This is a genomic window from Maribacter sp. 2-571 (assembly GCF_050589625.1).
Lineage (GTDB): Bacteria > Bacteroidota > Bacteroidia > Flavobacteriales > Flavobacteriaceae > Pelagihabitans.
On sequence record NZ_JBNGOP010000017.1, the window covers coordinates 57,672 to 112,701 of the forward strand.

Consider the following 55,030-nt stretch of genomic DNA (forward strand, 5'->3'; position numbering starts at 1 on the left):
TTTGGACCAACAACAAAACCTTCTGATCAATAGCCGCGTACAATGTGAAATCGATTTGACCCAACCCACAACAAAATAGCCCCATGTCCGTATTAAAAACAGCATTTCGATTCATACGCTTCGATAAGGCCAAAAGCATCGGGGTCACCGTAGGTATCATTATCAGTACCTTCCTTATCGGGCAACAACTGGGCATCCTAAACTTTCTTACCGGATTAATGGTGACCACGGCCAACAATTCCGATGCGCAGGTATGGGTGGTCGACGATAAGAGCAAGGACCTCAACCAACTCGGCCGATTGGATATTAGAAAAGTAAACGAAGTTTTGAGCATACCCGGGGTTTCCGAAGCGTATCCTCTGGTATTGGCCGGTGGAAGCGCAACCTACCAGAACGGGGCTACCGCCAGTTTACTGCTTATTGGTAGTAAAGGGCCCATTTTTCCCGCCGGACCAAAACCGGCGAACATAAATGACGGAAACGTATTGGCATTACAGAACGATATGGCGATCAGCTCCGATGTTTTCGATTCGGAAACCTTGGGCGGTACCACCGATCCCGGTACCACACTTGAAATTAACGGAAAACGGGCAATGATTACGGTACAGACCAAAGGGGTCCGCGGTTTTGGAGCACCAATAGCCTATACCACCATAGAAAGGGCCCGCTATTATGGAAACATACCATCCACACAGATCAATGCCGTATTGGTCAATTGCGATTCCGGCACATCGGTCGCACAGGTGGTACAAAACATCAACGGTACCCTCTCCGGGGTAAGGGCATGGCCATCCCAAGAATTGAAGGACAGTACCATAAATGCTGTTTTGGCCTCTAGTGGTATCGCCGTCAGTACGGGTTCCCTAATCATATTTGCGCTCATTTCCGGCTTCTTTATCATCGGGCTTACCTTATACTCCAGTGCCTTGGACAGACTAAGGGACTATGGAACCCTAAAAGCGATCGGTGCCAGCAACGGGTACATTCGAAAACTGATTCTCGCACAGGCATTTTTATTCGCCCTGGTCGGTTTTGCTTTGGCCTATATCCTTTTGGAACTTTTTAGGAACGGTGTGGCCAGCACCGGACTGGTATTCGAACTTTCCCCTGCGGTACTTGCCGTAATGTTCGGCGTTATCGTCCTTATTTCGACAGGGAGCTCGGCCTTCGCGCTCAAAAGAATAAAAAATGTGGAACCCGCTTCCGTATTCAGATAAAATAATAATCATGAAGAACATCGCACTCTTAGTATTGTTTTTGGGTTTTGCACAAGCGCAGGCGCAGCAAAAACGGTCCTTAAAAGATTGTATTGCCCTAGCCGTGAACGAGAAACCCAGTTTTTTAGCGGACCAAATCCGCGTCGAAAATAGTGCCTTGGCGGTAAAAGGGGCGCAATCTGCCCTGGGGCCGCAAATTTCACTGTCCTATGCCTATAAATACAACGCCATTATACCGACTTCGCTTGTTCCGAACGCGCTTACCGGTGGAAACGACACGTCCAGTAATTTGGATGGTTTTACCGAGTTACAGTTCGGGACCACCTGGCAACAAGATTTGGGCATTACCCTATTACAACCCCTTTTCGATGCCAAAACCAGAGCGGAAGTAAAAGAGCGAAGGGCGGCCGAGCGATTGGAACTCCTGAAAAGGGACCGGGAAAAGGAACAACTCGTATATGATGTGATGAAGGCCTACATCGGGTTATCCCAAAAACAGGCGAAGGTAAACGCCTCCCTAGTAGACACGGTACGTACCTATGGTACCATGTCGCTAATGAAGGCCAGGTACCAAGAGGGCAAATTGTTGAAAAGTGAATTGAACACGGCCATAATCAACCATAATAACGCCAAGTCTACCTTGGCCATTGCAACCGAGGAAAAGCGATTGGAACAGTTTAACCTGGGTTTTTTGATCGGTAGCGCAATACCAATGGAGGTGTACGAACTGAACGCCGAACCCATAGAAATGATCTACCCCAAAATGCGGGAGGGTTCAGATTTGGTCAAAGAATCGGTCACTGCCCGTATCATTAAAGAAGAAGATGCGTTCTTAGTCCGCCAAATTATAGGTAATCGGGCCAAAAGGCTACCTACCCTAGCGATCGACGGTTTTTATGGCGCCAACCAATTCAATGAAAATTTACGACCTTTCGAAAACGATACCTGGTTCGGAAACAGTTATATCGGGGTGTCGCTAAAGGTTCCGATCATCGGATCTGACGGCACCCGGAGCAAGGTGGCACAACTCAAGGGCGAACGCAAGATCCAGGAACAGGAGCTCCGGGAAGAGACCAACAGAACACAGCTCGAACAAAGGGAATTGGAAACAAAAATTGCTTCTTTGGCAGGCGAAATAGCGCTGTTAAAGGAAAACTTAGAACTTAGAACGGAAACTGTTGCCATATACCAGGCCCGTTTTTCACAAGGTAAGGCGGATGCGTATGAATTGAACGAACAAGAGTTGGTACTTCAAAAAAGTGCCGTAACCCTTCTTGAAAAAGAAGCGCAATTTTGGGCTACCTTGTTGGACAAATACAAAGCGAATGGTACGATCGATACCTTTTTAAATTGAAAAAATGAAAAAAGTAAAGCGTTTTTTAAAGTATGTAGGATGGTTTATGCTCGCGGTTCTAGTCATCGGTTTTATAGCGTTAGGTATCTATTATATCAAATGGAACAATACCTCGAAAGAAAATCTTGCCCTTTTGGGGAGCAAGGCACCGCTCATTAAAAATGATGGCCTTTCCTTTCGAGACCTCAACAAAAACCGACGTTTGGATGTTTATGAGGACCGACGCCGACCCGTTGCACAACGTGTGGAAAATTTGCTGGGACAAATGAACTTGGAGGAAAAGGCCGGACTCTTGTTCATCGACATTATAGCTATGGGACCGGAGGGCGAACTGAATGAAGTACCCAGCTTTAAAGATCCGATCACCTTTGCGTTCGATGCAAATTCCACCTTTGTCGTCCAAAATAAAATGAGCCATTTTAATATTGTTCAAGCACCCGAGGATCCCAAGGTGATGGTGCGTTGGAACAATAATATACAAGAAATGGGCGAGCGTACCCGTTTGGGGATACCCATTACCATTGCCTCCGACCCTCGGCACGGTGTTCGGGACAATCCCGGTGCCGGAATCGAGTCCGGTATATTTTCGGAATGGCCCTCCCCGTTGGGATTGGCCGCCACCCGAGATAGCGTTTTGGTACAAGAATTCGGTAGTATTGCCAATAAGGAGTACCGGGCCGTAGGCATCCGCTTGGCCCTCCACCCTACCGCAGATTTGGCCACGGAACCCCGATGGTCCCGAATCAGTGACACGTTTGGGGAGGGCGCGGAACTGAGCGCACGGTTGACCGCTGCGTATTTAAAAGGATTTCAAGGGGACTCCACAGGAATCAGTACGGAAAGTGTGGCCTGTATGACCAAACACTTCACTGGTGGCGGACCCCAAAAAGACGGTATGGACGCCCATTTCGCCAGCGGAAAAGAACAAGTATACCCCGGGGACAATTTTGCCTACCATTTGATTCCCTTTGAAGCGGCCATTGCCCAAAAAACGGCTTTTATGATGCCCTATTACGGAATTCCGGTTGATCAGACCAAGGAAAAAGTGGCCTTTGGTTTTAACAAGGAAATCATTACCGGACTGCTACGCAACACCTATGCCTATGATGGCATCATCTGCACCGACTGGGCCATTATCAGCGATACGTTTGCCAAACCGGCCTCGGATTGGGGAATGGAAGACAGTACCCCTTTGGAAAAAGTACAGAAAGTGATCGATGCCGGTTGTGATATGTTCGGCGGTGAAGCGTTGCCCGAACTTGTGGTGCAATTGGTACAGGAAAAAAAGATTTCGGAAGAACGACTGAACGCCTCGGTACGTCGTGTATTGAAAAACAAATTCGACCTTGGCCTTTTTGACAATCCCTACGTGAACGAAAAGGATGTGAACAGCTTACGAAGTACAGCATTCATGGCAAAGGGAAAACAGGCGCAGCGCCGTTCGCTCACCTTGCTCAAAAACGAAAAAGAACTGCTTCCCCTATCTAAAAAAAGCAAGGTCTACCTCCAAGGTTTCAACGATGGATTTTCCTATCCCGATCTTTCCCAAACCGATGATCCCGAAGATGCGGATTATATCATTTTAAAATTGAATACTCCGTACGAGCCCGGAAACGGTTCTTTTTTGGAACGTTTTTTCAAACAGGGCCGTTTGGACTTTCCCGAAAAAGAAAGGGATGCCCTCCTTGATTTGATTTCAAAAAAACCCACCATTACGGTACTTTCCATAGACCGACCACCGGTTATACCCGAGATCGACTTTGCCAGTACAGCGGTCATAGCCGATTTTTTTGCCTCGGAAAACATAATTTTAGATCTGATTACGGGAAAATTCGGTCCAACGGGAAAATTGCCCTTGGAAATCCCCTCTTCCATGGAAGCGGTGAAGGCCCAAAAAGAGGACCTACCCTACGATTCGGCTTCCCCGCTCTACACCTTCGGTCATGGGTTGGGTTATCAATAGACCGTTTGTAGCGGCAACGACAAGACAACAACAGGAAGTCGAAGGGTTTTCAAAACTAGTTCGATTCCAATAGATCCCGTACTCTTTTGAAGAAAAGGAGACCGGTTTTGCTGGATTGCCTAAAAAGGTTTGAATTTTCAAAAAACTGGTTGAACTGGTGTTTTCTAAAAAGTTGCCGTTCCTCTTTGGAAATAAACTCGTAGAACCCCATATTCCAATTATCGAAAAGCCGCTGATCGGTATTGTCCTCCATTAGCAAGGACACTTCGGCATGGCGCTGATCATGACGTATTTTTTGGAACAGCCCGTCCACCACTTGGTAATCGCCCTCCAGTATTTGAACGAACTGCCTTTCATGGTACAACAAACATCCGGTAATCCCATGTTCCGCATTGTAACTCCTTGACCCCTCCAACATCTGATACACCTGAATCGAATCGAAAGAATCCAATGCTCGGGACGTATAAATAATAGAATGCATAAAACGCTTTATAATTATCAAAAACTCATACCGGAACTATAGACCGGCCAGGGTCGCCATTTTCGGTCCGGACCATAAACCATATATCCGTTCGATTTTGAAGCTTTGGTATCCCTAGTACGCACAGCTTTCGTTTTTGATAAAAAGCCATACGCCGGAGCGATAAAAAACGATCGCTTGTTAACCTCCTTGAGGTCTTACAAAAAAAGAATAACACGCTTCATAAATAGGCAAAACCCTTATATGTTTCGAAAGATATTAATTTGATATGAAATGAGCAGAAATTTTTAGTTTCTTTATTTTCTGTAGACTACAAAATTTTAAACAGACAAAATTTATGCTTTTACGGAATATCTTTCGTTAAAAACCATGTTCTTGTATGCTTTAGGACTGCAGCGGTACTTCGCTTTAAAAATTTTACAGAAGTAACTCCTGCTGGTAAATCCGATTGCATATACCACTTCGGATACGTTCATGTCCGTGGTACGGATCAAATGCTCTCCCTTGACCAACCTACAGTCGCGAATAAATTCGCCAACGGTCATATGATAGATGTATTTGAACCCCTTTTGCATTTTGGAGGCGGACAGTCCGGACTTTCTGCACAGGCTATCTACCGAATGTTGTATTTCCGGATAGTTCTTTACGAAATCCCCGATTTCCGTTATCATTTTTAAGGAGTTTTTTGATAGACCACTGGTCGGTTCGCTCCCATACAATAAATCGATATTGAACTGTTCGATCTGTTTCGCTAAAATCAAATGGCAAATGCCCTCGAACTGCATCAATGTCGATAGTTCATTGACATATTTTGCATTTTCCAAAAGTTTGATCAGCTCCGCTATTTCTAAATTGATACGCCCTAATTGAAAGAAACCGGGGTTTTCGTCGAAGGTGTCCAACATGGCAATCGTTTTTCCATAGGAACGATCATCCTTGGAATCAAAATTTTGTTGGTACATGTCCTTGTTCAGTTGAATCAAATTCAAAACCAGTCGTTCTCCCTTAACGATCCGCAAGGTACTTGCGGTCTCCTGCATATTGGAGGCCACCGCCGTTTGCAATTCTTCTAACTTGGAAAGCCGTTCGATTCCCTCGAATTTGTGAAAGCAGTTCCCTGTAAAACAATATAAAAAATAAATTAGGCCGCCTACCGATCGATCCATTTTAATGTCGCGGTTCTCATTTAACACGATATCGAATTCCATGGCCATCAAACCCTCATCAAAACAAACACAACGTACTTCTCCTTCACCCAAATTTTCTTTCACCCGTAGTACCTGAATACCGTTTTGATAGGTGATATCACCCGGCAGCCACTGTTGCAACCATTGTAGTTCTTCTAATGTTCTTTGTTTTCTTGTGTTCATGATGGTGACACCTCCGGTCGGTCTAAACTGAATATGGATACTATTACCCTAAACAAAATTACCGCAACCCACCATAGCAAATTACCGATATAGGAGATTTGTTTAACGATATCGAGATTAAGACTCCCAATATAATGTTAAGGTTAAACAATTAATTTTTAAAGAGTTACATTTTATCTCAAACGAAACAATGACCCCTATCGGTTTTTCGTTACTTGCACCGTATATGTACTATAAACTTTCAAATACCGCAAAACGGGAACGGATAGAGAAACAATTTGAGGTATCCTTTAAATATCCTAATCTTTATCGTCCCGAAATTGTTATCAACGGGCTTCACGAAGCAACGCTACCGATACTTACGAACCAGCGTCCCGATATCGTTTCGTTGGCCATTTGGGGCATGCTTCCGGATAATTTTGAAGACGATTGGCTATCCTTTCAAGAGGTAACGAACACTCTGAACATCGATGAAAAATTTTTGGAGGACGAATCGTGGTACAGTACTGCTTTTAAGCAACATAGGTGTCTTATCATTGTTACCGGTTTTTTTACCAATTATCTGCAAAATGGGGTCGTTTTTCCCTATTATGTAGGGTTTGCCGATAACAGACCTTTTCACATCGCAGGAATATACAATACTCTTAACGATGGGTTTCTATCCTGCTCATTACTCACCGGTTCTGTAAATACCTATGTGAAGCAGTTTCAAAACCTCGGAAACACTATGCCCATTGTTATCCCGGACAATTACAAACAATTGTGGCTTGAAAATGATATTGACCTTGAGGGTTTACGAAAAATTAACGGTTCCTCCGAATCCGTTGGGTTAAAGGCCAACCCCGTGGCCCGGGATTTTTTCAAAAACAACATTTCTTATGATAGTATGTTGAACCCCGTTGACTACCCGGATATTCCGAAGGACATTTAAACCTTTCCCCCGGGCAGATGCAACCGTTTTCGATATTCGGTAGGGAGCACTCCGTATTCCTCATAAAATATTTTGGAAAAGTAACTGCGACTGCGGATACCGATATGGTATACAATTTCCGATACCGATTGCTCCGAGTTTTTCAGTAGGTCGCGGGCAATCTCCAATTTGAGCTGTCGTACATATTCATTGACCGACTTGGAATACAACAACCGAAAGCCCAATTGTAGTTTTTTGGCGCTCAGAGTAGATTCCTTGGATAGCAATTTTATGGTCAAAGGTTCCGAAATGTGGTCCAATATATAGGTGATGAGCTTGTGTATCTTTTGAATATCGGATTTGGACAGCGAATCGGGCAGCGCCTCCTTATCTTCATATTCGTGATGCTCCAGTAGTTGTAGCGCCAAAATCAAATAAAGCCGACCTTCCAAACTTAAGGTACGGATCATACCACTATCATAGGCTTTGTCAAGCGATTTCACCTGATCGGCAATCCTTAAACTATAACTTCCGCTATGTGCATAGGGCAAGTCGGAATTCTCATCGTTGAATACGGAGAAAAGCAGATCGTTCAAATACGATACATTGTTATTTTTCTTTTTTAAGAATTCCTTTTTCTTGATCCGGATTACGTTTACCTTAAGACGGGTAGCGGGCGGAAAGACAAAAGTTTGTCTCGCCGCTCGCTTGGGGGAAATAATAATATTCTGAAAACACTCCAAATCCATGGAATCTTTACCGCTTTCCTGATATTTTAAGGAACCTTCCGATATAAAAATAAATTCGACCGGGGATACCTGTGAGGTACGAAAGATGATTTCGGTAGCATGGGTCAGCTCCAGATCACAATCCAACAAGGAAACTCCCCAGTCGAAATCCATACTTCTAATGGTTCCTTGCCCTTTGGTATTATCGAAGGTCAAGGTATGTTCGCCCCACTGCTTTGCGATCGTTCCCTCCAAACAGTCGTTCAACTGTTCTAAAATAACTTCATTCTTTATACTTCTTATAACGATTTGTTGTCGTTCCTCCGTCTTTGATTTCATAGTACAAAGAACTTGGATAAGCCTTTTTCAGATTAACAAAATCGAAACCGTTATTAACACATATGCCCTAATTTGGTAACTAAAAAAAATGTTAATCGATAATAGGTCCCCTATGGAACAAAGGAAAGTTTAGCCCGTTTGGGTACCGGAAGATGTGCCACCGCGAACCTTGGCCATATATTCTCTCGGGCTCATGAAATAGCGTTCCTTAAACAATTTGGAGAAGTAACTTCGGGAATTGATACCGATTTTATAGGTAATCTCGGTAACATTAAGATCGGTAGTTTCGATCAGCTCCCGCGCTTTTTCAATTTTGGCCTGTCGGATGTACTTGTTTACCGACATGCCGTACAAATGCTTGAAACCGCTTTGCAAGGTGTTTTGATTGAGGCCTACCCGATTGGCCAGCGAAATGATATTCTCCAGATTTTCGAGTTCCGACTTTATAATTCCGGCTGCCGACTCGATGAGTTCTACGGTCGACTGGCGTAAAATCTTTCTTTTTTCGGGACCCGAAAGATCATCAAGATACAAACGCAACTGATGTGCCAGTATTTCATAGGCCTTACCCTCCATAAAAACGGAACGGGTGAAACCCAACAGTTCGCACTCCAGGGATTCTTCAATGGCCTTTGCAATATCCAAACTGTAGTGTCCCTTATAAAAAAACGAGTTGATTCCGTTCACATCGCGGAACAATTGCTCCAACTCTACGTTCATTGCCGTTAAAAAATCGTCGATTTTGACCTCGAATAACTTTCTATTGATTTCCAGACTAAAAAAACAGATTGGTAATTCGGCAGGCAACTCCAAAATTACATGTTGCCGCGAGTTTCCCGATACAAAGGCACTTTCCAACCGTCGCACTTCATATGCGTCCTCCTTATCCATGAACCGGATTCCCAAGGTAGCCTCCCTGTTGAAAAGAATACGTAGGGGCTGTATCGTGGACAGACTCATTTTTAACGAAAGAGGTTCCTTTAATTGTAAATCTATATCCAAAGTGCTCATTCCATTCGAAAAACGGACGCCTTTCACATATCCTTTGCCCTTTTCCGGTAATATGTTAAAACAGATCTCATTATTATCCTCATCACAAGAGGATCCCAGCACGTCGGCCAGGCCCCTAACCAAATCGTGAACATCCAAATCCTTAACCGATATCAAATTGGCCATTATCTTTTTTTAAAGAACTATCAAATGTACTCTTTTAAAAAAATCCAAGATACAAGATTGCGGTATTCGGACCGCCATCATACAAATAACGGAAACATAAGGCCCAGGTGGGCACTTTTATGGCAAATGGGTCAACATTAAGCACATACGAACTAAACTAAGCCATTGAAATAGAACATCTTTGTATCAGAAATTAATGTATAACCTAAAAACAAAACATATGTTACGTTGGACAATTACCTTTATAATTTTAGCTATAATCGCCGGAATTTTCGGTTTTGGTGGTATTGCCGCTGGAGCGGCCAGTATTGCAAAAGTGCTCTTCTTTATTTTTATAGTACTTTTTGTGATTTCACTATTCAGGGGAAAACGAGTCGTATAATATAAACGTTATGATAATGAAAAATATGAAACAGTTAGGAACCGCGCTATTGTTGTCTTTCTTTTTACTGGGAACAACAAGTTGCAGAGAAAAAACCACCGCGGAAAAAGTGGAAGACGGAATTGAAGAAGTTGGTGAAGAACTTGAAGATGCCGGTGAGGCAGTAGAGGAAGAAGTAGAAGATGCTACCGACGGAAACTAAATAACCAAAAAGGAAAGAGGGCAAGCCGAAAAGCTTGCCCATTTTTTATGGACAAACTCATTACACTTTTTAAAGTAAAAAAAACCAAGATTGCGAGGGTGCGGGCCGCAACTGCAGTGGGTGGTATTTTTTTTGTAGCCGCACTGCTTTTCTTGATTTTTATCGTTTGTAAATTTCTATGGCTTTAGGGATACCGTAAGTGCCATTCGGAATAACGTTCGCGTATTGTGAAAAATGTTTTTCCACCGATAAAAATAAAACTAGGCTTGTTGGTACCGGAATTGTCTCCTTCAGCCCAAAAGAGTATCTTGACCACCAACGCGTTTACTGTTTTACTTCGGAACCGGGAAAAACCGTTTTAGCGCCGCTATAGTGTCATTTTACACGGCTTATCTCGGCCACGGTCGTTAAAAATCATAGCAAAGGGACCAAGATTTGATCATCACAGTGAAAAGCAAACGGTCGAACGGGTGCCATAAAAAAATTACCGTGCAAAAACTGCTGCTTATCTTTTATAGTGTTGTTACCGTTTGGGCATTGATCAGTGTGCTCTTCCATGGGTCGCGGCCCAGCCGTTCGCTCAGTTGGATCTTAAGTATATTGTTTCTTCCCCTTCTCGGACCGCTTTTGTATTATCTTTTTGGGGTAAACCGGAGAAAATTCAAGTTTTACAAACTAAAAGCCAACCTAAAACGCAGACGTTTTTACGAAACCTATTCCGCTACCCTGCAAGGCAGTTCAAAACGGAAGATTGCCGATGCTATGGGGGAACCGTTGGCAAAAATGCTACGCAACAGTGCCGGAAGCACGCTGTATACGGACAATCAGGTAAACGTAATGCACGGTGGAAAAGAGACGTTTCAAGCGATATTCGATGCTATTGAAAAAGCCGAAAAATTTGTGCATGTTCAATACTATATTTTTGAACAGGGAGACCTACAGGATGAATTTTACCAACTTTTTAAACGGAAGGTAGCGGAAGGTGTGGAAGTTCGTTTGATGTACGATTCCTTGGGAAGTATGTCCTTTAAGGGAAAGCTGAAAGAGCGTTTTCGAAACATCGGCGTGCACACCTACCCTATGATGCCTTTGAGGATCGGTAGTTTTATGTACACCCTAAATTATAGGAACCATCGTAAAATTGTAGTGGTCGACGGTAAGGTCGGTTTTGTGGGGGGAATGAACGTTTCCGATAAATATTTGGAAGCATCCTCGGAACTGGGCATTTGGCAGGACATCCATTTGAGGATAGCCGGACCCGCGGTCGAAAGCCTGCACCATATTTTTATCAAGGACTACCATTTTGCCAGTAGGGAGGCGCCGCTATTGCAAGAAAAATATCTTCCAAAAATCCCAAAAATGGGAACGACCACCATGCAGCTTATCGCCAGCGGTCCCGATTCCGAACAACCGTCGATACTGCACCAATATATCGGCATGATCCAATCGGCCAAATCCTGCATACGTATCGCCAATCCTTATTTTATTCCCGGCCCCACCTTGTTGACCGTTCTTAAAATTGCCGCCATGAGCGGGGTACACGTAAAACTGTTGATCCCCAGAAAATCGGACTCCTTTTTGGCGAAATACAGTATGCAGTCCAATTTTGAGGCATTGCTGGGTGTGAACGTATCGATTTACTTAAGGGACAATTTTTCCCACAGCAAGCTCATTATCCGTGATACTGACTTGGCTTCGGTAGGAACCGGAAATTTTGATTATCGAAGTTTTGAACACAATTTTGAAGTAAATGCCTTGGTATATAACGAACAGATTACCTCACAGATCATCACCGAATTCGATAAGGAGTGTAATGCCGCAACATTATTGGACTACTCCACCTTTAAAAACCGCTCTTGGACGCAACGGCTGAAAGAAGGTTTTGCCAAATTTTTTAGTCCATTATTATGATACCCCTGTGTAAGAACCTACTTTATATAACCTTGACCATGCAACTATTGAACGCCCAACATACGATTCCCAAATCTATCGAAAAAGAGGCGCTTTTGGCCTTGTCCCATTATCCTGAACTAACATCGACAACGATTGCTTTTCAGTTTAAAAAAAAGCTGCGCACTTCCATCATGAAAGCACAACCCGTTTTTAAGGATTTGCTGAGATCCAAAAGGAAGCGAAGGTATCGGATATTGATTTCGGAACGTTTTCAGCTAGGAGATAGCTTGTACGAAACCAAAAACTTAAGTTCTGAAATATTGGTCGGCTGGCTAGGGCATGAACTGGGGCATGTTCTGGATTATAAAAACCGGAGTTCCCTAAATTTGTTGGGGTTTGGACTGGGATACACCTTTTCCGGCAGTTTTATAAAAAAGGCAGAGCGCACCGCGGATAGTTTTGCCGTCTCCCATGGACTTTCAAAACAAATACTGGCAGCCAAGAATTTTATTCTTACCGAAGCGGGCATAGCGGAAAAGTATCGAAATCGAATAAAGAGATTGTACCTGTCCCCCGATGAAATTATGATAATGGCGCAAGAGTTTGCCGATAAAGCAAAAGACTAAAGGAAGCCTTTCCTTTCGCTCCCCTAAGATTTTTGGTGTACCGTATTCTGCTTGCACCTACGCCAACTACCATCATACCAATAGTAGGCATAACCGTTACGTTCGAAGTTATGGTACTTGTTTACCAACTGCCTAAAAATTTCCAGTATCCGTTCCCGTTCGGTATATCGCATTTCCGTATGGCCATTTTTGGTAACGGTATAGATTCCTTTTTCCATTAAGGCATTACACCCTCCGGAATTACAGATCTTAAAATAACCGACCCCGGTCAAAATAGCCTGTTTTAGCCAGGCCTCCAGTAATTCGGTAGTGATTGGATACTTTTCGGACATATTCCAAATTTCGGTAATATTTCCAATATTTAAAACAAAATGTTAGTAAGTTTTTAGACAAAAGTGCGTACGACCATACGAAGCCTACCATCGTAATTTAACCACATCCTTAAAAAACAAATCTGATGAATATCCAGCTGGTAGCATGGACATTTGTATAATACAATTGCATCGGTATCGAGAAGTTGCACTGTCCTTTACGAATGCTTAGGCCCTTTCATGATACGTACAGGCTAAAATCACGACCTTTCCAAAGCAGCTCCGAAAACGAAAAGAAGGATACGTCTTATTGTGCTATCGTATCCGTTACGAAGGTCTCCCATTCAGAAAACCGCTCCTCTCCCATCACCCGCTCCATCTTAACCTGGCCGCCCTTTTTCTTAGATGCGGCGCTCCATTCGTGAAAGATATGGGGCGGCACCATATGCACCTTTACCCCTTTCAAGGCTTTTGAACGGGCCACCTTATAATTCTTGTTGGCCTCTTTTAAGAAGTTGTCCAAAGCGGTTGCCACGGTATCGGTATCAATGTCCGAATCGCTTCCCAAGTACCAACTGTGATAAAAACCGTCCTCAAATTTTTTGGCGCAAAGGGTATATTCCGGAATACGGATATCATATTCCGTTTCCAAACCGTGCACGGCATCGTTCAGTTTGTTTACCGAAAGTTGAGATCCAACGGTATTTAAAAAAAACTTGGTGCGGCCCGTAATTTGTATCTCGGCCCTATCGACATCGGTAAAGGTAATGGTGTCACCGATCATATAGCGCCAAGCACCGGCAACCGTGCTTATGAGCAACACGTAATCCACACCTTTTTCTACTTGGTCCAAACGCAGGGCTCGGGCCGATGGGGATAGGGATCCGTCCGCTTCGATGGCCGTTTCATCAAAAGGTACAAACTCAAAATAAATACCGTTATCGGTAATTAATTGCATGGCATCGGTGTCGGGGCGGTTTTGAAAGGCTATAAAACCTTCGGAAGCCAAATACGTATCGATTACCGTTACCGGTTTTCCCATAAGGGCGTGAAAACTTTTTTCATACGGTCCAAAGGCAACACCACCGGATGTATATACCCGAAGATTGGGCCAGATATCGTGAATGGTATCCAAACCATGGGCATCGATTACCGCTTTTAACATGAGCTCCATCCAAGAAGGGATTCCGCTCAGGGCGCCAATATCCCAATCGGGCGCTTCCTTTATGATCTGCGCCACACGTTCGTCCCAATCATCGATTTCCGCAATAGCCTCCCCAGGTTTGTAGTAGCCTCTAAACCATGATGGGATATTGCTGGCACTGATACCACTGATTTCCCCTTCCAAATGGTGTTTCCGTTGTGTTAGATCGGTGGAACTCCCCAACATTAAAATACCTTTTTCAAAAAAGTCGGCAGGTAAATCAAAATTCTTTAACGCTATAATTTGTTTGACACCGGCGGTTTTAATGGCGTTGATCATGGCATCGGTTACTGGTATGCGTTTGCTTTTCTTTCCCGTTGTTCCAGAACTCAGGGCGTAATAATCCGGAGCTCCGGGCCAAGTAATGTTCGACTGTGCGAGACCATGCTGCCGATACCACCATTCCTCGTTTATTTTATGATAATCAAAAAAAGGAACCGCTTCGGCAAAAGCGATCGGCGGGGATGTTGCTTCCAAAATACGTTGAAACCCATACTTTTTACCAAAAGCGGTGTCTACCGCCTGTGTAAGCAATTCCTTTAATACGGTACGCTGCTCGGTTACCGGATCACGATCGCCGGTAACATATTGTGAAGCGTGTACCAATCCTTTGATAAGTTGACCAATAATAGGCATATAAGTGATGTTGGTTTAAGATTTAACGGTTTAATACCATTTCAAAGTTAACATGGTATAACTCGGTCGGTTCGAAGGAAACGCCGTTACGCGTCCACAACTTGTTCCGAATGTTTGCCTTCCCAAATCTCTTCTACTAATTTATCGATAAAAGCGGGTAAATCGTCCGGATTTCTACTGGTTACCAAACCATTGTCCACCACTACCTCTTGGTCGACCCACCTTGCACCGGCATTGACCACATCGTCCTTAATGCTATGGTAAGAAGTTACCTTGCGGTTTTCGATGACGTTGGCGCTGATCAACAACCATGGGGCATGGCAAATGGCCGCAACAGGTTTTCCGCTCTTAAAGAAATCGCGAATAAACTGCAGCGCATCGGAATGGGTGCGAAGCAGGTCCGGGTTGGCGACCCCTCCAGGCAGTACCAAGGCATCATAGTCCGATTCGCGCGATTCCCGCACCAACGCATCTACTTGAATACGTTCACCCCAATTGTTACCGTCCCAACTTTTGATCAATCCCTCCTTGACCGAAATCAATTGTACCGAAGCGCCTTCCCGGTTCAAAGCGTTTAGCGGTTCGAACAATTCTGATTTTTCAAAACCGTCCGTTGCCAAAATGGCTACTTTTTTTCCTTTTAGTTTCATGTTATTGTTGTTTAGATGATACGCAGTACCCTACTACGTTTAACAACAAAATTAGGGGAAGGGCATGCGGAGGCTTTGCTGATTTGCAGTAAATCTAGGCTCATTTACCATCCCGTGCTCCGAAAATCATAAAATACCGATATCATAGCAATGATAGCGTGTGAAAAACGAAATGCACCGTATGTTGTGGACAAGATAGCTAGGAACGGGCCTGTATCGGAACTTTGGAAGAAATCGTACCCTATCGATAAAGGAATCAAGGACGGACGATACACTCCAACCACACATATCCCTCAAAAAACACAATGTTTAAAAATGTTTAAAGAGGATGTAATAAACTTCCGTTTTCGAAGCGATAACAGCGTTTATTTTAAGGTGTTTTTACAGGAATGGTATGGGAGCGAAAGCGTCTGAATCCGGTTTATGTCTTAGCACTTCGTCATGAAATCCGAAAATGAACCAAATCCGGATGTTCTCCGGGTTTGTGGATAGCCCCGATGCTTCGGCACTACGGTTAAACTCGAAAACCTAGTGAAACGCCCGGTTTTGAACCAGTTTCGGGCCGTGGTAAATTTTCGAATGCATAAAACAGGTTAAATCCCTAAAATCTTTGCATCCACAAAAAATACCGACTTTACGTCAATGGTATGGTCTTCGGTCAGTACCTCATCGGTAACCGTGTTCAACCGAAGACTAAAACGATTTTTTTTAATATAGTCCTTCAAATCATCGTCGGAGGTATCGAGTTCGATGACCGTTCCGGCATCCATCGGTACTTCAACAATAGTTGCCACCTGAAGTTCCGGTAAGTCTTCCGCACTGATGAAAATTTCCACCGATTCCAAAAAACTAAAATCGGCATCTTCCGGACTTGCCAACTCCAAGCGAAGGCTCTTGAGTTTAATTTCTTCGATCAAATCTTTACGGGTATCGTTAACGGCGAACTCCGATTCGGAATTGGTTTCCACATCCGGGGTCACTACATCAAAGGGCAGATTGATGTTTGCGGCGGATGCAATAACGACACTGGTGTCGTAATCAATATCGAATTTTGTGAGTTCATCTACCTTATCACAGGAGCAAAAAGTCAATAAAAGCACTAAAACAGAAAAAAATGGTTTCATAATGGATTGGAATAGGGTAGTCTAACGAAAAAAATGGTCAAATAGTATGGCATCTTCCCATCCTATCGGCAATCAGGCTATTCAAAAGAGGCCCATACCAATGAAAAAACAATACGATTATCAAGCAAAATTATCATAAAAAACAGGTTTAAAAGTAAGTAAAATCATCAAAAATTAAAGTTCTGACCATATTCCCATACCGTTTCATCCGATAAAAATTAGCGGCAACTAAACCTTTGTCAACTTTTACTGTTCTAATCCGATATGATAATCTGTTTTAATATGAAGCATATGTTACCACAAACGTTCACGAGCGTTCGTTCGTCCACCTTGGGCGGTTTGTCCGTTTACCCAAAAAAGTACTTTCCATGGATGGCGGTACTGTTTTTTTTGATAGGAAGTTCCATTGTTTTTGGACAATCGCGAGAAGCGATGCTGGAACAGGCCCGTACCTATCGGGCGCAACCGGAAAACTCCTCCCAAATCCGACCTGAAGACCCCAATGATCGGAATTTTGGTTCGGGAACCCCTTTTAACGATATCATATATACCATTCTGGATACTTCCTATATGGAGGGCGAAACCACGGGATACGACTATTTTTGTCCTGCCGATATCGGGGACGAATATCCGGGGGAAGATCGGCTGATGATGATCCGTTGCGTCAATAACCTGGATTTGGACAGTGGCTATAGTAGTCCTCAGGGCGACCGCATCGTTTTGGGCGTTCCCGAGAACCCCAATCCTTTTTTCCTTTCCGGAACGGATGGAATAGACAATGAGTGGGTCGTCATTTTTCATTTCAATTATCGCTTGGGCCATATCCAGCTAAGGGGAACACCGGAGGAGTACGCACTCCTCTATGCTACTACCGATGAGGGGGTGGCCACTGAGGGGTATTACCTGTTTTCCAATCGCAATGGAACCTTGGACCTGATCGCTTTTATTTTTCCCTGTGATTTTATCTACCCGCCCATAAGTGGCGCCATGCCCTCCAACCCTACTTTTTTGTGTAACGACGATGGTTCGTTATCCTTGGACAATCCGGAACAATTTCGATTTGTTACTACCAACGATACCACTCCCGCTTTGGACATTGGTTTTGATCAGTTTGGGACCCCTGATCATGAAATGGTACATGGCGTGGTAGCCGACACCGACGGGAACACCTATGTTTATGGTGCTTCCGATGGCAATTTTACAGGAAATGAAATCGGGCGAAACGAGGTGTTCGTAATAAAGCATGATCCCGAAGGAAACCGTTTATGGGTAACGGAAGTCGGGGTAAGCGATGGTGGACTGTTGTTCGATGCCATTGCCGACGGGCAGTATTTGTATGCCGCAGGCCGCACGCACGGCGCTATTGCAGGCTTTACTTCCGGAGGACAATGGGATGCCATTCTCTTAAAACTAGATCTTGAGACCGGGGCGGTCGTCGCCTCAGATCAGTGGGGCAACAGCAAATTGGATGGATATGGCAATATTACCTTGGACGATGCCGGAAATTTATATGTCTCCGGGGCGGGCAGTCCCGAAGATGCCACATCGACGGATGCCGGTCATTTGATCGCCAAACACAGTGCGGAAACCTTACAGAATATTTGGCGCGTCATCGACGAACCGGAGGACAATCCCGTTTTTGTAAGCGAAGCTTGGGGAGGTATCAGCTACATCCCCTCCGATACCCCTGGAGAAGGCGAAGTCGTAGTCGGGGGCTGGTACATGACCAATGGAGGTTCCAATGGGTTCGTATCGGTATTTGAAAACGTGCACACGACCACCCCCCGAAGGGCCCATACGCTGATCTTGGAATCGAACGGGGTTGAGGCCGATTGGGTGTTGGACAACACCTTCGATTCCGAAGGAAACATTTACGTCGCCGGATTCACTACGGGAAATTTATACGGAACCCACCAGGGGGAAGGCGATAATTTCGTGGCCAAATACGATGGAGACCTCAATCTGATCGATGCCGTACAGTTCGGAACCCCGGAATCCGACGGTCTTCGCAAACTGGAAATCGATAGCGATGACAACCTCTATGCTATTGGATATACGTATGGCGACTATGCCAAAACCAACGCTAACACAAACAAGGACACTGGGGACGTTATCGTACAAAAACTAAATTCCCAACTCGCCTTAGCGGCACGTTTGCAATTGGGTACTTCCGGTGAAGAGCGTGGTTTTCCCTTCGTCGATCGGGGTATTCTATACCTGTCCGGTATTACCGAGGCGGTGATGAAAGGTAATAATGTCGGCGGTTTCGACGGTTTTATCGTTACCGCGGATACCGAGACCCTTACACCCGATGAACTTCCGGCCCTTTTGGCGGCAAACCCTCCGGAGGAAGTGGCCGAAGAGGATGAAAACGGGGAAGAAGGTGAAATACCGGAAACCGATATCACGGTCTACAACGTGATATCCACAAATCCGGACGGCCTGAACGATTTCTTTCGTATCGACGGTATCGAGAACTATCCGGACAACCGGCTGCAGATCTACAACCGAAACGGGATTTTGGAGTACGACACCACCAATTACGGCATTGGCGACAACTTGTTTTATGGAAAATCCCAAAAAACCGATAAAACGATGCAAGGTACCTATCTGTACCTTCTTGAATACCGCTCGGAAAACGGTTTGCGCAAAAAAACGGGATACCTACAAATTTTTTAACCACTAACATGGTGTTGCGCCCATAACACCCTTACATACTAACAACAACAGATAAAGATGAAACAATATTTTATATGGAGTATAGCGGCATTTTCCTTGCTATTTACGGCACATGCCCAGGAAAGACCACAGTTTACCCAATACCTGTACAACCCGGCCAATGTGAATGCCGCTTATGTAGGAACCCTAGAGGGCTTCACCTTTACCGGAGGATACCGATCCCAATGGACAGGTATCGATGAAGCCCCAAATTCCCTTTCCTTTATGGCGGAACAGCGTTTGTCGGAACAAATAGGATTGGGACTGAGCGTTGTCAACGATGATTTTGGACCGACCTCCAACACCGATATATCGGCACATTTTGCCTATGCCGTTCCCCTTAACGACCGTATAAAAATGCGTTTTTCCTTGAGTGCCTCGGGAAACTTCTTCGCATTGGATACCGACGAACTGACCATTGCCGACCAAGAGGTGTTCTTTACTGATTTGGACAACAGTTTCTCGCCCAACGTCGGAGTAGGATTTTTGATCCATGACGATCGGTGGTTCTTCGGTCTTTCGGCACCTACCCTGTTATCGGCGACCGACGATGATATCGCTCCGGGATTCCGAACAAGAAGTAGCGTTTTTAACGTGATGGGCGGGTACCATATTCCATTGAGCGAGGATTGGGCCTTACGCCCCTCCTTTTTGCTACAACAGATTACGGATAGCCCTTTCCTATATAACCTGACCACACAAGTAACGTTCAAAGATCGGTTCCATTTCGGGGTCAATTACAGAAACGATAAGGCCATCAGTGGACTGGCCGGTATTGCCATAACACCAAATATCGGACTGGGGTACTCCTACGACTATTATACCGATGCCCTTGGCGATATCGCTAACGGAGCACATGAAATTTACATACGATTTAAACTTTCCCCTACTACTACGAACACTTTTATTGGAAGAAATTAACACTACAACATGAAAAGAACACTATTTTTTATTGGATTAATGAGCGTCATCGGCACGCTTAACGCACAAAGCAATTTTCAACTTTTAGAGGCCGCCCGAGCCTTTCCTCCCATGCCCTTGGAAGCGAACGGAATTGGCGAGTTGAACGGCTCCGAGGCCATTGTGGCCGCCGGAGCGCCGTATAGCGATCTGGAATGGACCGTTTTCGACACGGACTATATTGATGGTGAAACCAATGGATATGATACCTTTTGTCCCGTGGACCCTTCAAAGGAGTTTCCCGGGGCCGACCGTGTCAATCTGGTCGAATGCGCCAGTAAGGCCAATACCGATGTATCGTATCAAGGAGCTTCCGGGGATCGCATCATCTTGGGGTCGAAAAGAACGGGGCTTCCTTTTTTTAGAAAGGGACCCGATCGGGTCGATAACGACTATCTGATCATCAAACATTTCGATTACCAGCGGGGACATATCGAACTTCCCGGAAACGCAAGCGACTATCGTTTGTTATTCGCTACCGAGCAAAATCAAAATGTAGCGACCACGGGCACGTATCTTTTTTATGTAGCGAACAATGATATTGACCTGATCGCCTTTATTTTTCCCTGTACGGAGGTGCCATCGGATACCACCGGGCAAAATGCGGACTATTGGTGTAATGCCTCACAATCATTGGATTTGACGAATACAGCGCAATTTCGATTTGCAAGTGCCGTATCGAACAGTGTTTCCTATTCGAACGGAATCGCCCAGGTGCGCGCTATCGGTAAAGAAGTGATCGCGAGCACCGCGACCGACAATTCCGGAAACACCTATCTTTTTGGGCTTACCGACAGTAACCTTAACCCATCTTCAACGGGAGAGAACGAATCGTTAGTGGTAAAACTAAGACCGGACGGCACCACCGATTGGGTATTTGAATACCCGACCCTGAACGGAACCCTGTTTTTCGACGGTACGGTCGGCAGGGACTACGTATATGCGGCAGGGCGTACCTATGGTAGCTTGCCCGGTTTTCGCAATAAGGGCCGTTGGGACGGAATCATTCTAAAAATCGATAAAAATACCGGGCAGCTGGTCGACTTTACGCAATACGGACAAGCCGGAATCGATGGCTTTGGAAACATTACCGTGGACAACAATGGCAATTTATACGTTTCCGGTGCAGGTGCCCCCGCGAATTCAGGCCTTGGCGATAATGTATTTTTAGTGGCCAAGTACGATGCCGACAGCTTGGAACAGATATGGGTTTCCCTGGATTCGGCCACCAATACGGCCAATAGGGTACATGAGGCCTGGGGCGGTATTACCTTTGTTCCCGCAAAAAACGGTCAGAAATCCAGATTGGTCGTTAGTGGTTGGTTCGTGAACGAACCGAATGCCGCGGACAGTTTTGTAATGGTCTATTCAAATTTGGACCGTACCGCACCCACGGTACTCCATACCGCGATAATTACAAGTCCGGGTTTTAGCGCCGATTGGGCACTTGCCAATACTGTTGATGCCAATGGCAACGTATATGTTGCAGGGTATACCAGTGGCAATCTACAGGGCGGGCACAAAGGAGAAGGGGACGCCTTTATCGTAAAATATGATTCAGAACTTAAAAATCCACGATTCCGACAGTTCGGCACCTCAAAATCAGAACGGTTCCGAAAAATAGAAGTGGACGACGCCAATGGTACCGTTTATGCCTCTGGCTATACCTACGGCGATTTTAAAGGACGTAATCCCGATCGCAGTTTTCTATCGGGTGATATTATCGTACAAAAAATGGATATGAATTTGAACGTTCTGGAAACAGCACAAATCGGTACGCCCTATGAGGAAAGGGGATATTTGACCATTAAGGACGATTACGTGTTTGTAGGCGGGATGACCGAAGGAAGCCTGGTCTCTAGAAATGGCGGCTCTTTCGATGCCTTTCTTATTGGCCTGAACAAATCGAACCTTTCGGTAGCGAACGTAGATGCCAATGCCATAACGGAAGAACAACCGCCCGTAACGATGAGCGACGATATCCCGAACGATCAAGGCATTACCGTTTACAATGTAATAAGCCCAGATGCCGATGGTCGCAACGACTTTCTCCGAATCGATGGTATTGAGCAGTATCCGGATAATGTACTTCGCATCTATAACAAGTCCGGCCGTTTAGAGCACGAGACCAAAGCCTATGGTATCAACGGAAACCTGTTCGAGGGAAATGGAAATCAACGTAATAAGCAATTAAAGGGAACCTACATCTATACTTTAGAGTATATGACCGCCAATGGGAAGACAAAAAAGTCTGGCTATCTAGTGCTGCTATAACCCATTTGTGTGCATTCCACCGTTTTTACATTGTAATGGTATAACAGAACGGATAAACCGAAAAATGGAAGATGCACGAAAAAATAGCGCAGTTCGTCGAAAGCCATTAAACCATTTGGAGGCATTGCGGTCAAAAGAGCAACAGTAAAACTAAAAGACATGAAAAATATAAAGTATGTACTAGTTGTTTGTTTGATCGCATTTTTCGCTTATACACCCAGCATAGAGGCGCAAGCCGTAAGGAGACCGGCCGTAAATGCCGTTAAGGTCCGGAAAAAAGTAAAACGGAAAAAGGTGCGGCGCACCAAAAGACGTGTTGTAAGAAGAACGTTGAAGGCATTGCCGAAAGGAACGCGCGCCATCGTTTTCAGAAACGTGACCTATCATACGGTAGGTGCCATGTTTTTCATAGCCAGTAACGGGGCGTATGCCCGTGCCTTTCCGCCAAGAGGTTTTCGATTAAGAACGCTGCCCGCCAGAGCCATTAGGTTGACCGTCCGTGGTGCGCGATACGCTTACGCCGACGGACTCTTTTATCAGGAAGTACAAGACGAGTTTCAGGTAGTGGCCGCACCGGTGGGAGCTATAGTAGAGACCGTTCCAGAAGATGCCGTAGAAATGGACTATCAGGGAAACACGGCCCATGAACTGAACGGAACCATTTACGCTCCGGTCAGCGAAGGCTATCAAGTCGTTGCGCAATTGGACGACTGATATCATAGCGATACTATAGCGATTTTGAAAAAAGGTTTTCTACGGAAAACCTTTTTTTATGCCCATTGGATTAAACCTTTTGATACAAAAAGCATTCTAACCCATAAGCAGTCGGGCGGACCCTGTCCATCATTACACCAAAAACACGAATCATATGAAAATCAAAAATCACCTTAGAAAAAATACCAAAAGGCTATTACTGCTTGTTAGCAGTTGCTATATCTGTTTTGCCTGCGGCCCATCCAAAACCGCGGTAGCAGCTGAGGAAACCACCTCGGAAAAAACGACCGTTACCAAATCGGATCGAAAAGATGCACGGATGCAATTAATGGCCGACCTCGCGCTTAGGGAGGACCAACAATTACCGGTACGGGAAATTTTAAAGGAACGACAGGAAAGGATTCAGGAAATACGAAATTCGGGCGGTAACGATCGGCGTGCGCAGTTCCAGCAAATGAGGACCGTATCGCAAGAAACGGATTCCAAACTGGCCCTGATCTTGGACGAGTCACAGCTACGGACCTATGAAGCCTTTAAACAAGAACAACGCGAACAAATGAGGGGGCAAATGCAAAATAGAAGGGGCGGCCGCGGCGGTTTTTAGTAAAACGGATAGCGCCAAAAACATGAACAATACCATTGCCTTGAACCAAGAGACCATGATCGACCATTACACATCAAAAAACACCGTTTCCTTCGGGCTCGTCCGAACACCTTACCGCTCCATGGGCTGGACCGATGCGGAAGCCGTGGAGTACGTATTGGAAAAATTCACTTTCGGAGGCACGGACGAACTACGGGAAAGGCTTAAAAAAATAGGGGTCGATGTGTGGTTGACCGAACAGCTTACGGCCAAAACGGATGTCGATTTCGAGAAAAGGGCGTTACGAAAATTCCCCACTACGGGCCTTTCTCTGAAACAGCTTGCTAGAACGTATCCGGGATTGATCGTTACCTTAAAATCGGTAGCGCAACATCTTAGGGCTACCGGTAAAAAAACCTTACGCGGCCAGATCAGTTTTAACGATATGTTCGGTACCATATTGCGAAACGTCCAAAAAGTCGATCGGCGTTGGTTCTATCAAATGCCAAATGCTTCCATGTTGGAGGCCCCCATGAAAAGTATGGGCCTCGGAAACTTTATGGAACTGATGTACGAACTGGCCGGCCAAAAACTGTTCCGTGCCGTGCATGCCCCAAATCAATTGGAAGAACGTTTGGTCGATTTCTGGTTCAATCATTTTAATGTTTCCATTACACGCATCAACGATGTGGCCACCAATGTGCTCTCCTATGAACGCGATGCCATAAGGCCGTTCGTATTAAAACACTTTAATAGAATGCTGGCCGCCACGGCCCGCCACCCTGCCATGCTTACTTATTTGGACAATACCCTGTCGAATGCAAAAAAAGGGGCCGCCGTTCTGTCCAACGTGCCCTTAATGCCATTTCGCCATAAAAAGCAGCAACCGGGAATCAACGAAAACTATGCACGGGAACTTTTGGAACTACATACGCTCGGTGTCGACGGAGGATATCAACAAAGGGATGTCATCGAAATCGCCCGTATTTTGACCGGATGGAAAACAAGCCCCCTACTCTATCCCATATCAAAAAAATTAGAGGGCATCGTCCTTGAAAACGAAAGGAAATCGAAAAAATCCTTTATCGATAATGGATTTTATTTTGATGCGGCCCGGCACGATGCGGAAGCCAAAACCGTTCTCGGCAGGCACTATAACGAAAAGAAAGGGTATGAAGAAGGACAACAGCTTATACAGCAACTTGCAACGCATTCCTCTACGGCAGACCATATTTCCAAAAAACTGGCAATGTATTTTGTATCCGACACGCCTTCCTTTGTATTGATCGCTAAAATGGCCGATATCTTCGGAAAAACCGAGGGTCATATCGGTGCAACGATACGTACCATGGTAGAAGCGCCCGAGTTTTGGAACCCCATTTACCGAAAGGCCAAGGCAAAATCCCCATTTGACTTTGTGGTGAGCATGTTTCGGGAAAATGGGGCCATTATCGAGGATGCCAGTGCTCCCCTAAAATGGTTGAGTTCCAACGGCCAGCCCCTGTATGCCTTTCAACCGCCGACCGGCTACCCTACCATTCAGGAATTTTGGATCAATGAAGCGGCGATCGCGCAACGTATCAAATTCGCATACGCCCTAAGCGCAGGCAATATGGAAGGAATAAGCCCGACACGGCCTTTGGCCCCGATACAGCGATATACCTCGCCACAATTTCAAAAACGATAGCCATGTGCCATGATACAATGAACGAACGGGAATGGTCCAGACGCGGTTTTCTTAAAGGCGGCAGTTTGGCGGTATTCGGTATTACCTTGGGAGGGATTCCCCCTTTTATTGCAAAGGCCGCGACAATGCCGTTACGATCGAACGCTTTAAGCCGAAAAAAAACAGTGGTCACTATTTTTCAAAGAGGCGCTATGGACGGACTTGCCGCCGTACAACCTATGGAAAATACTTTTTTGAAATCGGTACGGCCCAACCTTTTCCTTGATTCTAAAAATAAAACGGAACAGCTATTGCCTTTGGTCGACGGCTACGGCCTAAACCCCTATTTGGGGGCGTTAAAACCCTTATTCGATAAAGGCCAAATGAACATCGTTCACGGTGTGGGCCTCCCGATCGAGAATCGGTCTCATTTTGATATGCAGGATTTTATGGAAAGTGGCACTCCAGGCGTTAAAAGTACCTCGGACGGATGGATCAATAGAAGTCTAAAACGGCCCGTATCACAAAACGCCTCTCCTTTTCGAGCGGTGGCGCTCTCCCCTAGCAGGCCCCGGATCTTTTATGGCAACACCCCTACCTTGGCCGTAGAACGTTTGCAAGACCTTCGTTTCGACCAACAGCTTGTAACCGATGAAGCCCTGAACGGTATCGGTGAGCAATATAAAAAAGAACAAAACGAACGTTTTAGGAATGCGGGCAAAAATGGTTTGGAAGCCATAAAACTATTACGTAGTATCGATCTGGAAACCCCAAAACAAACAAGCTATCCCAATAGTACCCTGGGATCTGGTCTCCAACAAATAGCACAATTGATCAAGGCCCAAGTAGGCCTGGAGGTGGCATTTGCCGAGAGTACGGGATGGGATACCCATAGCAGACAGCCCACCAAAAACGGGGCCTTTGCCAGAAACGCCCAAGACCTAGCAAGTGCTATGGCGGCCTTTTGGGAGGATATAAGCACCTATCAAGACGATGTCGTGGTCATGACGATGACGGAATTCGGCCGTACAACCCGACAAAATGGGGCATTGGGAACCGATCATGGGAGTGGGTCCTGCCAATTTATACTGGGGAACAACCTCGACCAACACTACCTACATCACAATTTAAAAGAAATAAACGAAGGGACTTGCGAGAGGGAACTGCCCGTTACCACCGATGTTCGTTCGGTTTTCAGCACGGTACTGTCGGAACATTTGAACATTTCGGCATCCGGCACCTTTCCCGACTTTGTTCCACAACAGCTATCGCTTTTTAAGCCTTGAGCCCATGCAGGAAAAGGAACTTTTACAAAAATTACGGGACAAGGAATGTAAGAATGAGGCATTTCGCCATTTGGTGGGGCGCTATAAAGAACGGTTGTATCGCTTTATACGGAAAATGATCGTGGACCACCAGGATACCGATGAAGTATTACAGCTTACTTTTATTAAAGTGTTCAAATATATCGACGGGTTTAAAGGAAATAGCAAATTGTATACTTGGTTGTTCACCATTGCCAGAAACGAGGCGCTATCCTTTTTGGAAAAAAAATCGAAACGGACCCATATGCCCATCGATATGTTGCACCAGAAGGGGATGCTGCGCCTTTCGGCAAATACCGATACGTACAGCGGCAATGAAATACAGTTAAAACTGCAGACCGCGGTTAGCCGGCTTCCCGAGAAACAACGGGAAGTTTTCAACATGAAATATTTCGATAAACTGCGATACAGTGAAATTGCCGAAATAACGGGGACATCCGAAGGCGGGTTAAAGGCAAATTACCATTTGGCGGTAAAACGATTGAAACAATCCTTACAAGAAACTTAAAAATAAAACAATGCATCGAAAAGAGATCGATCCGGAAAAAGAAAAGATAGCAGATGGCTTTGGACCTCCAGAGGCTTACCTGGATGCGTTTGAAGCGGATCTTTTTGAACAATTGGACATCGAAGAGGAATTTGGGACCACCGAAGATGGTTTCGCGCCTTCCAAGGCATATCTCGACACACTCGAAAGCACCGTAATACAAGCCTATACGGAAAATGGGCGACAAAACGACGCTGGCCCCATACCCTTGGAAAAAAAGCGGAAACGCGTCGTCCCCTTATGGTGGTATGCCTCGGGTATTGCTGCAGGACTGCTGTTTTTGATGATGTTATGGAAACCGAACGATCAAAAAGACGCTACCATTGATTTTGCAAGTTTAGGACAGGCGGAAACCTCCTATTACCTGCAGCAGGAACAATACTTTTTTACCGATTCCGATCTGGAAATACTCCTCTCCGATTCCGTTTACGACATGGAAATCGAAGATGAACTGATACAAGAAGGCCTATACGACTACCTTTTGGATATAGAAGTGGACGCCACACAAAACCTTACACCATGAAAAAAACCGTTCTATTATTCTTTTTACTCGGCACATTTGCCGTTACGGGGCAAACACCCAAAGAACGTATCAAAGCGTTAAAAACATCATTCATTACCAGGGAACTGGATCTGGGCGCCAAAGAGGCTGCCGAATTTTGGCCCATATACTTCGAATATGATGAAGCGCTCGAAAATACCAGACGCAAACAATCGCGGAAAATTCTGGAAGATTATAAAAATATAGACACCATGACCGACGAAAAAGCCCGGGCCGTGGTGAAGGAATATTTAAAAGCCGAAGCCGCGCTGTTGAAAGCGCAACAAGATCTTATCGATAATTTGGCGGGCGTGCTGCCGGATGTAAAAATATTACGCTTGCTACGTGCCGAAAAAGCCTTTAATCAAAGAATGTTACAACGCTTAAAAAACAGAAATTGATATGAAATGAGCATAAACTTTTTTAAGTATACCCTACCGAGATGATTAAAATAAGTTTATGCGAATTACTGAATGTGCAGAAATTTTTAGTTTCTTCATTTTCAGTAAACTACAAAATTTTAAACAGATGAAAAATAACCTAACGCTCGTTTTTTTGTTGCTCTTGATCGGTATCATCGGTTGTTCAACGGATAACGATAGCGAGTCCCCTCAAGAACCCGTTCAAGAACCTGTTTCCGAGGAGAACACCATTGAGGTGTTAAAAACGCCTTTGGAACGCTTTCAAGGTTTGCCCGATTACCCTTGGGAACCAAAATACGTTACGGTAATGCCATACGATCTGGAAATGCATTACGTGGAGGCCGGCCCCGCTGATGGCCAAATTGTGCTGTTATTGCACGGCAATCCAAATTGGGGTTACGGCCTAAGGGAACTCATTGCGCTGTTCGCCGAAAATGGATACCATGTATATGCCCCGGACCTCATCGGTTTTGGGAAAAGTGACAAACCCGTTTCGAGAAGCGTACATACCTATGATAACCAGGAAGCATGGATCACCTCCTTTGTAAAGGCACTGGACCTGAAAGAGGTGTACCTCCACTGTCAAGATTGGGGAGGATTGATCGGCCTACGGGTCGCTATCGAAAACCCGGAACGTTTTAAAAGTGTTGCCATTTCCAATACGGACCTCCCAACGGGCGATAATGTTTCCGAGACTTTTTTAAATTGGCAGGTATTCTCCCAAACGGTACCCACCTACTCCTTTACGGTACAGTCCGCAACTTTTTCCCCGTTGTCCAACGCGGAACTGGTGGCCTTTGATGCTCCTTTTCCCGAAGAATCCTATAAGGCCGGGCCTAGGCAATTGCCCTTGGCAGTGCCCACGGACCCCAACGTGGAAGACGCTCAAAAAAATAGCGTCCTATGGGAAAAATGGGAACAATGGGAAAAACCGTTCCTGACTATTTTTTCCGTTGATGACAACATCAGCCCCGACGCGGAGAAGCGATTTCAGGAGCGTATTCCAGGTGCCCAGAACCAGCCGCACACGCTGCTGCCCGATACGGGTCATTTCATTCGCGAAGACGAACCGGAAATGATGTTCGAACTGCTCGACGCTTTTTTTGAGTCTGGGCAATAGTCTATTTTACATATGGTTTTTGTAAGCCGTTCTCAGGGAAATCGTATATGCTTACTGGGCCTTGGATAGTGGAGAAGAAGTATTTTTCCCGTAAATTCACCGGCGCAATACCACTTTTACGTGAAACTTACCAATTTCATCGACAGACTTAAGGAGGTTAATTCCCTTTCCAAACACGAGCAGCTGGTCCTGGGAATTATTGACGCCATCAACTCCGGCCATTTAAAGGTAGGGCATCAATTGCCCTCCATAAACATCATGGTGGACGAGGTGGGCTTCGCAAGAAAAACGATTGTCAAAGCCTATGAGGAACTTAAGGGCAAAGGCTTGATCGAGTCGAAAAAGACCAAAGGATATTTTGTAATTAGCGATAAAACGGAGCGCTACCTTAAAATTGCGTTGATCTTGTATTCCTTTCAACGCTTCCAACAGGAGTTCTACAACTCGCTTCGAAAGCAATTTGGTGATTCGGTACAGATCGATGTCTTTTTCCATCACAACAATGATGATGTATTTGAAACCATCTATGCCAATATCAGTGGCAAATACGGCATGTACATAGTCTCGCCGATCGAAAGTGAGCGCAGCAGGCGATTGCTTGGTACGCTAGCTCCGGAAAAACTACTGATTGTCGACCGTTTCATCGATTTGGGCAATACCTATTCTTACGTGACCCAAGAGTTTGAAAAAAGTACCTACGACAACTTAGTGCATTTAAAACATAAAATTAAAAAGTATAAACGGCTGGTCCTTTTTTTCCGGAACGACCGCGATTATCCAGCGGGAATATTACGATCCTTTCGAAACTTTTGCAGTGATCATGGACTGCCTTTCGACGTTTTAGAACAATATGAACCTGATAGTGTCGCCAAAGATCGGCTTTACCTGTTTATAAATGATTCCGATCTATGGTCCTTGTTAAAGGACTGCCGTAACAATGATTTTAGAATCGGTAAAGATTTGGGCGTACTGTCCTTTAACGACCATATTGTAAAAGAAATCATATCCGGGGGCATTACCACCATATCTACGGACTTTAAGGAAATGGCCCGTGATACCGCGACCAACATCCGTAACCTGAGCGGCCTAAAAACGATAGTTCCCACAACTTTGATAGATCGGGGATCGCTATAAATACGACACCTCCCCTAATTGAAGCTTTCCTAGTATTCTCACCTTTAATTGTTAAAATCTTATTTTTTATGCCCTAAAAATATTTTATCATCATTTTTTTTCTACATTTGACAAGTAGCATAGACTATCATAGTACACTAATTAATCTGAACTTAAAGCATCACTTATGAAAACAAACCGCTTCAAAGGGCTATTATCGGTATTGGCCCTCTTGTTCATGGTTACCGTCGTAGCGCAGGAAACCACGGTCTCCGGAACCGTATCGGATGACCAAGGTCCCCTACCGGGCGTGAACATTGTAGAAAAAGGCACCACAAATGGTGTTACTACTGATTTTGATGGAAACTACAGTATCGGTGTTGGCGAAAATGCCATATTGGTATTTAGTTACATTGGGTATCAAACCCAAGAAGTACCCGTGGCCGGGCAAAGCACGATCGACCAACTCATGAATCCGGATACCCAAGCATTGGACGAAGTGGTCATCGTAGGTTATGGTACTTCTAATAAGCGTGAACTTACGGGCTCCGTAGCTACGATAAAAAAAGATGCTATCGTAAATGTAGTGGCCAGTAACCCTACAACTTCGCTGCAAGGGCAACTCGCCGGTGTTCAGGTAGAAAGTTTTGGAGGACAGCCCGGCGGTAGCGCCAATGTGTTCATTCGAGGGGTAAACTCGCTCAGCAACGCAGCACCGCTTTATGTAGTGGACGGTCTGTTCGTAGATAATATGGACTACATCAACCCCAACGACATTCAGGATATTTCGGTATTGAAGGATGCGGCGGCCTCCGCCATATATGGTGCCAGGGCGGCCAACGGGGTTATTCTCATAAAAACCAACCATGGCCGAACGGGTCAGGGCATACAAGTGGACTTCAGGTCCCGTATCGGGTTCGATACGCCAAGCAAACAGTTGGACTATGTTAACGGATCACAGTACACCGATTACCTGAACCAGCGTTTTGAAAATGATGGGGAGTCCACTCGAGTGGATTGGAACGGTGTGGATACCGATTGGCAGGACGAAAATTTAAGTTCTGGGGTCGTACAGGAAATGGGATTTGGTATTTCGGGCGGTGGTGAGGACGCCTCCTTCTACGCCTCCGGAAACTATTTTGATCAAGACGGTATTTTGGTCGGTTCCGGGTTCCGAAGAATCAACTTTAGGGTGAACAGCCAATTCAATTTTGGTAAATTCAGATTAACGGAATCCCTTGGTATTACGGAAGGGCGCCTACAAGAAAACAACTGGTTCGGTTGGGACGGGGTGTCCGTTCCCACCCTCCGTTTACGAAACGAGGCCAATGACGGCGGTTTTGAGGCTCCCTTTGCCGATATACACGGTCCTGGCGGTGTAAACCAATATGGACTTGCCACTTTGGAAGACAACCTTGTTACGACAAGAACCATTTTTGGAGGTGCAAAACTGGACTACGAAGTCACTGACGGCCTTACCGCTTCCATCAACTTTGGGATGGATTACGTAGTGACCAACGCCTTTCAGTTTACCCCCACCTTTTTCATGAGCGATGTGGACGCGGTTCTGAACGTCAACCAACAAAACGATCTGACCGATTTTCGGCAAGAGGACATCAATGTGCTCGTAGAACCGACCGTAAATTATGAGAAGGAATTCGGAAACCACAAAATCGGTGCCGTACTCGGGTACACCTTTTTTAAGGAGTCGCAAAAAAGCAACGGTGTTTTTGGTCAAGGAACCCCCACCAACGACATTCGGACCATCAGCGCCTTGGCTGCCAGTGACGAGCTGGTATTGTTAGGGGCCAACAACGAGGCGGGACTGGAATCCTACTTTGGGCGCTTCAATTATAACTATGACGGTAAATACATTTTTTCGGCGACATTGCGTAGGGATGCCTCCTCGCGATTTGCAGCGGACAATCAGGTGGGGTATTTTCCTTCCTTCTCCGGTGCATGGAACATCAGTGATGAAGGCTTTTTTGATTCGGAAAAAATCAACTTTCTTAAACTAAGGGCCTCTTATGGGGAACTGGGATCATATCCGGATATTTTCTATCCCACTGAAGCCGTGTTTTTGGCCAACCAATCCAATACTTCTTTCGGAGGGGCTTTGGCGACGGGCTTGGCACAGACTACCTTGGCTGACCCAAGCCTGATATGGGAGACTACAAAAACCTTCGATATTGGTGTGGACATGTCTTTTCTGGATAACAAATTTTTCTTGACCACGGACTATTTCTCCAAAAATATTGAAGATGTATTGGTGGCCATCAACCTGCCATCTACCAGTGGTGTAAGCTTACCGGTCACCCGAAACGCCGGTACCTTGATCAATCGCGGTCTTGAAGTGGACCTTACCTACCGAAAGTCGGAAGGGGATTTTAATTTTGCCGTAGGAACCAATTTTGCCTTCAACTTGGAGAGCAAGGCCGATGAAATTCCAAATCCGATTTTAGGGCCTGCCATTGACGAAGACCTAAGGGTCGTCAACAGAACACTTGCCGGACAACCTATCGGTGCCTATTATGGTTTTATCGTTGAGGACAGGGTAGATCCCACAACGGGAGATTTTGTTCGGGTAGATGTTGATGGTAACGGTGAAATAGATGCCGATGACCAAACGATCATCGGGGACCCCACGCCCGACTTTACCTATGGTATCAATTTGGACGGGACCTACAAACAATGGGATTTTAGACTGGCCTTTAACGGTGTTCAGGGAAATGAAATATACAACCTGGCACGATACTACAGTATCCTCTGGCAGGATGGTGGAAAGCTCACCGATGTATTGAACTCGTGGACACCTAGCAATACCGATACCAATATTCCAAGGGCATCGATCTCCGACCCGGCAGGAAACAAGGCACCTTCTTCGTTCTTTGTGGAAGACGGTTCTTATTTTAGGTTAAAAAACATAGACCTTGGATATACCTTTAACGACGATTTCTTTAAGGTGGATTGGGTAAAGAACGTACGCTTGTCGTTGAACGTTCAAAATGTATTCGTACTTACCGGATACAGCGGGTACGATCCCGACGTATCTTCCACAAACGGCGGTCGTGCCAACCGAAACACCGGTGTCCCCGGTTTGCGGGCACCTGTGAACCCTCTATTGGGAAGGGGTCTCGATGCGAGGGCCTACCCTAATGCAAGAACTTTTATGCTTGGTGTACAAGCCACTTTTTAAAATAAAAAAATGATAACGATGATAAAGAATGTAAAATTTCGATTTCCCGGAGCGCTCTTCTTGTCCTTCCTGTTGACATTGGGATGTTCCGATGAACTATTGGACCAACAGAACAACAACGCCACTTCTACCGAAAACTTCGGTTCTACCGTGGCCCAAGTGGAAGCGGCGGTAAACGGTGCTTTTCACCCTATTACGGATACCTTCTTTTGGGGAAGGATCGTACATACCGGAGCCATGCTACGGTCGGACGAATTCAATATTTTTGATTTTGGCAGCAATACCGCAATGTCCACTTTTTTGGGAAATCCCGGTGATCGTTGGGCGGTAGAGCCTTGGCAACAGCTCTATAAATCCATAGCACGTTGCAACAACATTATCGCCAAGGTGAACGAAGAGGGAATACCGGACGCCGAAATTCGCAATCCCCTAGTCGGCCAAGCGTACTTTTTAAGAGCTTTCGATTATTGGTATCTGGTCAATTTATACGGGAACGTTCCCCTGATTACCGAACTTCCCGACCTGGATAATCTGTTGGTAGAACAGACCGCTCCCGCCACCGTTTGGGAACAGATCATTTCCGATCTTGAAGCAGCAGAAACCCTTTTACCGGAAACCTGGGACGGCGCCAACCTTGGTAGACCAACCTCTGGATCCGCCACGGCATTGAAAGGGAAAAGCTATTTGTACTTAGGGCAATGGCAAAATGCCCACCAAACCTTGAATACCCTTGTGGGTCGGTATAGCCTATTGCCCGCCGAACAGTATGAGGACAATTTTACGACCACTAATGAGAACAATTCGGAATCGGTGTTCGAGCTTCAATTCTTAGGACAGACCACTTTTGTTTGGGGAACCGATATTCCGGGAACAGGGACCATGGGCAACTATCATATCGATTATGCCCCACCATCCAAATCTCCGGACCGTAGCCATTTGATCAATCCATGGTTACGGGACCTTTATGAGGCAGAAGGGGACGTCGTACGCCGCAATGCTTCCATTGTTTATGATTATGCCGGTGCCACGGGATACGGCGGTAGCGACTATACCACCGACTTTGCCGAAGACATTCAAGCAGCGGATGACGCGGGATTGCCTGCCATATTCACTAGAAAGTACGCCGGGTTGGATCTTGGATCACGGGACCAAGTAGATTTTCTGGGAACCAACGTAGGAAACAATTGGCGGATCATCCGGTATGCAGATGTGCTGTTAATGCTCGCCGAAGCCCTGAACGAGGATGGACAGACCCCAGCAGCAATTCCCTTTATCGACCAGGTAAGGGAACGTGCGGGACTCACCTTATTGGCCGATACCGACCCTACTATCGGTCAGGAAGACATGCGTACCGCCATTATCAACGAAAGGGCAATGGAACTTGCCATAGAGGGACATCGTTTCTTTGATTTGGTTCGATGGGGACTCGCCGATGATTACTTGGGCGCAACATCCCTTCACGGACCACATCCGAAATCGATCAGTGGAGGTGTTTTTGAACTTGGCAAACATGAATTGGTATGGATACCGAACTCTGAAATAGATGCTAACGGCAACCTAGATCAGAATCCAGGTTATTGAGCAATAAGAGACTTTCAAATTGAGTTAGTTTAAATAGCGAGTTGTCCGAAGGGCCAAGCGATATATTGCTTGGCTCTTTTGACAAAGCCAATGTACCCAAAGCGACCCGGGGATACCAGAAAGCCAATTGTACCCCTTATCAATGGTTTAAAAAACCCAGTTTTAGTAATATATTCCGTGCGTATGTCGCCAAACACTTTTAAAGAGAATAGTGCAAGTATGAAATTTGTAGCTGAATGTTACAACTTAATTCTAAAGGGACAGCTTTAAAAACCAAAAGCGGAAAATGGACGTACGAACATTCGATAATACCTTCACGAAAATGGCCGAAACCATTCAAATAAAAACAAATGCAAACGATGCCGATTGTAAGCTAGCACCTATTTTACAGGAAAAGGCGGTATCGGTATACCGTCTCACCGTATCAAAAAACGAGGCATTTGTTCCTTCCCCTATCGTTCTGGAATGGAAAGTGCCGTCGGTAAACGTAAAGGGACTATGGAAACCCACTGCCGATTTTTCCAAAAGAATCGAGGCAGACTGGGAATTGACTACCCTGGAGTCGCGCATATCCATCGACGCCCCGGTACTTTGTCTTTTTGGCAATAAGGATGAAAACATACTGTGCTTCTCCTGCTCCAATCCCGTAAATCGCGTGGAATTGAGCGCCAAATACCGGGAAGAGGACAATCTCTTTTACTGTCAGGTCATTCTTTTTACGGAATGCAACTACCCTATTAGCGACTTTAGTATCGACATTCGTTTGGACCACCGCAACATACACTTTTCCGAAGCATTACGAAATACCGCGCTTTGGTGGGAAAATTCGGAAGACCTAAAACCGATGAACGTCCCGGCCATCGCAAAAAAACCGCTATACTCCACTTGGTACCAATTTCATCAAGATCTGGAAGAGGAGCTATTATTGGCTGAATGTACGCTTGCCCATAGTCTGGGTTTTGAGGCCATTATCATCGATGATGGTTGGCAGACCAAGGATAACAATCGAGGATATGATTATACGGGCGATTGGGAGCCTGATCGTTTTGAGGACTTTGGTGGTCTGGTGAAAAAGATACAGGCCATTGGCATGAAGGTCGGTGTTTGGTATTCCATTCCGTTTTGTGGTAAAAAATCAAAAGCGTACACCAAATTTAAGGGCAAATTCCTGACCGAAAACCACCGTTGGGCCCCGGTATTCGATCCCAGATACCCGGAAGTCAGGCAATATTTGGTACAAACGTATGTCGGTGCCGTCACCAACTGGGGTTTGGACGGTCTGAAACTGGACTTTATCGACGACTTTAAAAAATATCCCGAAACGACCTTTGATCCTTCGGGCAAAGACACACTTTCCATAAATACTGCTGTAGACTTGCTCTTAAAAGCGATAACGAATGCGCTGTTACAAATACGACCGGATATCTTTATCGAATTTCGGCAAAAGTATACCGGACCGGCCATTCGAAAATATGGTAATATGTTGCGCGCCTTCGACTGCCCCGGCGACTATACCATGAACCGTGTTCGCATTACCGACATTAAACTATTGGCCGGTAATACCGCCGTTCATGCCGATATGGTTACCTGGCACGCCCAGGAAACTGTAGAAATAGCCGCCCTTCATTATATGAACACCCTTTTTGGGGTTCCCCAAATTTCAATAATGCTGACCAAGGCCACTCCTGAGCACCTAAAAATGATCGCTTTTTACACCCGGTACTGGAACGAAAACCATGAGGTATTGCTCAGTTCTGATTTTCTACCAACATCTCCCACGGAAAATTACCCGTTGCTCATAGCGCAAAAAAACAATCATACCATTATCGGTCTGTTCTCGGACACCTTGGTAAAACTACCGTTAAAGTGGCAAAAAATCGATATCATTAATGCAAAACCGAGTAGCTCGGTGCTGCTTTCCAATGAAAAAGAAAGCCCTGGCACGGGCGTTTCCTTTCAAGTATGGGATTGTATGGGAAATATTACCGTCCAAAGCGACCATTTTTCTGATTCCGAAATACAAAACATAGCGGTACCTCCCGGCGGAATGTTATCTTTGACCAGGGAAGGATGACAAAACCGTAAAACGTTTACTGGTGATAGAGCCGGTATTTTAACCTCAAAAGGAAATTATTAATCCAATTTTCGCCATGGACCGTTCCGAAATTATCGTAAAATCACCTGGAAGAATCAATCTGATCGGGGAACATATCGATTATAACCAAGGATGGGTACTGCCCGCGGCGATAGACAAACACATGTTTTTGACCTTTCGAAAGAACGGTTCAAAAAACCATTGCTCCATCATAAGCGACGATTTCGGGGAAACCTTATCCTTAAATCTGGAGCAGTTGGAAAAAAGCGACAAAGGCTGGCACAATTATCTGATCGGAGTACTATTCGAAATCCACGAACGAAGTGCCGGTCTAGAGGGTTTTGAATGCCATATCCGAAGTGAGATACCCGTAGGATCGGGCGTCAGCTCATCAGCGGCCTTGGAATGTGGTTTTGCCTTTGGGCTCAATTCACTTTTCGGGCTAAAGCTGTCCAACTTGGAGCTGGTACAGATCGGCCAATCGGCAGAACATCGTTATGTCGGCACCAAATGCGGTATTATGGACCAATTTGCATCCGTCCAAGGTAAAGCGGGCCATCTCATCCATTTGGACTGCCTTACCCTTGATTTTGAGTATATTCCAATGGACCTGGGGGACCATTGTATCTTGTTACTAAACACCAACGTTGCCCACGATCTGGCCACAGGGGCCTATAATGAGCGAAGACAGGAATGTGAAACTAGCCTCGATCTACTGGCAAGGACGTACGGTATCGAAAAATCGTTCCGGGAGGTCCGTCCGCATATGCTAGAAACCGTAGGAACCCATTTGGGCATTAAAGCCTATAAGCGCTGCACCTACGTGATCGCTGAAATAGCAAGGGTATCGGAAGCGGTAAAGGCGTTAAAGGAGAACGACTTGAAAAAACTGGGCGAACTGCTCTATAAAACCCATGAGGGCCTTAGCATTTTGTATGAAGTAAGTTGTCCAGAGCTGGATTTTCTAGTACGCTTGGCAAAGAGCGAACCCCTGATACTGGGTGCCCGAATGATGGGCGGCGGTTTTGGCGGATGCACCTTGAACCTTATCCATAAAAAAGCCGTTCCGGCCTTTGTCGAACGGGCCAAAGTTGCTTATGAGTCCGAATTCGGCAACTCACTTTCGCACTTTCAAACGGTTCCCGGCGATGGTACCGCGCTGTCACAAACTAGCTGACATTAATTTGTTTCATCCCAGCTTTTGTAGGTTGTTTCGGCCTTGGGGAAAATTACAACCGATATGGGCACTACCGTTTCGAAATACCGATTTTTCTCTCTTTATTTTAAGAACGGGGAATACGAATACCCCCAGTTAAGCAACCTTTTTTCACATCGATACTACTCCAATTTATACAAAGTAGGAATATCTTTGTCTTATTAGTTCGTTTTTCCTTGGACAATGGAGGTGTACCTATGATTTAACGGAAGAAATGGGCCAAATGGTGGACGGCATCGGTTTCAAGGAAAAAATCCGTAGCATTGTCCAAATTAAATGCCATAAGAGGGAAACGGAATCGATATCCATTTAAAAAGCCCAAGTTCTTGGGAAAAGAATGACTTATATTTCAACATTGCATCAACGTAACGGTACAGCTTTAGCGTTCAGTGGTTTCTTGATTTCTAAAAAATTACAGAATGCCCTGTAATACCGAAGACCTGTTAAAGGACCGTACCCCTAGGTATGCTTGGGAAGCGTATTCCGTTGAAGTACGTGCGTCACAATAATAATTGTAACCAATGAAACACCTACCGATTGTCCTACTTTGCATTGTTTTGACTTCTTGTGTGTCACGGCTCCGACGTCCGGGACTATATGGAACAATAGCCGACTTTGAAGGGAATCCCGTTACCAATTGTACGGTGGGAGAAACCAAAACGGACGAGAACGGGTATTTTCGATTGCCGGAAATTAGATACCGACAGTTTTTGTTGACCGAAATGTTCCAAATGGAGGCTCCTCCCCTTTTCATTTTTGAAGTCATCGATAAAAAGGGATATGTTCCTAAGGAAATTGTAGCATTCAGTTCGTTTGGAGGCGGTGCCCGCAAGGGAGCCGAATGGAATTTGGATACCATTCATCTCAAAAAAGAAGATCAAAAGCCAATTAATACACTAGTAAAGCAATGGCGCATACATGCATACAATACCTCGGATACCCTTTACTTTTTAAAGGACGAACACCGTGGCTGTATGGATCGGAAGTGTGGGGATATCCACAACAAACATCAGGCCTATAACGCGGTTCATCTCTCTTCTCTGGGAAACAGCGATAGCACGGTACCCGTTATGCTCAAACATTTTGACGCCCTGGTCGTACCCGAAAACAAGTTCAAGATCTATAGAGTCACTGCTTATGAAGATAATGAGCAAGGGATAATGGCCCTTAAATTTCAGGACAGCGTACATACAGAGGGAAGCTGGCAACTGAACGATTTGCTTTTACAACTGAAAAGCGCGATTCCCGAACTTAACGGTAGCTTTAAAGCCGGGGAGTTTGATTATCACTATATGACCTGGATACGAACCGTACCGAATACAAAGTAATACCCGTGTTTCTTCGCCAAAATTTTTAAAACACGCAACTGTCCGAAGAAAAACGCTTCTGGCACCCTTGTATTATCTTTTGGGACTATAGGGAAAAGTTTTCGGTGAACTATCTGTACTTTAAAGGGCCCTTAGCAATCCCAAAGCCTTATGGACCAAAAAATGAAAAGAACACATCGAAAAAAAATCCTTTTAATGGGGGTACTTTTTGGTTTCCTCTTTTTACCGGCTATCGTAGGCGCGCAACACCCCCAACTTCCCATTCACATAAAAGAAAGCGGGTTTCCCTTTTATGAAAGGTACACTCCCGACATTTATGGCCAAGATCCTTTTAACAACGTAATTGTACAAGGAGATAATGGGCTGTTATATATTGGTAACAAGGGGTTATTGATCTATGATGGCAGTAATTGGGATTACTTATCGCTACCGAACAAAGGCCGGGTTATGTCGCTTGCCAAAGATCGGAACGGAAAGATTTATGTAGGGGGGAACGGAGAACTTGGGTATTTGGACACCGATAGTATGGGAAACCTAAAATATGTATCGCTACTGGAGCATTTAGATGCAAAACATAGGGAGAACTTGGCCGTTTGGCAGTTGCAAGCCACTCCCCAAGGGGTTTTCTTTAATGGGTTGAACGTTTTACTGCGATGGAAAGATGATGCTTTTACAGCTTGGCCCGTAGCAGCAGGGCAATCGATACGAACGAGCTATGCCGATCAAAAGCTATATGTTCAAATACTACATTCGGGCAAAGGATTGCATGTTCTTGAAAAAGATACCCTAAGACCCTTAAAAAATGGCGCCCGTTACAATGATTCCCCTATTCGCTTTATACTGCCATTTAAAGAAAATCAAGTGTTGATCGGTACCAACTCAAGAAATTTGGAATTATATGATTCCGGTACTATAACACCTTTTAAAACAGAAGCGGACGATTTTCTAACCAAAAACATTCTGGGGAGGGCTACCCGGCTCCGCGGTGGAAATTTTGCCATTGCCACCCTTAGCGATGGACTAGTGGTAATAGACACCTTTGGAAGGCAACTTTTGCGTGCCACCGACGACACCCTCTCTTCCTCAATGATCGTGGACATTTTTCAGGATCGGGAAGGCAACTTGTGGATCGCTACAAGCTTTGGGATCACTAAATTAAATTATCGCAATACGGCTTACTCGAAAATAGGACATGAAGTGAACGTCAGGGGTTGGGGCCAAAAGGCGAATCGCTTTAAGGGGCGCATGGTATTGGGTACCGAAGCCGGCCTTTTTGTTCAAGACAGTTCCGTACAAAGGACCCCTTCATTTTTTAAAATCGGAAATTCACAATTTAGAATCCATGATCTTATCGTTTTTAAGGACCAGTTGCTCGTTGCAGGCGAACGCGGTATTTACGAATTGAAGGAGCAAACCTTGCAACTCCTACAAAAATGTAATCCTTTAAGTTTAAAGCGTTCCAAATTGAACGATTCAAAAGTGCTCATCGGTACTACAAAGGGTTTGATGACAATGGAACAACGGAATGGGCAGTGGCAGTTTAACATGCCGATACCCCAAATTAAAGAAGAGATCTATACGGTTATAGAAATGACAAATGGAAATTTATGGTTGGGCACTAATTTTAGCGCCGCTTACCAGGTTTCATTTCAAGATCGGCAACGAGCATTGCAATTGGAGTCTCCACAAATAGCCCGTTTCGATAGTAAAAACGGCCACCCCAATGACGTATTATACCAATATAAAATCGACAACCAGGTCTACTTTTCTGCCAAGTACTATAAAAAAATGTACCGATTCAATAAAAAAGAGCAAAAATTTTATGAAGATGGTACGTTGGCATCGAAACTGGGTTTCCCTGGGGAAACCGTTTTTGTTGAAGCGGTAGATAATTATGGTACCATTCTATTTTCCATAAAAAACGACTCCGAAAACCCGATACAATACTTGGCCTTAAAACAGAAAACAGGTACTTACATTAAAAAATCGATAGCCAAAGAATATATTGCTTCCCTATTACTTTTTTATGACCCCTTGAACAATGTAGCATGGTTTGCAGGAAAAAAAGGTACTTTTCGGTATGACCTCAATATCGTTCAACAGGAACAAAAGCAAAGTAAGACCATTATTAGAAAAGTAGGTTACCAAACGGATTCTATATTGTTTGGCGGCTACAAAGTACAGGTTTCAGAGGGAGGGCCTTCATTACCCCATGCGCAAAACAACTTTAGTTTTAACTTTAGTAATCCTAGTTTTTTTAATGAATTTTCCAATACCTACCAGTATCGCTTGGACGGGTACGATGAAAATTGGTCTTCCTTTTCTACAGCAAACCGTAAGGAGTATACCAATTTGCCTAAAGGAACATATACCTTTCGTGTAAGGAGTAAAAATTCCCAGGGAAATTTAGGGGAACCGGCTTCCTATCATTTTAAGATTCTTTCGCCTTGGTATCTAAGGTGGTGGGCATATACTCTTTATCTGGCCATGATCATGGGAACGGTTTTGATGCTATGGAAATGGAAGTCCACTCGTTTGATACGAAAAAACTACGCACTTGAAAACCTGATCAATGAACGTACGGGAGAACTGGCCGAAAAAAATAGCTTGTTGCTTTCACAAACCAATCGTTTGAAGGAACTGGATAGCATGAAAACGAGGTTGTTCGCAAACATTTCCCATGAATTTAGAACGCCTTTGACCTTAATAAAAGGGCCAATAGACGCTTTGGAATCATCAAACGACCAAATATTGACCACTTCCAATGTAAGAATGATCCGAAGAAATGCCGACCGCTTATTAAAATTAGTGAACCAGCTTTTGGACCTATCAAAATTGGATAATGGAAAGCTAAAGCTCAATCCTTCAGAAGGAGACATTTTTAAATGCATCCGTTCGGCGGCATCCTCCTTTAGCTCTCATGCGGCGCAACGGGGGATGGATTACCAAGTAAAGGTTCCTTCGACATTTTTATGGGTAGCGTTCGACAGGGATAAACTTGAAAAAATCATGTATAACCTATTGAGCAATGCCTTTAAATTTACAAACGATGGGGCGGCGGTAAAAATAGCCGCAGTGTACAAAGAAGCTTCCCTTCATATTAAGGTAACCGATTATGGCCAGGGAATTGCTCCCGAAGGACTTGGGCATATTTTTAATCGTTTTTTTCAGATGGACGATAGCTATACCAAGGAAAAGCAAGGGTCCGGTATCGGATTGGCCTTGACCAAAGAGTTGGTAGAACTGATGCAAGGGGAAATTTATGTGGAAAGTGAATTGGGAAAAGGAAGCAGTTTTAAGGTGGTGCTGCCCATGGAAGAAATAAAGTCCCATAAAGCCGTATTCGACCAATCGATTTCAAAATCGGCATCCCTTTTGGAAACACCCCCTATTACGGCAATAAGACGTAGTGTTCCGAGTGCCATACATGCAAACAAAATACTGATTGTAGAGGATAATGAAGACATGCGGTTCTTTATTGCGGAGCAGTTAAAAGAAACCTATGAAATAATCGAGGCGACAAATGGGGAGCAGGGCTTGGAAAAAGCGATCGAATTGGTCCCTGATTTGATAATAACGGACGTAATGATGCCCAAAATTGATGGGATAACGCTTTGTAAAAGACTAAAATCGGACCGTATAACCAGCCATATCCCCATAATCATGCTTACGGCAAAAGCGGGTGTCGAGAATAAAATAGTAGGCTTGGAAATGGGTGCCGATGTCTATTTGACCAAACCTTTTAACGGCAAGGAAGTAAAAGTAAGGGTGAAAAACTTAATCCTGGAACGGGCCAAACTTCGAAAGCTATTCGGGACGAAAGCCACCATAGTACCCAGCGCGATAACAGTGAATTCAATGGACGAGGCGTTTTTGAAAAGGGTATTGCGGTTGTTGGAAGAACAACATCGGAATCCCGATTTTGGGGTACCGCAAATGCAAATGGAACTGGGAATCAGTAAAACACAATTGCATCGTAAGCTAAAGTCCCTTACCGACCATGCCCCGGGCGAATTGATGCGTAATTTCCGATTAAAACGGGCGGCCCAATTATTGGAAGGGCAAAGCGACAACGTATCTCAAATTGCCTATGCAGTAGGTTTCAACAGCCTTTCGTATTTCACAAAGTGTTTTAAAGAACTTTATGGTGTTTCCCCATCCGCTTACAAGAACGCGCAAAAACCTCCGCTATAAAACCGAAACGATGCCACTTGCAGATAATTCCAGTGGCATCGGTGTAGGTGCCGTATTGACGGTATGTGCCTTTAGTAATTTGGCGAACAATCTAAAAGGTTTTACAAAACCGCTTTTGAAACCAAATGAACAACTTTTGGAACTATAGTGAATCCTTTAACGTTACCAGAAATCTACTTTTGATTCAACTTTTAACCGAGCTCCTTATGAATCAAAATAACCGCATTACTTTTACACCTGCCCTAAAACATTGCATCTTACCTTTATTGCTGAGTTTTACCCTAGCTTCCTGTAAAACATTAGGAACACTTTCCGCCAGTAGGGATTTGTCAAATGTTTCAAACGAACTCGTACTGGAGATAAATAAATTCACCTATACCATTGCCAACGAACACGATCAGTTTTATTCGTTTATCGGTGTGAGGGCTTTGGCCATGGTACATTTGGCCATACATGACATCTTCAATTCGAGGACTGCTCAGTACAAAACGTACCATTTTAAAGGAAGCGCCCCTAAAATTGACCCGTTAGCGGCCTCTATTACGGCAACCAAGACAATCCTTACGGAAGCGTACCCCGATAGGAAAGATACTATCGCTATGGTCTGCGAAGCGTGGTTGCAAAATATACCCCATACCAGTAACCGATCGGAGGCCACCGCTTTTGGAGAACGGCTAGCGAACAACTTGATCGTATTTCGAAAAAATGACGGGCATAGGAAACAAGGGAACTATACCCCTATGACCAAACCGGGAAACTATCGGTACACCCCAGGTTATGACTGGGTGTTGAAACCTGATTTTTCAGTGGCACGCCCCTTCACCTTGGATTCCCTTACCCAATTCCGATCTCCCGCCCCACCCTCAATTGCTTCGCAGGCTTATGCGGAAAGCTTTGAGCAAGTAAAAACGTTCGGGAAAAAAAATAGTGGCGCGAGAACAACGGATCAAACGGATTACGCCCATTGGTGGGCCGAATTCGGGGAACACAGTTGGAACAGGATCGGCCGTATTACGGCACGGAAAAAAGCCCTACCCATTGTAGCTGCCAATAGAATGTTCGCACTCTTGAACATGAACCTCTACGACCTCTACCTGGCCTCTTTGGAAAGCAAATATCACTATGATACCTGGAGGCCTTATACCGCAATCAAAAATGCGGCATTGGACGGTAATACAAAAACAAGGGGAGACAGAAACTGGAAACCGGAAATGGTGACCCCGCCTTGGCCCGAATATCCTTCGGCCCATGCGGCGACCGGTGCCGCGGGAGCAGAAATTTTAACCCATATTTACGGTACTGCCAAAGTTTCGTTCGCTATGCAATCAACGACCGCTTTGCCAAATTCAAAAACAAGGTATTATTCTGATTTGGACGAGGCCGCAAACGAATGTGCCGATTCAAGGATCATGAACGGATATCACTTTGGTTTTGCAACGGAAGAGGGAAAAAGACAAGGGAGGGCCATTGCAAAGCATACGATAAAGCACTTTTTAAACCCGAACCGGTATACCGACATACGGTATGGACAAAAGTAACTTTTGTCCTAATAACGACATCACTCAAAACAAGGTGTATTACGGGTATCGTTCAAAAGACAACAAATTGATTGCTACCTACGCCAAAAAAGTAGATTTCCCATGACCGGCATCCAAGAATTATCGACCACGATGGCTCCTTCCCCAACAGAAAATTAGGTAAAAAATCCAATTGAGACCATTGTACAAAGTTTTGGAACTATCCTGAAAATCATTATTAAGGCTTCTCTATAGTTTCGTACTCGATAATTTCAAACAACAGTACTTTTCAACAACAATTAAACATGATTTCATGAAAAAGCAAAAAACCAGTTGGATATTACTCATTGCTTTGGTAGCGGGTACCGCCCTGTACTTTTTCCTTAAACCAAAAATGGAAGAAATGCCACCAATATTGGTGGACGACGAGCAACCAAAGGAAATCAAGGATTCCGAAATAAAGGAAACCGACGACGAAGGGAGAACAACATCCCAAAATGATTTAGACACAAAAACAAATGAGGGTACGCGAATCGTCTTCTATGAAGGAAACGGATGCGATCAAGATGTGGTACAGAGTATTGGGAACAAAAATTTTGATGGACGTGCCCAGAAGAACGATGAGGCCCGTTCGGTAAACCTGATTCAAGTACCAAAAGGAACGGTAATAAAAGTATACGATAACCCAAAAGGCAAGGAGAATGATGATTTTGCCATAATACTGGTCAAGAAAAAAATATTCAATTATTGCATTCGCACCTTTGAACAGTCGATATATAGTAGCAATATCGAAATGAACTATACCCGAAAAAATGGCCTCGACGGTAAAATTTCCAAAATAGTGGTCCATTATCCAGAATAAACGAAGCACCTAAAAATTCAAATCATATGAGCAAAAAAAAAGATTTTAGAACAATCGAATTGACCTTATTGTTTCGCGCCGAAGATGGTCCTTTACTAGGAAGTTTTTATGTCAGTTGTGGATCTTTATATCTAAAACATTTCAACGTTGCCCGATCCGAGGATGGAGTGGTACGCTTGGGCAAGGTGGAATTAAAATGCGATACCACACCTATTTTTTCCATTCATGGCCATCCATTTATCGAGGAAATTCCAACGAGCATGGTCAAAGGCGACTACTATTTTAAACCACAGGCGATAACTTTAAATAGCGCAAAACGGGTGGTTATCGAAGTACGGCAAAAAAGAGGGGAACTGACCTACACCAGTGAACATTCCAAAAGCAGTCAGGAGGCATGGAAAGAAATTTTTGCCAGAAAATATAATATCGGTTCTGGAACCATTGCAAAGGCCTTTGCAGATGCCAGCATTAACTTCGAATTTGAAGACCATAAGGGCGGTAGCGATGCTATGACCAAAAAAGAATCGTTTACACATACCTTTCGTTTTCCATTACCGATTTTAAGAATAGCACAAGAGCGCAATAGCGCTAATGACATCAATTGACCAGAATTCAAATGAGTCCAAAACAAAGGTATAGGGCTTGATTCCCAAAACTCAATTTCCAAAATATCCCCTAACGAACAAATAGGCACCAAAATGGCTTTCGGACCGAAACTCCGGGATATCCAGATTTCGATGTACCAAATCGCTTTGAATGGCATGTCGTAACAGTCCACTATCGATCCCGGCACCGATGTCGAGGTTATAGTTTCCTTTGGACAATTGCCCTTGTAAAAAGAGATCTCCCCTCGAGATGTCGGGACGTATCACTTCTTGATATATTACATCTCCGCCTTCCAAAGCCTCGCTTCCCCTCACCGGAATTCCGGTCGCCATTCTCAAATTTAAACTCAGATTGTTCAACAACCATCCACTGCCCATATCGATGCCGTTGTTAGGGATATAGGACAGGCTGGCGCCCGCAGTATCCCCTTGATCGCCCCCGTCCCCGGTCGGCCAAAACGCATGATCGTTCCAATAGGCAAGACCCACAGGTCCTAACTGTAGTCCCAACACCCCTACCCGTTGTTCCTCTACCTGTTGCATTTGATGGAGCGAGGCATCATTGGAAACCATGGTAGAACGATATCCCACATCCAAATGAAAACGGTCGTTTCCCACCCGTAAAGCGGTATAGGAATCGCTACGGGCATTCCCCGTTGTCTGGCCAAACTGCATTCTTTGATCGGAGTTCGTGTATTGGGAAAAGGAAATAATACTTACTAAGGGAAAGTCCGTAAAAAAGTACCGTCCCGGAGCGTAAAAGAAATCTCCCGACTCCGACAAGGGTGTTGTTGGAATAAGGGGATAACCGGACAAACGACCATTATCGATCGTTAACGGCCCAAAAGTGGTCGTAGTAGTATCGGGCGCGGCCGCAGTGGTGTTCCCGCTTCCAGCATCGGTGGCGGCCACGGGGCCCGGTGATGAAACCTCGGGTACCGTTAAATCCGGATCGATGGGATCGAGCCGTAGTCGATCTGACTCGTCCAAAAGGCTAAAACGACTCGGCGACAGGCTAAAACCATCCAACCCTCCCGGATCTATTTTATTTATAGGGTTGGAATCGCAGTATTCATAAAGGTTGATCCCTCCATTGGTGCCAATGGGATCAGGTTTCGACCATCTTCCCAACCACGGCAGGTAATAACGTGCGGTATGGTAGTTCATCCCACTTTCCTCATCCCGTTCCATACCGGTATACCGATATCGTTTGGCAGCGGCCTTTACGCTTTGATCCACCGCTTGGTACGAGGTGGTGCCGTAGGGATAATACTCCTCATACGAAATAAGGGCTCCCGAAGCATCCAATTCCAAGGCCGAAGACCCCAGATGATCCGCATACTGATACCGTACCGACCGATCGGCAGTGGTGTCCGATCCAGCAGCGATCGTTTTGGTGTCCACCAAGGCTACCCGACCGGCATTGCCCGCGATATGGAACGACTCCCGTTCCAATCGCACCGAACCATCTGGGTCGAACTCGCGGTAGACCTCCAAATTTCCAAAATACACCCGTTCTTTAGTTATGCGGTTGCCATCGGTAATCGTTTTGCGGTTGCGTGTTCCTGTTATCGTGTACCAATAGTGGGCAGTGCCCTGAATAATGGATACATGCGTTAACCGATCGAAACAGTTCCATGTTAAACCGAACTGTTGCGGTGTATTTGGTTGCAATCCCTCCATATTCCCATGAGGATCATGCGTGTAACGCTGTACGTCAGCGCCTTGGGTATAGTCCAACAATTGATTGTTCTTTTTAACGGTTTGTGCTACCCCTAAACGTTGGCGATCTCCATCATTATTGTTGTAACCCAAAGTTTTGGTCCACCGATGCGTTAAACTCCCCAAACCGCCCAAATGACGGATATTGAGCAAGTTTCCCGTAGCATCGTAGGTATAGTGTTGGCGGTATTTTTGAAGCGCTGTTCCATTACCGGGATGTGGCAATGCGGTTCGCAAATGGTCTATCCTTGAATCCGGTATACTGGCATGTACGCCCGCTTGTCCCATGTGTTCCCGTCCTTTGGCAGTTATCAACCGGTACAGGGCGTCATAAACAAAAGTCTGGCCAGGAACGGTCATCTGGTTGTTAAAAAAAATGGTGTCCTGTGCCAAATTTTCGATACTGGTCAGGTTTCCAACGGAATCGTAGGTATAATTAAGGTCTTGAAGCGTTTCCGAAGTATTCACGGTTCTAATTCGTACCAGTCGAAAAGAGGTTTCATCGTATCCATACCTTGTAACCGAACCGTTCCCATAAAAAATCGCTTTCCGTTGTCCTTTTTCGTCATATTGGATATCCCGTACATATACCAATGGCCCTTTTTGGGCAATGTTACCCCTTACTTCACGTAACAGCCCTGCCTGGTTATACGTGTAGTCTACAACGGAAAGGGTTCCTCCAAGCCGTCCGGTATGTTCCTGAATTGGCCTGTTTTTAGCATCGTAACTTTTTTTTTCGGTGAACACCTCAGGTTCCATATCGGAATCTGCTTCCCAATGCGGTATGTTGTAGGTATCTGCATCAAACATTATAAGCGGTTTTAAGGAGTGGAAATCTTTGTTATTGCGTGAGCCACGTGGGAAATAAAAACTCTTTTAATCCCAAGGAAATAAGACTTCCGTTGCCGTAATGGCATGCTGATTCCCGGTGACCACGACAAAAACTCCCATTAATGGAAAAGTATTCACTTTAGCGGTAGGGACCCAAAATAATTGTTTGTGTTGCTCCAAATCCTGTATGAACGGTGAACAAAACGTTCCATCATCGCTTTTGAAGGAATACTACTACCAATTTTCTTGAGGGAATAATTTCTACAATTCGGCTTAAGGTTTTTTCAAAAACTACGACAAAGAAATGAGATGGGTGCAAGGCCTTCCGTACTACTTGGTGAGAACCCCGTTTGAAATCGAGCCGCGAAAGCGCTACCCCGTAATCGACTATCGCTTATGCAAAACGTTGAAAAATTCCATCCCGAAATCAATAAGGTCTACCTGATGGAACGGCACTCGCTCTTCCATATCATTTCTGGAACGGGAAGCATCCAAGTCGATTTTAAGAATTATTTCGACTGGCAGGAAAAAGCCATTTTTTTAGAAAAAGGCCAATACATTAAATTTTTATCGGACAATTTTAGGGTCCGTAAAATTGAATTTTCGGACCAAGGAAAATTGCATGCCTCGGAATTCCGTGTATTGTTCAAGCATTTGGTTTCCTTGGGATATATCGATTTACCGGAATGCACGGAATGCAGCTCTTTTTTATCGGAGCGTTTGTCCGCCAATACGGCTACGGATATTATGACCGTCGCCTCCAAACAGTGGTATTGGCAAAATCCGTTCAATGCCAACAAGGAAGAGTATCAGGTTATCTTCGATATCAAGGAAGTTATCGATAAAGAATATGCAAACCGATTGTCCGGTAACGACCTTATGAACCAGATCAATGATCGAGGGTATAACGTTCAAGCGCTTTTCAAAAACAAAGTTGGGCTATCCCTTACCGGTCTGATCCAATCCAAAAGGCTAAACGAAAGCCAAAAAGAAGTTGCATTTACCGAGAAAACGATTCAAGAAGTTTCCTATGACCTGGGGTTTAAGGATGACGCCTATTTCAACCGCTTCTTTAAAAAATCGACCGGACAAAGCCCGAAACAATTTCGTGAAAACTTTGATTTTGAACACCGCGACCAATTCTCGCAAGACCTTTTGGAGCTGCTTCAAAAATACCACACCCAAGAAAGGTCCCTTGAATTTTACGCCGATAAAATGAACCTTTCCATAAAAGCGTTGTCCGTTAAAGTACGTCATAAAATGAATACCTCCCTTGGTCAACTCATACGATTCGAGCTGGTGAATACCGCCAAATCGATGCTGTGGGAAGGACAATCCGTTACATCCATCTCCAGAAAACTGGGGTTTGAAGAACCCAACCATTTTTCAAGGTTCTTCAAACACTATTCCCAAAGCACTCCTACGGAATTCAAACAAAAAAAGACAACATTTCACCACTTGTATCAAAGTAGCTAAAACAGCTTGTTGCCGTTTCGGGTGCCGTCTGGAAAGAAACGTTCATAAAAAAGCCTATAACCGTATAACCGAAGCGCTGCTAAAAGCTTCTTAAAATTGTCCCGACAGCCCAAAAAACGATTGCCTCCAAACGTTTTTTGGGCCGGTCGCATTCATTGGTATCCGTCCGATCGTCAATACTTACGAATGGCCGTTCTTTCCTAGAGCCACTTAAAGGTGATAAACGAAAATCAGGGGCCCCTAAAGGTGGTGCCGGTAAAGTTCGGCGATGGGGCATATTTTCGTCAAAGCAAATCCATGTCTACAACACCTTGCCCTACCTATGATGCCCTGCCGCGGCAATGGTTGTAGATCTCGTCCAAACCCAATCGACCATCTTTAAAAACCGACCAGGCTACAAAATTCTTGGAACATCATTCTAAACACGCATCTCCAAACCCAAACATAAAGTACAATTCTTCGTCCTTTTTTTGTAGCGTCCAAACTAGTATATAGGCCCATCTTTGCAATGTAATCATCCTTAAAAGACCGGCTACGATGTAGAAGGTTAGGATGTGATACAGGTACCAAATCCCGGGTCGAACCTAACCCGTTTCGCGTAAAATAGGAAACGTATTTTTTGTTCTTGAACACTATCGTATTGCATCCCGAACAGCTTTGGTCGGCCAAAAAAATAGAACCAAACCGACGCCTTCGGAGTAAAACAACCGGAAACAACTGTATAAAAACACTTTTAAAAACCTTTAAATCTATTCAATTATGAAATTTGTAACGAAACGGATCCATGCTTTTTTGGATTATCCTGTAGCAATAGCGTTAATGGTACTACCCTTTCTTTTGGGCTTGGGCGGTACGAACAGCATGGCCCTATATTTATCGTTGATCGTGGGTATCGCGGCGTTTGTACTGACCGTATTAACGGACCATCACTTGGGAATCGTAAGGGTGGTGCCATATAAAATGCATCTAACGGTCGACTTTTTGGTAGCGGTCCTATTTGTGATTGCGCCCTTTATTTTTTCCTTTCAAGGTATCGATGCCTATTACTATTGGGTAAATGGTATAGCGGTACTGACGGTAGTAAGCTTACACAAGCCGGAAGCCGTCGCCGCCTGACCGACTTTCCCTCAAAAGTATTCCTTTAACATATAAACAGTAAGAAAAGCTCTTGGTTGCAGGGGCTTTTTGTGTTTCCAATCTTCATTCCCTTATACCCTCGGAACGGTAAAACACTAATGGATGAATACCCTTTTCCTTTAGACTTATTCATTAAGGTGTCGTACCCTAGGCCTTTGCGAACAAAGAGCATGGAATCTGGTTCCATCACCCATTAGCACATCCTCCTATACCCAAGCAATCACGGTCTATTTGATTAAAAAAGGTAACGTCTCATTTGATAGATTATCCTAACGGCATGTATTCCCTATCAATATTAAAATAATGTTACACATCATATTTGTAGGATTTTACAACAAAAAATGAAAGTTTAAGAAAAATTAATCTAGGTTTATCGCTCCTTTTTTAAGACCATTTTAACTTTTAGATCCATGCTACCTATCATGAAGTACGACGTTCGCCCTTTCACAAACGAATCCTTTTCTCTTACCCAACTTGGAAAAAAGGTTTCATGTTTCTTGATTTTTCTATTCCTACCTTTAACAGCTGCCGTAAGCGCGAATTCCATAGCCAACGGTAATCCGCTATGTATTGCCCCTAACGAAAATGTTTTTGGGGCTCAAAAAAAGGCGACTACCGCACTATTTTTTCTCCAATTCCCGACAATGGCACCACCGGTAATTGATTTGAACGGTACCCAAGCCGGCGTAAACTCCAATGTAGTTTCCGAACCCGTTTCGGGCTCGGTAGGCCCGACCGTAGAATTTGGTGCCGCAGTTTCTACCGATGACGGAAACATCTTAAACGCGACAATATCCTTTGTTGGGGTAACGGACACGAATGACGAATTTGTTGGTATCATAGACAGTGGTACCGGAGGGATTGGCGCAGTCTATAATTTATCCACCACGGCAGGCCCATCCAATATCACGGCGGGAGGCAGTACCCTGACGGTTACGAACACCGGTCCTGGAGTATTTTCCATAACCGATAGTGGCTCCGGTCCTATTCCCGTAGCGAATTTTAACATTTTTATGGCCAACTTTCTGTATGGAAACCAACGCGGTTCCGGTGGTGCCACCGAGGGTGTACGTACCATGACGGTCGCCGTAACCGATGTTCAAGGTACTTCCAGCGCCGATGCCTTTATCAATGTTCAATACCTCCCACAAGCTTTTGATGACACCAATTCCGTATCGGCAGACGATACTTCTACCGTTTCTGGAAATTTAGCGGCCAATGATACCGATCTTTCATCGGGGGACACACTTTCCGTTTCCGAAGTAAATGGATATTCTGCCAGTGTAAACAATCCCTTCAACTCCACCTACGGAACCATAACCGTAATGGCGAATGGCGCCTATACCTATGATGTGGATGAAACGAACATCGCCGTATTGGGCTTAAAAAACGGAACGGTGCTGACCGACATTATCTCTTACGGAATACAAGATGCAAACGGTAATATCGACTATGGATATGTTTCCATTACCATTAATGGGGTGGATGAACTTCCGATTGCGACCGACAATACCAATACGGTGACTGTATGGGGTTCCGCAGCTACTGGAAATGTTATTTTTGACGATGACGGTTTTGGTACCGACAGTGGCGACCGACCACTATCCCAACTCATTTGGGAAAACCAATTCGCCAATCTGGAACCTGTTAACGGCCTTTCCCGAACGGTGGATGGTGTCACCCTCGATTTTACATCTACAGATCCTGGAGGAATCGGGATACCCGGCCAAAATCAGGTTTCCTTACAAACAGCGACCAATGGCGGGCATACCGGTTACCTCCTATTTGCAATCGATGCTTCCATCAATCCCAGTCCCAGTACAACATTGACCATTGATTTTGACCAACCCATCGTAAACTTTTCCTTTACCATTTCCGATATCGATTGGTCCCAAAACGATTCGTGGCAAGATCAAATGCAGGTTTCCGGTCTGTTATCGGGAACGAACGTATCGTTTATTCCACAAGTTTCAGGGTCGGTAATGCAGCCGAATACGAATACGTTTTATGGGACCGGGGTAGTTCCACCGGAAGATGCACATGGTAACATAAATATTTATTTTGATACGCCTGTCGATCAAGTAGTATTGAGCTATAACTACGGACCAGATGCTACAGCTTCCGACAATGCAGGGCAAATTGCCGGAATATCAGATCTTAATTGGCAAAGTACGGCCGTACCACGTATCAGCGCAGTAGATGGCAATAACGGAAATGTGGGAACTCAAATAGCCACCACCTATGGATTCATTATCGTAAACGGGGATGGAACCTACTCCTACATACCGGACACCAGCAATCCCTTGGTATCAAATCTTTTGATTGGGGATACCTTGACCGATGTAATTCCCTATACCTTAATCGACACTATCGACAATTCCGGAAATGTCGATTCCGCCAACTTGACCATTACCATCAACGGTTCCGCTATAGATTCCGACGGCGACGGCGTGACCGATGCCGTGGACCTGGACGACGATAACGACGGGATTCCCGATATCGTGGAATCGGGGGGGAGCGATCCCAATGCCGACAACGATATGGACGGCGTGCCGGCATATCTGGACGATAACAACGGGAACGATACCGTGGGCGACGACAACGGAGCGGTACAGCCCGGGTTCGACAAGGACGGGGACGGGACCCCGAACCATCTCGACAGGGACGCCGATAACGACGGGATACCCGACATCCTCGAGGCCAACGGTACCGATACCGATG

The 55,030-nt window shown here is 44.9% G+C and carries 43 protein-coding genes (1 of these 43 running past the window's edge); 34 read left to right on the forward strand and 9 right to left on the reverse strand.

Annotated features, from left to right (window positions below):
* The 4 genes in view from ACRD7P_RS13230 to ACRD7P_RS13245 are tightly spaced (at most 10 nt apart) and all read left to right on the forward strand, a layout consistent with a single transcriptional unit that may run on beyond the window.
* On the forward strand, positions 1–79 hold the 3' portion of the coding sequence (locus ACRD7P_RS13230; RefSeq protein WP_430908106.1) for an HlyD family secretion protein. It extends 905 nt beyond the left edge of the window; 79 of the gene's 984 nt are visible here — the last part of the coding sequence; its start codon lies off the left edge, out of view; its stop codon occupies positions 77–79.
* A gap of 4 nt (positions 80–83) precedes the next feature.
* Positions 84–1,217, forward strand: coding sequence for an ABC transporter permease (locus tag ACRD7P_RS13235; protein ID WP_430908107.1), 1,134 nt, complete (start codon positions 84–86; stop codon positions 1,215–1,217).
* Between the two features lie 10 nt (positions 1,218–1,227).
* Complete coding sequence (locus ACRD7P_RS13240; protein WP_430908108.1) at positions 1,228–2,571, forward strand: TolC family protein; 1,344 nt, start codon at positions 1,228–1,230, stop codon at positions 2,569–2,571.
* A gap of 4 nt (positions 2,572–2,575) precedes the next feature.
* A complete protein-coding gene (locus ACRD7P_RS13245) occupies positions 2,576–4,534 on the forward strand; it encodes a glycoside hydrolase family 3 N-terminal domain-containing protein (RefSeq protein ID WP_430908109.1) in 1,959 nt (652 codons plus the stop codon).
* 55 nt (positions 4,535–4,589) lie between these two features.
* Here ACRD7P_RS13245 and ACRD7P_RS13250 read toward each other — a convergent pair whose 3' ends face one another.
* Complete coding sequence (locus tag ACRD7P_RS13250) at positions 4,590–5,015, reverse strand: BLUF domain-containing protein (RefSeq protein WP_430908110.1); 426 nt, start codon at positions 5,013–5,015, stop codon at positions 4,590–4,592.
* A 335-nt stretch (positions 5,016–5,350) separates the two neighbouring features.
* The gene (locus ACRD7P_RS13255) at positions 5,351–6,385 is read right to left on the reverse strand and encodes a helix-turn-helix domain-containing protein (protein WP_430908111.1); all 1,035 of its coding nucleotides are present in this window, start codon (positions 6,383–6,385) and stop codon (positions 5,351–5,353) included.
* 226 nt (positions 6,386–6,611) lie between these two features.
* Between ACRD7P_RS13255 and ACRD7P_RS13260 the strand changes: the two genes are divergently transcribed.
* A complete protein-coding gene (locus ACRD7P_RS13260) occupies positions 6,612–7,316 on the forward strand; it encodes an SOS response-associated peptidase family protein (RefSeq protein WP_430908112.1) in 705 nt (234 codons plus the stop codon).
* Here the strand turns inward: ACRD7P_RS13260 and ACRD7P_RS13265 are convergent.
* Together ACRD7P_RS13265 and ACRD7P_RS13270 are read right to left on the reverse strand one after the other, a co-directional pair.
* Positions 7,313–8,362: a helix-turn-helix transcriptional regulator gene (locus ACRD7P_RS13265; RefSeq protein ID WP_430908113.1), complete on the reverse strand. Its 1,050-nt coding sequence runs from the start codon at positions 8,360–8,362 to the stop codon at positions 7,313–7,315. The two genes, ACRD7P_RS13260 and ACRD7P_RS13265, sit on opposite strands and share 4 nt — an antisense overlap.
* A gap of 129 nt (positions 8,363–8,491) precedes the next feature.
* On the reverse strand, positions 8,492–9,538 hold the full coding sequence (locus ACRD7P_RS13270) for a helix-turn-helix domain-containing protein (protein ID WP_430908114.1): 1,047 nt from the start codon (positions 9,536–9,538) through the stop codon (positions 8,492–8,494).
* Between the two features lie 220 nt (positions 9,539–9,758).
* On the opposite strand from ACRD7P_RS13270, the gene ACRD7P_RS13275 reads away from it, so the two are divergent.
* The 4 genes from ACRD7P_RS13275 (at position 9,759) to ACRD7P_RS13290 (ending at position 12,641) form a co-directional block, all read left to right on the forward strand.
* On the forward strand, positions 9,759–9,920 hold the full coding sequence (locus ACRD7P_RS13275) for a DUF1328 family protein (protein WP_430908115.1): 162 nt from the start codon (positions 9,759–9,761) through the stop codon (positions 9,918–9,920).
* 25 nt (positions 9,921–9,945) lie between these two features.
* Complete coding sequence (locus ACRD7P_RS13280) at positions 9,946–10,122, forward strand: hypothetical protein (RefSeq protein ID WP_430908116.1); 177 nt, start codon at positions 9,946–9,948, stop codon at positions 10,120–10,122.
* Between the two features lie 489 nt (positions 10,123–10,611).
* A complete protein-coding gene (gene cls / locus ACRD7P_RS13285) occupies positions 10,612–12,033 on the forward strand; it encodes a cardiolipin synthase (RefSeq protein ID WP_430908117.1) in 1,422 nt (473 codons plus the stop codon).
* Between the two features lie 38 nt (positions 12,034–12,071).
* A complete protein-coding gene (locus tag ACRD7P_RS13290; RefSeq protein ID WP_430908118.1) occupies positions 12,072–12,641 on the forward strand; it encodes a hypothetical protein in 570 nt (189 codons plus the stop codon).
* 23 nt (positions 12,642–12,664) lie between these two features.
* Here the strand turns inward: ACRD7P_RS13290 and ACRD7P_RS13295 are convergent, their stop codons facing one another.
* The 4 genes from ACRD7P_RS13295 to ACRD7P_RS13310 all read right to left on the reverse strand — a co-directional run bounded on the left by ACRD7P_RS13295 (position 12,665) and on the right by ACRD7P_RS13310 (position 16,566).
* Positions 12,665–12,973: a hypothetical protein gene (locus tag ACRD7P_RS13295; protein ID WP_430908119.1), complete on the reverse strand. Its 309-nt coding sequence runs from the start codon at positions 12,971–12,973 to the stop codon at positions 12,665–12,667.
* Between the two features lie 286 nt (positions 12,974–13,259).
* Positions 13,260–14,792: a GH3 family domain-containing protein gene (locus ACRD7P_RS13300; protein WP_430908120.1), complete on the reverse strand. Its 1,533-nt coding sequence runs from the start codon at positions 14,790–14,792 to the stop codon at positions 13,260–13,262.
* Positions 14,793–14,878: 86 nt separating this feature from the next.
* Positions 14,879–15,442 carry a type 1 glutamine amidotransferase domain-containing protein gene (locus ACRD7P_RS13305; RefSeq protein ID WP_430908121.1) on the reverse strand — a complete coding sequence of 188 codons (564 nt, stop codon included), beginning with the start codon at positions 15,440–15,442 and terminating at the stop codon, positions 14,879–14,881.
* Positions 15,443–16,035: 593 nt separating this feature from the next.
* Positions 16,036–16,566, reverse strand: a complete 531-nt coding sequence (locus ACRD7P_RS13310) for a hypothetical protein (protein ID WP_430908122.1) — start codon at positions 16,564–16,566, stop codon at positions 16,036–16,038.
* Between the two features lie 282 nt (positions 16,567–16,848).
* On the opposite strand from ACRD7P_RS13310, the gene ACRD7P_RS13315 reads away from it, so the two are divergent.
* The 22 genes from ACRD7P_RS13315 to ACRD7P_RS13420 all read left to right on the forward strand — a co-directional run bounded on the left by ACRD7P_RS13315 (position 16,849) and on the right by ACRD7P_RS13420 (position 47,143).
* On the forward strand, positions 16,849–19,245 hold the full coding sequence (locus ACRD7P_RS13315; RefSeq protein WP_430908123.1) for a gliding motility-associated C-terminal domain-containing protein: 2,397 nt from the start codon (positions 16,849–16,851) through the stop codon (positions 19,243–19,245).
* A 57-nt stretch (positions 19,246–19,302) separates the two neighbouring features.
* Positions 19,303–20,205 (forward strand): PorP/SprF family type IX secretion system membrane protein, encoded by a 903-nt coding sequence (locus tag ACRD7P_RS13320; RefSeq protein ID WP_430908124.1) that lies wholly within the window; start codon positions 19,303–19,305, stop codon positions 20,203–20,205.
* A gap of 9 nt (positions 20,206–20,214) precedes the next feature.
* Entirely contained in the window at positions 20,215–22,518 is a 2,304-nt protein-coding gene (locus ACRD7P_RS13325; protein ID WP_430908125.1) for a gliding motility-associated C-terminal domain-containing protein, read from the forward strand.
* Positions 22,519–22,677: 159 nt separating this feature from the next.
* On the forward strand, positions 22,678–23,232 hold the full coding sequence (locus tag ACRD7P_RS13330; RefSeq protein ID WP_430908126.1) for a DUF6515 family protein: 555 nt from the start codon (positions 22,678–22,680) through the stop codon (positions 23,230–23,232).
* A 154-nt stretch (positions 23,233–23,386) separates the two neighbouring features.
* Positions 23,387–23,836, forward strand: a complete 450-nt coding sequence (locus ACRD7P_RS13335) for a hypothetical protein (protein ID WP_430908127.1) — start codon at positions 23,387–23,389, stop codon at positions 23,834–23,836.
* A gap of 22 nt (positions 23,837–23,858) precedes the next feature.
* Positions 23,859–25,502 (forward strand): DUF1800 domain-containing protein, encoded by a 1,644-nt coding sequence (locus tag ACRD7P_RS13340; protein WP_430908128.1) that lies wholly within the window; start codon positions 23,859–23,861, stop codon positions 25,500–25,502.
* A gap of 2 nt (positions 25,503–25,504) precedes the next feature.
* On the forward strand, positions 25,505–26,767 hold the full coding sequence (locus ACRD7P_RS13345) for a DUF1501 domain-containing protein (protein ID WP_430908129.1): 1,263 nt from the start codon (positions 25,505–25,507) through the stop codon (positions 26,765–26,767).
* A 4-nt stretch (positions 26,768–26,771) separates the two neighbouring features.
* Entirely contained in the window at positions 26,772–27,314 is a 543-nt protein-coding gene (locus tag ACRD7P_RS13350; RefSeq protein WP_430908130.1) for an RNA polymerase sigma factor, read from the forward strand.
* Positions 27,315–27,324: 10 nt separating this feature from the next.
* On the forward strand, positions 27,325–27,876 hold the full coding sequence (locus tag ACRD7P_RS13355) for a hypothetical protein (protein ID WP_430908131.1): 552 nt from the start codon (positions 27,325–27,327) through the stop codon (positions 27,874–27,876).
* A complete protein-coding gene (locus ACRD7P_RS13360; RefSeq protein ID WP_430908132.1) occupies positions 27,873–28,295 on the forward strand; it encodes a hypothetical protein in 423 nt (140 codons plus the stop codon). The genes ACRD7P_RS13355 and ACRD7P_RS13360 overlap by 4 nt, the downstream gene beginning before the upstream one ends.
* Before the next feature lie 127 nt (positions 28,296–28,422).
* Entirely contained in the window at positions 28,423–29,436 is a 1,014-nt protein-coding gene (locus tag ACRD7P_RS13365; protein WP_430908133.1) for a haloalkane dehalogenase, read from the forward strand.
* 120 nt (positions 29,437–29,556) lie between these two features.
* Entirely contained in the window at positions 29,557–30,570 is a 1,014-nt protein-coding gene (locus tag ACRD7P_RS13370) for a GntR family transcriptional regulator (RefSeq protein ID WP_430908134.1), read from the forward strand.
* 166 nt (positions 30,571–30,736) lie between these two features.
* Positions 30,737–33,745, forward strand: a complete 3,009-nt coding sequence (locus tag ACRD7P_RS13375; RefSeq protein ID WP_430908135.1) for a SusC/RagA family TonB-linked outer membrane protein — start codon at positions 30,737–30,739, stop codon at positions 33,743–33,745.
* An 18-nt stretch (positions 33,746–33,763) separates the two neighbouring features.
* Positions 33,764–35,326, forward strand: a complete 1,563-nt coding sequence (locus tag ACRD7P_RS13380) for a RagB/SusD family nutrient uptake outer membrane protein (protein ID WP_430908136.1) — start codon at positions 33,764–33,766, stop codon at positions 35,324–35,326.
* A 286-nt stretch (positions 35,327–35,612) separates the two neighbouring features.
* On the forward strand, positions 35,613–37,400 hold the full coding sequence (locus tag ACRD7P_RS13385; RefSeq protein WP_430908137.1) for a glycoside hydrolase family 36 protein: 1,788 nt from the start codon (positions 35,613–35,615) through the stop codon (positions 37,398–37,400).
* Positions 37,401–37,476: 76 nt separating this feature from the next.
* Positions 37,477–38,598: a galactokinase gene (galK, locus tag ACRD7P_RS13390; protein ID WP_430908138.1), complete on the forward strand. Its 1,122-nt coding sequence runs from the start codon at positions 37,477–37,479 to the stop codon at positions 38,596–38,598.
* Positions 38,599–39,158: 560 nt separating this feature from the next.
* The gene (locus ACRD7P_RS13395; protein WP_430908139.1) at positions 39,159–39,965 is read left to right on the forward strand and encodes a hypothetical protein; all 807 of its coding nucleotides are present in this window, start codon (positions 39,159–39,161) and stop codon (positions 39,963–39,965) included.
* Positions 39,966–40,127: 162 nt separating this feature from the next.
* Positions 40,128–44,159: a response regulator gene (locus ACRD7P_RS13400; protein WP_430908140.1), complete on the forward strand. Its 4,032-nt coding sequence runs from the start codon at positions 40,128–40,130 to the stop codon at positions 44,157–44,159.
* A 10-nt stretch (positions 44,160–44,169) separates the two neighbouring features.
* A complete protein-coding gene (locus tag ACRD7P_RS13405; RefSeq protein ID WP_430908141.1) occupies positions 44,170–44,307 on the forward strand; it encodes a hypothetical protein in 138 nt (45 codons plus the stop codon).
* Positions 44,308–44,365: 58 nt separating this feature from the next.
* Positions 44,366–45,697 (forward strand): phosphatase PAP2 family protein, encoded by a 1,332-nt coding sequence (locus ACRD7P_RS13410; RefSeq protein WP_430908142.1) that lies wholly within the window; start codon positions 44,366–44,368, stop codon positions 45,695–45,697.
* A gap of 292 nt (positions 45,698–45,989) precedes the next feature.
* Complete coding sequence (locus tag ACRD7P_RS13415; protein ID WP_430908143.1) at positions 45,990–46,538, forward strand: hypothetical protein; 549 nt, start codon at positions 45,990–45,992, stop codon at positions 46,536–46,538.
* 26 nt (positions 46,539–46,564) lie between these two features.
* Positions 46,565–47,143 carry a hypothetical protein gene (locus ACRD7P_RS13420; RefSeq protein ID WP_430908144.1) on the forward strand — a complete coding sequence of 193 codons (579 nt, stop codon included), beginning with the start codon at positions 46,565–46,567 and terminating at the stop codon, positions 47,141–47,143.
* Between the two features lie 51 nt (positions 47,144–47,194).
* Here the strand turns inward: ACRD7P_RS13420 and ACRD7P_RS13425 are convergent, their stop codons facing one another.
* Positions 47,195–49,675 (reverse strand): RHS repeat-associated core domain-containing protein, encoded by a 2,481-nt coding sequence (locus tag ACRD7P_RS13425; protein WP_430908145.1) that lies wholly within the window; start codon positions 49,673–49,675, stop codon positions 47,195–47,197.
* A 417-nt stretch (positions 49,676–50,092) separates the two neighbouring features.
* On the opposite strand from ACRD7P_RS13425, the gene ACRD7P_RS13430 reads away from it, so the two are divergent.
* From ACRD7P_RS13430 to ACRD7P_RS13440, 3 genes are all read left to right on the forward strand, one after another.
* Positions 50,093–51,172 (forward strand): helix-turn-helix domain-containing protein, encoded by a 1,080-nt coding sequence (locus ACRD7P_RS13430; RefSeq protein ID WP_430908146.1) that lies wholly within the window; start codon positions 50,093–50,095, stop codon positions 51,170–51,172.
* A gap of 759 nt (positions 51,173–51,931) precedes the next feature.
* Positions 51,932–52,288: an SPW repeat domain-containing protein gene (locus ACRD7P_RS13435; protein WP_430908147.1), complete on the forward strand. Its 357-nt coding sequence runs from the start codon at positions 51,932–51,934 to the stop codon at positions 52,286–52,288.
* Positions 52,289–52,806: 518 nt separating this feature from the next.
* On the forward strand, positions 52,807–55,030 hold a 2,224-nt coding region (locus tag ACRD7P_RS13440; RefSeq protein WP_430908148.1), incomplete at its 3' end, for a beta strand repeat-containing protein.

Coding starts and splice junctions, on each gene's coding strand:
- ACRD7P_RS13235 (WP_430908107.1), top strand. CDS start 84: ATGTCCGTATTAAAAACAGCATTTCGATTCATACGCTTCGATAAGGCC.
- ACRD7P_RS13240 (WP_430908108.1), top strand. CDS start 1,228: ATGAAGAACATCGCACTCTTAGTATTGTTTTTGGGTTTTGCACAAGCG.
- ACRD7P_RS13245 (WP_430908109.1), top strand. CDS start 2,576: ATGAAAAAAGTAAAGCGTTTTTTAAAGTATGTAGGATGGTTTATGCTC.
- ACRD7P_RS13250 (WP_430908110.1), bottom strand. CDS start 5,015: ATGCATTCTATTATTTATACGTCCCGAGCATTGGATTCTTTCGATTCG.
- ACRD7P_RS13255 (WP_430908111.1), bottom strand. CDS start 6,385: ATGAACACAAGAAAACAAAGAACATTAGAAGAACTACAATGGTTGCAA.
- ACRD7P_RS13260 (WP_430908112.1), top strand. CDS start 6,612: ATGTACTATAAACTTTCAAATACCGCAAAACGGGAACGGATAGAGAAA.
- ACRD7P_RS13265 (WP_430908113.1), bottom strand. CDS start 8,362: ATGAAATCAAAGACGGAGGAACGACAACAAATCGTTATAAGAAGTATA.
- ACRD7P_RS13270 (WP_430908114.1), bottom strand. CDS start 9,538: ATGGCCAATTTGATATCGGTTAAGGATTTGGATGTTCACGATTTGGTT.
- ACRD7P_RS13275 (WP_430908115.1), top strand. CDS start 9,759: ATGTTACGTTGGACAATTACCTTTATAATTTTAGCTATAATCGCCGGA.
- ACRD7P_RS13280 (WP_430908116.1), top strand. CDS start 9,946: ATGAAACAGTTAGGAACCGCGCTATTGTTGTCTTTCTTTTTACTGGGA.
- ACRD7P_RS13290 (WP_430908118.1), top strand. CDS start 12,072: ATGCAACTATTGAACGCCCAACATACGATTCCCAAATCTATCGAAAAA.
- ACRD7P_RS13295 (WP_430908119.1), bottom strand. CDS start 12,973: ATGTCCGAAAAGTATCCAATCACTACCGAATTACTGGAGGCCTGGCTA.
- ACRD7P_RS13300 (WP_430908120.1), bottom strand. CDS start 14,792: ATGCCTATTATTGGTCAACTTATCAAAGGATTGGTACACGCTTCACAA.
- ACRD7P_RS13305 (WP_430908121.1), bottom strand. CDS start 15,442: ATGAAACTAAAAGGAAAAAAAGTAGCCATTTTGGCAACGGACGGTTTT.
- ACRD7P_RS13310 (WP_430908122.1), bottom strand. CDS start 16,566: ATGAAACCATTTTTTTCTGTTTTAGTGCTTTTATTGACTTTTTGCTCC.
- ACRD7P_RS13315 (WP_430908123.1), top strand. CDS start 16,849: ATGAAGCATATGTTACCACAAACGTTCACGAGCGTTCGTTCGTCCACC.
- ACRD7P_RS13320 (WP_430908124.1), top strand. CDS start 19,303: ATGAAACAATATTTTATATGGAGTATAGCGGCATTTTCCTTGCTATTT.
- ACRD7P_RS13325 (WP_430908125.1), top strand. CDS start 20,215: ATGAAAAGAACACTATTTTTTATTGGATTAATGAGCGTCATCGGCACG.
- ACRD7P_RS13330 (WP_430908126.1), top strand. CDS start 22,678: ATGAAAAATATAAAGTATGTACTAGTTGTTTGTTTGATCGCATTTTTC.
- ACRD7P_RS13335 (WP_430908127.1), top strand. CDS start 23,387: ATGAAAATCAAAAATCACCTTAGAAAAAATACCAAAAGGCTATTACTG.
- ACRD7P_RS13340 (WP_430908128.1), top strand. CDS start 23,859: ATGAACAATACCATTGCCTTGAACCAAGAGACCATGATCGACCATTAC.
- ACRD7P_RS13345 (WP_430908129.1), top strand. CDS start 25,505: ATGTGCCATGATACAATGAACGAACGGGAATGGTCCAGACGCGGTTTT.
- ACRD7P_RS13350 (WP_430908130.1), top strand. CDS start 26,772: ATGCAGGAAAAGGAACTTTTACAAAAATTACGGGACAAGGAATGTAAG.
- ACRD7P_RS13355 (WP_430908131.1), top strand. CDS start 27,325: ATGCATCGAAAAGAGATCGATCCGGAAAAAGAAAAGATAGCAGATGGC.
- ACRD7P_RS13360 (WP_430908132.1), top strand. CDS start 27,873: ATGAAAAAAACCGTTCTATTATTCTTTTTACTCGGCACATTTGCCGTT.
- ACRD7P_RS13365 (WP_430908133.1), top strand. CDS start 28,423: ATGAAAAATAACCTAACGCTCGTTTTTTTGTTGCTCTTGATCGGTATC.
- ACRD7P_RS13375 (WP_430908135.1), top strand. CDS start 30,737: ATGAAAACAAACCGCTTCAAAGGGCTATTATCGGTATTGGCCCTCTTG.
- ACRD7P_RS13380 (WP_430908136.1), top strand. CDS start 33,764: ATGATAAAGAATGTAAAATTTCGATTTCCCGGAGCGCTCTTCTTGTCC.
- ACRD7P_RS13385 (WP_430908137.1), top strand. CDS start 35,613: ATGGACGTACGAACATTCGATAATACCTTCACGAAAATGGCCGAAACC.
- galK (WP_430908138.1), top strand. CDS start 37,477: ATGGACCGTTCCGAAATTATCGTAAAATCACCTGGAAGAATCAATCTG.
- ACRD7P_RS13395 (WP_430908139.1), top strand. CDS start 39,159: ATGAAACACCTACCGATTGTCCTACTTTGCATTGTTTTGACTTCTTGT.
- ACRD7P_RS13400 (WP_430908140.1), top strand. CDS start 40,128: ATGAAAAGAACACATCGAAAAAAAATCCTTTTAATGGGGGTACTTTTT.
- ACRD7P_RS13405 (WP_430908141.1), top strand. CDS start 44,170: ATGCCACTTGCAGATAATTCCAGTGGCATCGGTGTAGGTGCCGTATTG.
- ACRD7P_RS13410 (WP_430908142.1), top strand. CDS start 44,366: ATGAATCAAAATAACCGCATTACTTTTACACCTGCCCTAAAACATTGC.
- ACRD7P_RS13415 (WP_430908143.1), top strand. CDS start 45,990: ATGAAAAAGCAAAAAACCAGTTGGATATTACTCATTGCTTTGGTAGCG.
- ACRD7P_RS13420 (WP_430908144.1), top strand. CDS start 46,565: ATGAGCAAAAAAAAAGATTTTAGAACAATCGAATTGACCTTATTGTTT.
- ACRD7P_RS13425 (WP_430908145.1), bottom strand. CDS start 49,675: ATGTTTGATGCAGATACCTACAACATACCGCATTGGGAAGCAGATTCC.
- ACRD7P_RS13430 (WP_430908146.1), top strand. CDS start 50,093: ATGCAAAACGTTGAAAAATTCCATCCCGAAATCAATAAGGTCTACCTG.
- ACRD7P_RS13435 (WP_430908147.1), top strand. CDS start 51,932: ATGAAATTTGTAACGAAACGGATCCATGCTTTTTTGGATTATCCTGTA.